Source organism: Pseudomonas sp. NFACC13-1, from assembly GCF_900104425.1.
Taxonomy (GTDB): Bacteria; Pseudomonadota; Gammaproteobacteria; order Pseudomonadales; family Pseudomonadaceae; genus Aquipseudomonas; species Aquipseudomonas fluorescens_AA.
Genome location: NZ_FMXV01000041.1, coordinates 1 through 44,635 on the forward strand (window position 1 = coordinate 1; position 44,635 = coordinate 44,635).

General features: G+C 60.2%; 31 protein-coding genes, 3 tRNA genes, 2 pseudogenes and 1 riboswitch. Of the genes and pseudogenes, 29 read left to right on the top strand and 7 right to left on the bottom strand.

The window, feature by feature from the left end:
* Positions 1–280, top strand: a pseudogene (locus BLQ55_RS32325) (IS481 family transposase); the annotation flags it as partial.
* Here BLQ55_RS32325 and BLQ55_RS29555 read toward each other — a convergent pair.
* From BLQ55_RS29555 to BLQ55_RS29565, 3 genes are all read right to left on the bottom strand, one after another.
* Positions 273–806, bottom strand: a complete 534-nt coding sequence (locus tag BLQ55_RS29555) for a BRO-N domain-containing protein (protein WP_092259057.1) — start codon at positions 804–806, stop codon at positions 273–275. The pseudogene BLQ55_RS32325 and the gene BLQ55_RS29555 sit on opposite strands and share 8 nt — an antisense overlap.
* Positions 807–1,198: 392 nt before the next feature.
* Positions 1,199–2,446, bottom strand: a complete 1,248-nt coding sequence (locus tag BLQ55_RS29560) for a ribonucleotide-diphosphate reductase subunit beta (protein ID WP_003204812.1) — start codon at positions 2,444–2,446, stop codon at positions 1,199–1,201.
* Between the two features lie 489 nt (positions 2,447–2,935).
* Positions 2,936–3,199: a DUF2790 domain-containing protein gene (locus BLQ55_RS29565; RefSeq protein ID WP_060741001.1), complete on the bottom strand. Its 264-nt coding sequence runs from the start codon at positions 3,197–3,199 to the stop codon at positions 2,936–2,938.
* A 396-nt stretch (positions 3,200–3,595) separates the two neighbouring features.
* Here BLQ55_RS29565 and acs point away from each other — a divergent pair, with 396 nt between their 5' ends.
* The 13 genes from acs (at position 3,596) to astE (ending at position 18,582) form a co-directional block, all read left to right on the top strand.
* A complete protein-coding gene (gene acs / locus BLQ55_RS29570; protein WP_092259060.1) occupies positions 3,596–5,551 on the top strand; it encodes an acetate--CoA ligase in 1,956 nt (651 codons plus the stop codon).
* 641 nt (positions 5,552–6,192) lie between these two features.
* Complete coding sequence (locus BLQ55_RS29575; protein WP_092259063.1) at positions 6,193–6,966, top strand: ABC transporter substrate-binding protein; 774 nt, start codon at positions 6,193–6,195, stop codon at positions 6,964–6,966.
* 90 nt (positions 6,967–7,056) lie between these two features.
* Positions 7,057–7,746: an ABC transporter permease gene (locus BLQ55_RS29580; protein ID WP_014339811.1), complete on the top strand. Its 690-nt coding sequence runs from the start codon at positions 7,057–7,059 to the stop codon at positions 7,744–7,746.
* A complete protein-coding gene (locus BLQ55_RS29585) occupies positions 7,743–8,441 on the top strand; it encodes an ABC transporter permease (RefSeq protein ID WP_060741005.1) in 699 nt (232 codons plus the stop codon). The genes BLQ55_RS29580 and BLQ55_RS29585 overlap by 4 nt, the downstream gene beginning before the upstream one ends.
* Before the next feature lie 56 nt (positions 8,442–8,497).
* The gene (locus BLQ55_RS29590; protein ID WP_053124413.1) at positions 8,498–9,262 is read left to right on the top strand and encodes an ABC transporter ATP-binding protein; all 765 of its coding nucleotides are present in this window, start codon (positions 8,498–8,500) and stop codon (positions 9,260–9,262) included.
* Positions 9,263–9,375: 113 nt separating this feature from the next.
* Positions 9,376–10,356, top strand: coding sequence for a GlxA family transcriptional regulator (locus BLQ55_RS29595; RefSeq protein WP_060741007.1), 981 nt, complete (start codon positions 9,376–9,378; stop codon positions 10,354–10,356).
* A 359-nt stretch (positions 10,357–10,715) separates the two neighbouring features.
* Positions 10,716–11,936 (top strand): aspartate aminotransferase family protein, encoded by a 1,221-nt coding sequence (locus BLQ55_RS29600; RefSeq protein WP_060741008.1) that lies wholly within the window; start codon positions 10,716–10,718, stop codon positions 11,934–11,936.
* Positions 11,937–12,172: 236 nt separating this feature from the next.
* Positions 12,173–13,192, top strand: a complete 1,020-nt coding sequence (gene aruF, locus BLQ55_RS29605) for an arginine/ornithine succinyltransferase subunit alpha (protein ID WP_003178851.1) — start codon at positions 12,173–12,175, stop codon at positions 13,190–13,192.
* Positions 13,193–13,235: 43 nt separating this feature from the next.
* A complete protein-coding gene (astA, locus tag BLQ55_RS29610; protein WP_092201662.1) occupies positions 13,236–14,261 on the top strand; it encodes an arginine N-succinyltransferase in 1,026 nt (341 codons plus the stop codon).
* Positions 14,258–15,727, top strand: coding sequence for a succinylglutamate-semialdehyde dehydrogenase (gene astD / locus BLQ55_RS29615; RefSeq protein ID WP_170847596.1), 1,470 nt, complete (start codon positions 14,258–14,260; stop codon positions 15,725–15,727). The genes astA and astD overlap by 4 nt, the downstream gene beginning before the upstream one ends.
* A gap of 131 nt (positions 15,728–15,858) precedes the next feature.
* Positions 15,859–17,205 (top strand): N-succinylarginine dihydrolase, encoded by a 1,347-nt coding sequence (gene astB, locus BLQ55_RS29620; RefSeq protein ID WP_092259066.1) that lies wholly within the window; start codon positions 15,859–15,861, stop codon positions 17,203–17,205.
* A gap of 69 nt (positions 17,206–17,274) precedes the next feature.
* Positions 17,275–17,562 (top strand): hypothetical protein, encoded by a 288-nt coding sequence (locus tag BLQ55_RS29625; protein WP_003178862.1) that lies wholly within the window; start codon positions 17,275–17,277, stop codon positions 17,560–17,562.
* Between the two features lie 12 nt (positions 17,563–17,574).
* Positions 17,575–18,582: a succinylglutamate desuccinylase gene (gene astE / locus BLQ55_RS29630; RefSeq protein WP_092259069.1), complete on the top strand. Its 1,008-nt coding sequence runs from the start codon at positions 17,575–17,577 to the stop codon at positions 18,580–18,582.
* Between the two features lie 134 nt (positions 18,583–18,716).
* Here the strand turns inward: astE and BLQ55_RS29635 are convergent, their stop codons facing one another.
* Positions 18,717–19,226 (bottom strand): 6,7-dimethyl-8-ribityllumazine synthase, encoded by a 510-nt coding sequence (locus tag BLQ55_RS29635; RefSeq protein ID WP_092259072.1) that lies wholly within the window; start codon positions 19,224–19,226, stop codon positions 18,717–18,719.
* A 101-nt stretch (positions 19,227–19,327) separates the two neighbouring features.
* A riboswitch (FMN riboswitch) is annotated at positions 19,328–19,497 on the bottom strand.
* A gap of 252 nt (positions 19,498–19,749) precedes the next feature.
* On the opposite strand from BLQ55_RS29635, the gene ltaE reads away from it, so the two are divergent.
* From ltaE to BLQ55_RS29665, 6 genes are all read left to right on the top strand, one after another.
* Positions 19,750–20,754, top strand: a complete 1,005-nt coding sequence (gene ltaE / locus BLQ55_RS29640) for a low-specificity L-threonine aldolase (RefSeq protein WP_092259075.1) — start codon at positions 19,750–19,752, stop codon at positions 20,752–20,754.
* Between the two features lie 146 nt (positions 20,755–20,900).
* Positions 20,901–23,522: an alanine--tRNA ligase gene (gene alaS / locus BLQ55_RS29645; protein WP_092259078.1), complete on the top strand. Its 2,622-nt coding sequence runs from the start codon at positions 20,901–20,903 to the stop codon at positions 23,520–23,522.
* Positions 23,523–23,614: 92 nt separating this feature from the next.
* Complete coding sequence (locus BLQ55_RS29650; RefSeq protein ID WP_060741016.1) at positions 23,615–24,856, top strand: aspartate kinase; 1,242 nt, start codon at positions 23,615–23,617, stop codon at positions 24,854–24,856.
* Positions 24,857–25,040: 184 nt separating this feature from the next.
* On the top strand, positions 25,041–25,229 hold the full coding sequence (csrA, locus tag BLQ55_RS29655; RefSeq protein WP_003178872.1) for a carbon storage regulator CsrA: 189 nt from the start codon (positions 25,041–25,043) through the stop codon (positions 25,227–25,229).
* 62 nt (positions 25,230–25,291) lie between these two features.
* Positions 25,292–25,382, top strand: a tRNA-Ser gene (locus BLQ55_RS29660).
* Positions 25,383–25,489: 107 nt separating this feature from the next.
* Positions 25,490–25,566 (top strand) — tRNA-Arg (locus BLQ55_RS29665).
* 40 nt (positions 25,567–25,606) lie between these two features.
* On the opposite strand, the gene BLQ55_RS29670 is transcribed toward BLQ55_RS29665, so the two are convergent.
* The gene (locus BLQ55_RS29670) at positions 25,607–26,110 is read right to left on the bottom strand and encodes a cell envelope protein SmpA (protein WP_092205386.1); all 504 of its coding nucleotides are present in this window, start codon (positions 26,108–26,110) and stop codon (positions 25,607–25,609) included.
* A 322-nt stretch (positions 26,111–26,432) separates the two neighbouring features.
* Here BLQ55_RS29670 and mgtE point away from each other — a divergent pair, with 322 nt between their 5' ends.
* Complete coding sequence (gene mgtE, locus BLQ55_RS29675) at positions 26,433–27,875, top strand: magnesium transporter (protein ID WP_060741018.1); 1,443 nt, start codon at positions 26,433–26,435, stop codon at positions 27,873–27,875.
* A gap of 322 nt (positions 27,876–28,197) precedes the next feature.
* Here the strand turns inward: mgtE and BLQ55_RS29680 are convergent, their stop codons facing one another.
* Entirely contained in the window at positions 28,198–28,524 is a 327-nt protein-coding gene (locus BLQ55_RS29680; RefSeq protein ID WP_092205387.1) for an Arc family DNA-binding protein, read from the bottom strand.
* A gap of 528 nt (positions 28,525–29,052) precedes the next feature.
* On the opposite strand from BLQ55_RS29680, the gene BLQ55_RS29685 reads away from it, so the two are divergent.
* From BLQ55_RS29685 to BLQ55_RS29705, 5 genes are all read left to right on the top strand, one after another.
* A tRNA-Arg gene (locus tag BLQ55_RS29685) sits at positions 29,053–29,129 on the top strand.
* A 462-nt stretch (positions 29,130–29,591) separates the two neighbouring features.
* The gene (locus BLQ55_RS29690; protein WP_092259081.1) at positions 29,592–31,253 is read left to right on the top strand and encodes a ShlB/FhaC/HecB family hemolysin secretion/activation protein; all 1,662 of its coding nucleotides are present in this window, start codon (positions 29,592–29,594) and stop codon (positions 31,251–31,253) included.
* 9 nt (positions 31,254–31,262) lie between these two features.
* Positions 31,263–31,781: a toxin-activating lysine-acyltransferase gene (locus BLQ55_RS29695; protein ID WP_092205388.1), complete on the top strand. Its 519-nt coding sequence runs from the start codon at positions 31,263–31,265 to the stop codon at positions 31,779–31,781.
* Between the two features lie 45 nt (positions 31,782–31,826).
* Complete coding sequence (locus BLQ55_RS29700; protein WP_256326666.1) at positions 31,827–41,054, top strand: two-partner secretion domain-containing protein; 9,228 nt, start codon at positions 31,827–31,829, stop codon at positions 41,052–41,054.
* Positions 41,051–41,764: a hypothetical protein gene (locus tag BLQ55_RS29705; protein WP_092259084.1), complete on the top strand. Its 714-nt coding sequence runs from the start codon at positions 41,051–41,053 to the stop codon at positions 41,762–41,764. Before BLQ55_RS29700 ends, BLQ55_RS29705 begins: the two co-directional genes overlap by 4 nt.
* Before the next feature lie 10 nt (positions 41,765–41,774).
* On the opposite strand, the pseudogene BLQ55_RS32035 reads toward BLQ55_RS29705, so the two are convergent.
* A pseudogene (locus tag BLQ55_RS32035) lies at positions 41,775–41,888 on the bottom strand (IS5/IS1182 family transposase); the annotation flags it as partial.
* An 84-nt stretch (positions 41,889–41,972) separates the two neighbouring features.
* Between BLQ55_RS32035 and BLQ55_RS29710 the strand changes: the two are divergent.
* Genes BLQ55_RS29710 through BLQ55_RS29720 form a run of 3 tightly spaced genes read left to right on the top strand, consistent with a single transcriptional unit; the run spans position 41,973 to position 44,158 of the window.
* Positions 41,973–42,587 (top strand): GAD-like domain-containing protein, encoded by a 615-nt coding sequence (locus BLQ55_RS29710; protein ID WP_092259093.1) that lies wholly within the window; start codon positions 41,973–41,975, stop codon positions 42,585–42,587.
* A 53-nt stretch (positions 42,588–42,640) separates the two neighbouring features.
* On the top strand, positions 42,641–43,510 hold the full coding sequence (locus BLQ55_RS29715) for a hypothetical protein (RefSeq protein ID WP_092259087.1): 870 nt from the start codon (positions 42,641–42,643) through the stop codon (positions 43,508–43,510).
* Between the two features lie 51 nt (positions 43,511–43,561).
* Complete coding sequence (locus BLQ55_RS29720; protein WP_092259090.1) at positions 43,562–44,158, top strand: imm11 family protein; 597 nt, start codon at positions 43,562–43,564, stop codon at positions 44,156–44,158.
* Positions 44,159–44,635 lie beyond the last annotated feature (477 nt).

The window sequence follows — 44,635 nt, forward strand, 5'->3', positions numbered from 1 at the left end:
CGCCTCTTGCTACACACCCTCCACTCGAGCTTATCCGGAGAAGCTACCGGAAATGGGGTATGCGAGCCACATTGAGTGTTACCTGGCAGATGGTAGCGGAATTATTAATCGAGCCGGTCTGCGGATATACGTGGGGAATCTGCTCAGGCATCAGAACATTGGAATGGAGATGATCAAGGACGGGGTATGGAATGTGATCTTCGGTCCGGTGATCCTAGGTCACGTCAATGCCAGGGACGCAAAGAACGGCTATGTTTCAATAAAAGTGTCACCTATGTGAATGCACTTTTTTGTAACCCATGTGGTTGTCCCGTACACGACGCTTTCCGCCACCAGGATTCATGCTGGCTAAACGGATCATCCACCAACACCGCCGGCATATCCCGCAAGCGAATCCATGGTTCATCCTGCCAGTGCAGCATGCAGAGCGACATCTTCGGCCAATCCAGCACGCTCAACGTAGGCCGCTCCACCTTATGTGAGCAGCGCTCATCCCGCAGCGTAGGCACTACCTGATGCGTGATCCACTCACGCAGCAAGCGGTACTCGGGGCAGTAGTGATAAACCAGCAACGCATAAACGCCCGACTCGCTCAGCATCAGGCGCTCTTCGGTCAAACCGTGGACATGCACGAGCATCATCCGACGTTGGTCAGGGTCAAGCTTGCGGGTCATGCGTTCATCGAGGTGCTTGCTCATCAAGCGTCCCAAGTCGGAGGCGCTGAACCAAGCCTGGTTTTCGACCAATAGGGCGTGAAGATGGAGGTTGTGACGGAGGAAAACCGCCGGAATGTAAGCATCAGGCATGATGGGTCTCCGAGGTATACGGAGAGCAGAGCTGCGTTCTTGTGGGCATAACCACCTCTACGTTCGAAGGTTAGCGGCGCGAGCCCGACGTAGAGGATGTAAGAAAAATCCCAACTAGCTATTTTCTCCACACAGAGTTGCAAATGTCCTTAGACAGTACGCGGTTCTATGCTCGGCGATTAGCTACTACGTTGGGCGTTTCTTAGGCACCTGCGACTAAGATAGGTAACGAGGCAGTACGGCGTCAATGCGGAACGATTCTGAGTTTTTCGTAGGGCAGAGGTAGCGTATCTGTCCTGGAGTTAAACGCGGTTTTGGTTCCGTAGAATACAAAAAACCCCGTTTTCACGGGGTTTTCAGTTAGGCGTGCAACATAGGATCCTTCTTTCGAATCAATCCCAACTCAAAGCCCCACCCGTCTGATACTCAATCACTCGCGTCTCAAAGAAGTTCTTCTCTTTCTTCAAGTCCATGATCTCGCTCATCCAAGGGAACGGGTTCGTCGTGCCTGGATACTCTTCCTTCAGACCAATCTGCGACAGGCGACGGTTAGCGATGAACTTGAGGTAGTCCTCCATCATCGCCGCGTTCATGCCCAACACGCCGCGAGGCATGGTGTCGCGGGCGTATTCGATCTCCAGCTGCGTACCCTGCAGGATCATCTGGGTCGCTTCTTCCTTCATCTCGGCATCCCACAGGTGCGGGTTTTCGATTTTGATCTGGTTGATCACGTCGATGCCGAAGTTCAGGTGCATGGATTCGTCGCGCAGGATGTACTGGAACTGCTCGGCGACGCCGGTCATTTTGTTGCGGCGGCCCATGGAGAGGATCTGGGTGAAGCCGCAGTAGAAGAAGATGCCTTCCAGGACGCAGTAGTAGGCGATCAGGTTGCGCAGCAGCTCTTTGTCGGTGTCCGGGGTACCGGTTTCGAACTTCGGATCGGAGATCGAACGGGTGTATTTCAAGCCCCAGGCGGCTTTTTTCGCGACTGATGGGATCTCGTGGTACATGTTGAAGATCTCGCCTTCATCCATGGCCAGCGATTCGATGCAGTACTGGTAGGCGTGGGTGTGGATCGCCTCTTCGAACGCCTGGCGCAGGATGTACTGGCGGCATTCCGGGTTGGTGATCAGGCGGTACACGGCCAGGACCAGGTTGTTGGCAACCAGGGAGTCGGCGGTGGAGAAGAAGCCCAGGTTACGCATCACGATGCGGCGCTCGTCGTCGGTCAGGCCTTCCGGGTTTTTCCAGAGGGCGATGTCGGCGGTCATGTTGACTTCTTGCGGCATCCAGTGGTTTGCGCAGCCGTCCAGGTACTTCTGCCAGGCCCAGTCGTATTTGAAAGGTACGAGTTGGTTGAGGTCGGCGCGGCAGTTGATCATGCGCTTTTCATCGACGGCGACACGGGCGGAGGCGCCTTCGAGTTCGGCGAGGCCTTCGGCGACGTCGAGTTTGTCGAGGGCGGCCTTGGCGCGAATGATCGCGGCCGAGTCGCTGGCCGTCACGGCCCGGGCTTCGAGGGCGGCGGCACCGCCGGCGCTGTCGAGGCGGTCCATGTTGGCTTCAGAAGCGTGGCCGGCGTTGGCGCCTTTTACAGCAACTTCGCCGTCTTCTTTGTCGAATTCGTCCCAGCTCAGCATGACGTGTCGTCTCCTGCGTGAGGGCCAGATGCCCGATGAAGGCCTACTGGCCGCGGTGGATCTTGAAAAATCGTTTGTTGCAGCAGCTGACGCAGGCAATAAACAGAAAAATGTACGGGTCATTCCGGAGCGGCGGTGAACGCGAGGAGGCGATTGGCCTCTGCGTAGGCTCCAAGTAAGCGTGATCCCCTGTAAGGGAATATTGCAGGCCCGTTTAAGGCGGCATTATAAGGACTTTTTTGCCTACGTGGTGCGGCGAAATAGCTCACAGAAGGGGCGGCGGGTGGCATATCCGCGTGGGAGCGAGGGTTTACAAGGCTTTGGCCGCTTAAGATTTTTTTTGCATGAAGCGGATCGCAGATTTTTTTGATCAAAAAACCAGCGTTTTTTGCGGTTTTGCACTACATGTTGTGTTTGTGGGGCGTTTTTGGTGGCTCCAGACACAACCAGGCCCGAGCGAAATCGGGCCGTGGAAATTGCCAGTTGTGATCAGCCGTTGGAGCAGCCGTTACCCATGACGCTGTAGCGCAGGATGTGACGTTGGCCCTTGGAGTCGTCGTACTCCATCTTCGCCGGAACCACTTCGCAGACATTCGGGATGTCGCTCATGGAGATGACTTTGGCGATGTCCAGGTGGGTGGAGTAGGTGTACTCCTCAATGGCCGGTTTTTGCTGTGCGACATCGGTCGGGGCCTCATCCGCCATCGCGGTGGCGCACAGGCTGCCGAGGACCAGAACCCATAAAGCTTTCATCTGATTCACCTTTCTTGAGGTCGAGTGGGGTCACGCAACCTTTTTGGGGTTGCGTGTGGAGCAAGTATTGGAAGTTGGATTAACGGCCTTCGTGGGGGCTGTGTTGCGTTAATCGTGTTTGCCGGTTGGCGAGATGAATTTTAGGGAGCGGGGCTGGGCACAAAAAGCCTTGGTTTTGATAAACACTGTTGGTTGATCTGGTAATAATCGCTGCAGGTGGTGGGGTTGTCTGTGGCATCTATGTTGGAGGTGCTGCCGTCATCGCGAGCAAGCTCGCTCCCACTAGTACCGACATTTTGTAGGGACTTGTTACTACCATCGTCGAATGGTTCTATAGGCCCGCCCCGGGCTACAACGGGACCATACAAAAACAACTATGTCTCCGAGGTAAGAAAGATGAGTGCGGCTTCTCTGTATCCCGTTCGCCCCGAGGTTGCGGCCAGTACGTTGACTGACGAGGCGACCTACAAGGCGATGTATCAGCAGTCGGTCGTCAACCCGGATGGCTTCTGGCGCGAGCAGGCCAAGCGCCTCGACTGGATCAAACCGTTCACCACGGTGAAGCAGACCTCCTTCGACGATCACCATGTCGACATCAAGTGGTTCGCCGACGGCACCTTGAACGTGTCCTACAACTGCCTCGACCGTCACCTGGCCGAGCGCGGCGATCAAGTTGCGATTATCTGGGAGGGCGATGACCCGTCCGAGAGCCGCAACATCACTTATCGCGAACTGCACGAAGAAGTCTGCAAGTTCGCCAACGCCCTGCGTGGCCAGGACGTGCATCGCGGCGATGTGGTGACCATCTACATGCCGATGATCCCTGAGGCTGTGGTCGCGATGCTGGCCTGTACCCGGATCGGTGCGATTCACTCGGTGGTGTTCGGCGGCTTCTCCCCTGAAGCGCTGGCCGGGCGGATCATCGACTGCAAATCCAAAGTGGTGATCACCGCCGACGAAGGCGTTCGCGCCGGCAAGAAGATCCCGCTCAAGGCCAACGTCGATGACGCGCTGACCAACCCGGAAACCAGCAGCATCCAGAAAGTCATCGTGTGCAAGCGCACGGCTGGCAACATCAAGTGGAACCAGCACCGCGACATCTGGTACGAAGACCTGATGAAGGTGGCCGGTACCGTTTGCGCACCGAAGGAAATGGGCGCCGAAGAAGCGCTGTTCATCCTCTACACCTCTGGCTCCACCGGTAAGCCCAAGGGCGTGCAGCACACCACGGCCGGCTACCTGCTGTACGCGGCGCTGACCCATGAGCGCGTGTTCGACTACAAGCCAGGCGAGGTCTACTGGTGCACCGCCGACGTGGGCTGGGTCACCGGCCACAGCTATATCGTCTACGGCCCGCTGGCCAACGGTGCGACCACGCTGCTGTTCGAAGGCGTGCCGAACTACCCGGACATCACCCGGGTGGCCAAGGTCATCGACAAGCACAAGGTCAATATCCTCTACACCGCCCCGACGGCTATTCGCGCGATGATGGCCTCGGGCACCGCCGCCGTCGAAGGCGCCGATGGCAGCAGCCTGCGCCTGTTGGGTTCGGTGGGCGAGCCGATCAACCCGGAAGCCTGGGACTGGTACTACAAGAATGTCGGCAAGGAACGTTGCCCGATTGTCGACACATGGTGGCAGACCGAGACCGGTGGCGTGCTGATCAGCCCGTTGCCAGGCGCCACGGCGTTGAAGCCAGGTTCGGCCACTCGCCCGTTCTTCGGCGTGGTGCCGGCGCTGGTGGACAACCTCGGCAACCTGATCGAAGGCGCCGCCGAAGGCAACCTGGTGATCCTCGATTCGTGGCCAGGCCAGGCCCGTACGCTGTACGGCGACCACGACCGCTTCGTCGACACCTACTTCAAGACCTTCAGTGGCATGTACTTCACCGGTGACGGCGCTCGTCGCGACGAGGATGGTTACTACTGGATCACCGGTCGAGTGGATGACGTGCTCAACGTGTCCGGCCACCGCATGGGCACGGCCGAGATCGAAAGCGCCATGGTCGCCCACCCGAAAGTCGCCGAAGCGGCGGTGGTGGGTGTGCCGCACGACATCAAGGGGCAGGGCATCTATGTCTACGTCACCCTCAATGCCGGCGAAGAAACCAGCGAGGCCCTGCGCCTGGAACTGAAGAACTGGGTGCGCAAGGAGATCGGTCCGATTGCGTCGCCGGATGTGATCCAGTGGGCACCAGGGCTGCCGAAGACCCGTTCCGGCAAGATCATGCGCCGCATCCTGCGCAAGATCGCCACGGCGGAATACGACGGGTTGGGTGATATCTCCACCCTGGCCGACCCGGGTGTGGTGGCGCACTTGATCGAGACGCACAAGACCATGAACGTTGCCTGACGGCTGTTTGTGACCTCAAGAAGCCCCGCCTGGCATTTGCCTGGCGGGGCTTTTTTGTGCGCGTCATATAGCCCTTGTGGCGAGGGTGTTCGAACGACCGCGGTGCCTGGCTTTGGGGCTGCTTCGCAGCCCAGCGGGAGCAAGCTCCCTCGCCACAGGTTCGGCGGATGAATAAATATCGAGGTTTGAAGTAGGAGGTGTCTGAGCGTTACCGGTGTTTCGAAATGTGTAACCAAAGGCGCCACAACGGGGCGATGTGAAACGCGAAGCCTCGTTACAGGGCGGCTCCGGACGTTCCGGAAAATAAGTCGACACGCTGTGCTTGCCGGATTAGAAGGGTTTGCGAATAATGGGCCCGCTATTTGCAGCATAGATCGGTTTCCCTTCTTTTGCTCTTGCATGAATTTGCGGGGCTGTCAATGTGCTCGGACCGCTTTCTCGGTGCTTCTGTAATTTGTTGTCGCATTGAAGAAATATCGGCTTCGGGCCTGTCGTTAGAATGCCGATCACTCGCTCGTCGTGGCTCGCGTCGGATAAACCGTGAGCTTCCCAGGACGCAGCACCCACGTTCGTTCCACCCATTCGCATATTGGGCTGTTGCTCACTCTGCCGTTTTTGCCCTTTACCGATGGAGTCCCAAGATGAAGAAACTTGTGCTGCTTGGCGCCCTGGCACTGTCCGTGCTGTCCCTGCCGACCTTCGCTGATGAGAAACCCCTGAAGATTGGTATCGAAGCGGCTTACCCTCCGTTCGCCTCGAAAGCCCCAGATGGCAGCATCGTCGGTTTCGACTACGACATCGGCAATGCGCTGTGCGAAGAAATGAAGGTCAAGTGCGTATGGGTCGAGCAAGAATTCGACGGCCTGATACCGGCGCTGAAGGTGCGCAAGATCGACGCGATCCTGTCGTCCATGTCCATCACTGAAGATCGCAAGAAGTCCGTTGATTTTACCAACAAGTACTACAACACCCCGGCCCGTCTGGTGATGAAGGCCGGTACCCAGGTCAGCGACAACCTGGCCGAGCTCAAGGGCAAGAACATCGGCGTGCAGCGCGGTTCGATCCACGAGCGTTTCGCCCGTGAAGTCCTGGCCCCGCTGGGTGCCGAGATCAAGCCGTACGGTTCGCAGAACGAAATCTACCTGGACGTCGCCGCCGGCCGTCTCGATGGCACCGTGGCAGACGCTACCCTGTTGGATGACGGTTTCCTCAAGACCGATGCCGGCAAGGGCTTCGCATTTGTAGGCCCGGCCTTCACCGACGAGAAATACTTCGGCGACGGCATCGGTATCGCGGTTCGCAAGGGCGATGCGCTGAAAGACAAGATCAATGGTGCGATCACCGCCATTCGCGAGAGCGGCAAATACAAGCAAATCCAGGACAAGTACTTCGCTTTCGACATCTACGGCAAGTAACGACGTCCCGCCACTCGTGCGAAATGGCGCAAGCAACAGGATCTCTGCGGTTTGCGCCATTTTTTCATCCCACTTTCGAGGACCTGAATCATGTTGAAAGGCTACGGGGCTGTCATCCTCGATGGCGCATGGTTGACGCTTGAGCTCGCCTTGTCGTCCATGGCCCTGGCCATCGTCCTGGGTCTGATCGGCGTTGCGTTGCGCCTTTCTCCGGTGCGCTGGCTGGCGTGGCTGGGCGACCTGTATTCCACGGTCATTCGCGGCATTCCTGACCTGGTGCTGATCCTGCTGATTTTCTACGGTGGCCAGGACCTGCTCAATCGCGTGGCGCCGATGCTCGGCTATGACGACTACATCGACCTGAACCCGTTGGCGGCCGGTATCGGCACCCTGGGTTTCATCTTCGGTGCGTACCTGTCGGAGACCTTTCGCGGTGCATTCATGGCGATCCCCAAGGGTCAGGCCGAGGCGGGCATGGCGTACGGCATGAACGGCTTTCAAGTGTTCTTCCGGGTGCTGGTGCCGCAGATGATTCGCCTGGCGATTCCGGGTTTCACCAACAACTGGCTGGTATTGACCAAGGCCACCGCGCTGATTTCCGTGGTGGGTCTGCAAGACATGATGTTCAAGGCCAAGCAGGCGGCGGATGCCACTCGCGAGCCTTTCACCTTCTTCCTCGCAGTGGCGGCGATGTACCTGGTGATCACCAGTGTCTCGTTGCTGGCGTTGCGTCACCTTGAGAAGCGCTACTCGGTAGGCGTAAGGGCGGCTGATCTATGATCTTCGACTACAACGTCATCTATGAAGCCTTGCCGCTGTATTTCAGCGGCTTGCTGACCACCCTCAAATTGTTGGCCCTGTCGCTGTTCTTCGGCCTGCTGGCGGCGTTGCCCCTGGGGCTGATGCGGGTGTCCAAGCAGCCGATCGTCAACATGACGGCCTGGCTCTACACCTACGTGATCCGCGGCACGCCGATGCTGGTGCAGCTGTTCCTGATCTACTACGGGCTGGCGCAGTTCGCGATCGTGCGCGAAAGCTTCCTCTGGCCGTGGCTGTCCAGTGCGACCTTCTGCGCGTGCCTGGCGTTCGCCATCAATACCAGCGCCTACACCGCCGAAATCATCGCCGGTAGCCTGCGGGCCACGCCTAACGGTGAGATCGAAGCGGCCAAGGCCATGGGCATGTCGCGCTACAAGCTGTATCGCCGGATCCTGCTGCCGTCGGCCTTGCGTCGGGCGCTGCCGCAATACAGCAACGAAGTGATCATGATGTTGCAGACCACCAGCCTGGCCTCCATCGTGACCCTGATCGACATCACCGGCGCGGCGCGCACGGTGAATGCGCAGTATTACTTGCCATTCGAGGCTTACATCACGGCCGGTGCTTTCTACCTGTGCCTGACCTTCATCCTGGTGCGCCTGTTCAAACTGGCCGAGCGCCGCTGGCTGGGTTACCTGGCCCCGCGCAAGCACTGATAACGCATCGATCCGATCGACTGCTCAACGACTGACGTTTTGTGAGAACCGACCGCATGTACAAGCTTGAAGTCCAAGACCTGCATAAACGCTATGGCAGTCACGAAGTGCTCAAGGGCGTGTCCCTGAAGGCCGCCGCTGGCGATGTGATCAGCATCATCGGCTCCAGTGGCTCCGGCAAGAGTACCTTCCTGCGTTGCATCAACCTGCTCGAGCAACCCCATGCCGGCAAGATTCTGCTCAACAACGAAGAGCTGAAACTGGTCGCCGGCAAGGATGGCGCCATGAAGGCCGCGGACCCCAAGCAACTGCAGCGCATGCGTTCGCGGCTGTCGATGGTGTTCCAGCATTTCAACCTGTGGTCCCACATGACCGCGCTGGAAAACATCATGGAGGCGCCCGTGCATGTACTGGGTGTGGCCAAGGCTGAAGCGCGGGAGAAGGCCGAGCACTACCTGAACAAGGTCGGCGTGGCCCATCGCAAGGATGCCTACCCGGGCCACATGTCCGGCGGCGAGCAGCAGCGCGTGGCGATTGCCCGTGCGCTGGCGATGGAGCCTGAGGTGATGCTGTTCGACGAACCGACTTCGGCGCTGGACCCGGAGCTGGTGGGCGACGTGCTCAAGGTGATGCAGGCCCTGGCCCTGGAAGGTCGGACCATGGTGGTGGTGACCCACGAAATGGGCTTTGCCCGCGAGGTCTCGAACCAGCTGGTGTTCCTGCACAAGGGCATCGTCGAAGAAAGCGGCAACCCGCGTGAAGTGCTGGTCAACCCGCAATCGGAGCGCCTGCAACAATTTCTTTCGGGCAGCCTCAAGTAATCGCTCCCGTTACGCACCTGATTTGGGTCATGCTGCGCACCGCGCACCAGATGGTCTAATTTGGTTGCAGCCGCTTTTGGCTTTAACACTGTTTTCGCTTCGGATCGCCCGCCATGACTGCCCATCGAATAGGTTTCCTGATTTGGCCCAGCACTAAAGCCTTGACGCTGGCGCTGGCCGAGGAGGCCTTGCGTGTCGCTCAGCGGGTGCATCCGGATGTGGTCTACGAGCTGTCGTTCTTGCAGGCCGAGCCACCGGCCGCCGGCGCCTGGCAGTTGCCGGGCGAGCCTTGGGCCGGCAAGCTCGAGGGGTTCCAGAAGCTGTTCCTGCTGGCTGATGAGCCGCCGACCGCACTGGCCTCGCCCCTGAGCAGCGCCCTCAAGCAACTGGTGCGTGCCGGTTGCGTGATCGGTGGTTTGTCGGCGGGTGTCTATCCCTTGGCCCAGCTGGGTTTGCTCGACGGTTACCGTGCCGCCGTGCATTGGCGCTGGCAGGACGACTTCTCCGAACGTTTCCCCAAGGTCATCGCCACCAGTCATCTGTTTGACTGGGATCGCGATCGCCTGAGCGCTTGCGGCGGCATGTCGGTGCTGGACCTGTTGCTGGCGGTCTTGGCCCGGGATCACGGTGCGGAACTGGCCGGTGCGGTGTCGGAGGAGTTGGTGGTCGAGCGCATTCGTGAAGGCGGCGAGCGCCAGCGCATCCCGTTGCAGAACCGCCTCGGCTCCAGCCATCCAAAGCTCACCCAGGCGGTGCTGCTGATGGAAGCCAATATCGAAGAGCCGCTGACCACCGACGAAATCGCCCAGCATGTGTGTGTATCCCGCCGGCAACTGGAGCGGATCTTCAAGCAATACCTCAACCGCGTGCCCAGCCAGTATTACCTGGAGCTGCGCCTGAACAAGGCCCGGCAGATGTTGATGCAGACCAGCAAATCCATCATCCAGATCGGCCTGTCCTGCGGTTTCTCCTCGGGGCCACACTTCTCCAGTGCCTACCGCAACTTCTTTGGCGCCACGCCGCGGGAAGACCGCAACCAGCGACGCAGCAGCAGCCCGTTCGAATTGTCCTCGGTGCCGTCCGAACGGGGCTAGGCGGCAAGGCTGCGGATAGGGCGGTCGACACAAAAAATTGTGGGAGCGAGCTTGCTCGCGATGGCGTCGGACCAGCCAGCATCGATGTTGACTGATACGCCGCTATCGCGAGCAAACTCGCTCCCACAGGTGTTTTGTGTCTGGCAGCGGAAATGTGGAGGCGGGCGCCTCAAATCCACTGGCAACGTTTAAACTGCGCCTTTGCGACGCTATTTGTCGCATTGCCGTAAACCCGCGCAAAACGTGGGTTGGCGCTATAAGAAGTTGTCGCTTGGCGGCAAGGCCGGGCTGAAAACTGTCCTTACAATCCTTACCAAGCCCGCCAGTTCCAGGCGGGTGTTCCTCATCAGGAGACTCCGATGTCCGTTGAGCAAGCCGCGGTACAACGCGCCGATTTCGACCAGGTTATGGTTCCCAACTATGCACCTGCTGCCTTCATACCTGTGCGTGGTGCCGGTTCCCGCGTATGGGACCAATCCGGTCGTGAGTTGATCGACTTTGCTGGCGGCATTGCAGTCAACGTGCTGGGCCACGCCCACCCGGCGCTGGTCGGCGCCCTGACCGAACAGGCCAACAAGCTGTGGCACGTCTCCAACGTCTTCACCAATGAGCCGGCCCTGCGCCTGGCCCACAAGCTGGTCAACGCGACGTTTGCCGAGCGCGCGTTTTTCTGCAACTCCGGCGCCGAAGCCAACGAGGCCGCCTTCAAGCTGGCCCGTCGCGTTGCGTTCGATCGTTTCGGCAGCGAAAAATACGAAATCATCGCCGCGCTCAATAGCTTCCACGGTCGCACCCTGTTTACCGTCAACGTCGGTGGGCAGTCGAAGTACTCCGACGGTTTCGGGCCTAAAATCACTGGTATCACCCACGTTCCTTACAACGACCTGGCCGCGTTGAAAGCCGCTGTCTCGGACAAGACCTGCGCCGTGGTGCTGGAGCCGATCCAGGGCGAGGGCGGCGTGCTGCCGGCCGAGCAGGCCTACCTGCAAGGCGCCCGTGATTTGTGCGATGCCCACGACGCGCTGCTGGTGTTCGATGAGGTGCAGACCGGCATGGGCCGCAGCGGTCATCTGTTCGCCTACATGCATTACGGCGTGGTCCCGGACATCCTCACCAGCGCCAAGAGCCTGGGCGGTGGTTTCCCGATCGCGGCGATGCTCACCACCGAAGCCCTGGCCAAGCACCTGGTGGTCGGCACCCACGGCACCACCTATGGCGGCAACCCGCTGGCCTGCGCGGTGGCCGAAGCGGTGATCGATGTGGTCAATACGCCTGAGGTGCTCGGTGGTGTCAAAACCAAGCACGCCAAGTTCAAGGCGCGCCTGGAGCAGATCGGCGAGAAGTACGGCCTGTTCACCCAGGTGCGTGGCCTGGGCCTGCTGATCGGTTGCGTGTTGAACGATGCCTGGAAAGGCAAGGCCAAGGACATCTTCAACGCCGCCGAACAGGAAGGCTTGATGATCCTGCAAGCCGGCCCGGACGTGATTCGCTTCGCCCCGAGCCTGGTAGTGGAAGACGCCGACATCGACGCCGGCCTGGACCGCTTCGAGCGGGCCGCGGCGAAGCTGACCCAGGCCTGACGCTGAAGCTGGACCCCCTTGTGGGAGCGAGCTTGCTCGCGATGGCGTCGGACCAGCCAGTATCGATGTTGACTGGCACACCGCTATCGCGAGCAAGCTCGCTCCCATAGGGGGCTTGCTGCGGCTGAAAATCGAATACCGCGGCAGATGCAATGCGGACCCGCGTGTTCGTTTAGTTTTTTTCTGTGTGTCGACCTGAGGGTCGAACCCTTTATTTCAAGTTAAGGAGTGACACCATGCTGGTGATGCGCCCCGCGCAAATGGCGGATCTGGGCGAGGTACAGCGTCTGGCTGCGGACAGTCCGATCGGTGTCACTTCCTTGCCGGATGACGTGGAACGCCTGAGCGACAAGATCGCCGCAAGCGAAGCCTCGTTTGCCGCCGAAGTCAGCTTCAACGGTGAAGAGAGCTATTTCTTCGTCCTCGAAGACACCGCGACCGGCAAGCTGGCGGGCTGTTCGGCCATCGTCGCGTCGGCCGGTTATTCCGAACCGTTCTACAGCTTTCGCAACGAGACCTTCGTCCATGCCTCCCGTGAGCTGAAGATCCACAACAAGATCCACGTGCTCTCTCAATGCCACGACCTGACCGGCAACAGCCTGCTGACCAGTTTCTACGTGGTGCCGGAGCTGGTGGGCTCGCCATGGTCGGAACTCAACTCACGGGGGCGGCTGCTGTTCGTCGCCAGCCATCCGGAGCGGTTCGCCGATTCGGTGGTGACCGAGATCGTCGGCTACAGCGATGAGAATGGCGACTCGCCATTCTGGGACGCCATCGGTCGCAACTTCTTCGACCTCAACTACGCCGCCGCCGAGCGCCTGTGCGGGCTGAAGAGCCGTACCTTCCTCGCCGAGCTGATGCCCCATTACCCGATCTACGTGCCGCTGTTGCCGGATGCCGCCCAGGAAGCCATGGGCCAGGTGCATCCGCGGGCGCAGATCACCTTCGACATCCTGATGCGCGAGGGTTTCGAGACCGATCACTACATCGACATCTTCGACGGTGGCCCGACCCTGCATGCCCGCGTCTCGGGCATCCGCTCGATCGCCCAGAGCCGTGTGGTGCCGGTCAAGATCGGCGAACCGGTCAAGGGCGCCGGTCGCCAATACCTGGTGGCCAATGCCCAGTTGCAGGATTACCGCGCCGTGCTGCTCGAACTCGACTACGCGCCGGGCAAGCCGGTGACCCTGGATATGGAAGCGGCCGAAGCCTTGGGCGTTGGCGAAGGTGCCAGCGTGCGCCTGGTGGCGGTTTAATGAGTTTCGCGGGTGGCGCAAGCGGCCCGTTTGAGGAGATAGCATGATCGTTCGTCCCGTACGCAGCAGCGATTTACCCGCTCTGATCGCCCTGGCCCGCAGCACGGGCACCGGCCTGACCACCTTGCCGGCTAATGAAGAGCGCCTGGCCCATCGGGTCGGTTGGGCCGAGAAGACCTTTCGCGGCGAAGCCGGGCGCGGTGACGCGGACTACCTGTTCGTGCTCGAAGACGATGACGGTCGCGTGGTGGGCATTTCCGCCATCGCCGGTGCCGTGGGGCTGCGTGAGCCCTGGTATAACTTTCGGGTCGGCCTGACGGTCAGCGCTTCCCAGGAATTGAACATCTATCGGGAAATCCCGACCCTGTTCCTGGCCAACGACCTGACCGGCAATTCCGAGCTGTGCTCGCTGTTCCTGCACGCCGACTACCGCAATGGCCTCAATGGCCGGATGCTGGCCAAGGCGCGGCTGTTGTTCATTGCCGAGTTCCCGCAGTTGTTCGGCAACAAGATCATTGCCGAGATGCGCGGCATGTCCGACGACAACGGCCGTTCGCCGTTCTGGGAAAGCCTGGGCCGGCATTTCTTCAAAATGGAGTTCAGCCAGGCCGATTACCTCACCGGCGTGGGCAATAAGGCGTTCATCGCTGAACTGATGCCCAAGTTCCCGCTGTACACCTGTTTCCTGTCCGAAGATGCCCGGGCCGTGATTGGCCAGGTTCATCCGGACACTGAACCGGCCTTGTCGATGCTCAAGAGCGAAGGTTTCAGCTATCAGGGTTACGTCGACATCTTCGACGCCGGCCCGGCGGTGGAGTGCGAAACCGGCAAGATCCGCGCGATTCGCGACAGCCAGGCGCTGGTGTTGGCCATCGGCACGCCGGGCGACGACGCCACGCCGTTCCTCATCCATAACCGCAAGCGCGAAGACTGCCGCATCACCGCTGCACCAGCGCGCTTCGCCGCAGGCACCCTGGTGGTCGATCCGCTGACCGCCAAACGTCTTCAACTCAATGCCGGCGACCAGGTGCGTGCCGTTGCGTTGTCCGCTGCCCGGGAGTCGAAATGATGAATTCGTTGTACATCGCAGGTAGCTGGCTGGAAGGCCAGGGCGACCTCTTTGAGTCGTTGAACCCCGTGACCCAGCAAGTGTTGTGGTCGGGCAACGGCGCCACGGCGGCGCAAGTGGAATCGGCGGTGCAGGCCGCGCGCCAGGCGTTCCCGGACTGGGCGCGGCGCTCGCTGGATGAACGCATCCAGGTGCTGGAAGCTTTTGCCGCGGCCCTGAAAAGCCACGCTGACGAATTGGCCCAGTGCATCGGTGAAGAAACCGGCAAGCCGTTGTGGGAAGCGGCAACCGAAGTGACCAGCATGGTCAACAAGGTCGCCATTTCGGTGCAGAGCTACCGCGAGCGGACCGGCGAGAAGAGCGGCCCCCTGGGCGACGCCACCGCCGTGCTGCGCCACAAGCCCCACGGCGTGGTCGCGGTCTTCGGCCCCTACAACTTCCCCGGTCACTTGCCCAACGGGCATATCGTGCCCGCGCTGCTGGCTGGCAACAGCGTGTTGTTCAAGCCGAGTGAGCTGACACCGAAAGTCGCCGAGCTGACGGTCAAGTGCTGGGTCGAGGCCGGTCTGCCGGCGGGTGTGCTGAACCTGCTGCAAGGCGCGCGGGAAACCGGTATCGCCCTGGCAGCGAACCCAGGTATCGACGGGCTGTTCTTCACCGGCTCCAGCCGCACCGGCAATCTGCTGCATCAACAATTTTCCGGGCGTCCGGACAAGATCCTCGCGCTGGAAATGGGCGGTAACAACCCGCTGGTGGTGGATGAGGTGGCGGACGTCGATGCGGCGGTCTACACCATTATCCAGTCCGCCTTCATTTCCGCCGGACAGCGCTGCACCTGTGCGCGCCGCCTGCTGGTGCCGGAAGGCGCCTGGGGCGATGCCTTGCTGGCGCGCCTGGTGGCGGTCAGCTCGACCCTTGAAGTCGGTGCTTTCGACCAGCAACCGGCGCCGTTCATGGGCTCGGTGATTTCCCTGGGCGCGGCGAAGGCGCTGATGGACGCGCAAAACCATTTGCTGGGCAAGGGCGCCGTGCCGCTGTTGGCCATGACCCAGCCGCAGCCCCAGGCGGCATTGCTGACGCCGGGTATCCTGGATGTGACCGCCGTGGCCGAGCGTCCTGATGAAGAGCTGTTCGGGCCGTTGCTGCAAGTGATCCGCTACACGGACTTCGCCGCGGCCATCGCCGAGGCCAACAATACGCAATATGGCCTGGCCGCCGGGTTGCTGTCCGATTCCCTGGCGCGTTACCAGCAATTCTGGCTGCAGAGCCGCGCCGGTATCGTCAACTGGAACAAACAGCTGACCGGCGCCGCCAGCAGCGCCCCGTTCGGCGGTGTCGGTGCCTCGGGCAACCATCGCGCCAGTGCTTATTACGCGGCCGATTATTGCGCGTACCCGGTGGCTTCCCTGGAAACGCCAAGCCTTGTCATGCCGGCTGCCCTGACCCCCGGTGTGAGAATGGTGTGAACCCCGATCGCGAGCAAGCTCGCTCCCACAGGGTCTTGCGCAATCCATGTGGGAGCGAGCTTGCTCGCGAAGGCCGCGATGCGGTTGTTATTTGATGCCTATAAAAAACAGATTCTCGTGGAGCCTCGCTGATGAAATCCTATGAAGTCAACTTTGACGGTCTAGTGGGGCCGACCCATAACTACGGCGGGCTCTCGTACGGCAACGTCGCGTCCCAGAGCAACAGCCAGCAGTCCTCCAACCCCAAGGAAGCGGCGTTGCAGGGCCTGGCGAAAATGAAAGCGCTGATGGACATGGGGTTCCAGCAAGGTGTGCTGGCACCGCAGGAGCGTCCGGACGTGGCGGCCCTGCGCCGGTTGGGCTTTGCCGGCAGCGATGCCCAGGTGATCCAGCAGGCCGCGAAAGAGGCGATGCCGTTGTTGGTCGCCAGTTGCTCGGCCTCCAGCATGTGGGTGGCCAACGCCGCCACCGTCAGCCCGAGTGCCGACACCGCCGATGGACGCGTGCATTTCACCGCCGCCAACCTGAACTGCAAGTACCACCGCAGCATCGAGCATCCGACCACCAGTCGTGTGCTGGGGGCCATGTTTGCCGACCAGCAGCACTTCGCCCACCACGCCGCGTTGCCGGCGGTGGCGCAGTTCGGCGATGAAGGCGCGGCTAACCACACCCGTTTCTGCCGCGCCTACGGCGAGGCCGGCGTGGAGTTCTTCGTCTTCGGTCGCAGCGCCTTCGACACCCGTTATCCCGCACCGCAGAAGTACCCGGCGCGCCAGACCCTGGAAGCCTCCCAGGCCGTTGCCCGCCTGCATGGGCTGCGGGAGGAGGGCGTGGTGTACGCCCAACAGAATCCGTCGGTGATCGACCAGGGTGTGTTCCACAACGATGTGATCGCGGTGGGCAATGGCGAAGTGCTGTTCTATCACGAGGACGCGTTTCTCGAGACCGACAAGATGTTGGCCGAGTTGAGCAGCAAACTCGCCAAGGTCGGTGGGAAATTTCAGTCGGTGTGCGTGCCGCGTTCGGCGGTTACTGTCGATGACGCAGTACGTTCCTACCTGTTCAATAGCCAGTTGCTGTCGCGTCCCGACGGCTCCATGCTCTTGATCGTGCCGGAAGAATGCCGCAGCAACGAACGCGTCTGGCAATACCTGCAAGGCCTGACGGGCGCTGGCGGGGTCATTCGCGAAGTGAAGGTCTTCGACCTCAAGCAAAGCATGCAGAACGGTGGCGGCCCGGCTTGCCTGAGGTTGCGCGTGGCCCTTAATGAAACCGAGCTGGCGGCCGTCAACCCAGGGGTTATCATGACCGCGCCGCTGTACGATTCGCTGACCCAATGGGTCGAGCGGCACTACCGCGACCGCATGACCGAAAATGACCTGGCAGACCCGCAGTTGCTGCTCGAATGCCGTGGGGCACTGGATGAACTGACACAAATCCTTAAACTTGGCGCGGTTTATCCTTTCCAGATCAATTGAAAGCGCGCGCGACCTGACTACAGTCAAAGCAGGGCGCGTTGCCTTATCCCCAGACGAGAACGTAAAGACATGAGCGATACCCTGCAGCTGATCCTTGAAGACACCGACGGCACCCAACTGGAAACCTCCTGCACCCGTGTCGCGGTGATGTGGCAAGGCAAGGAGTTGTGGATCCAGCAGGATGGCCGCGGTCAGTTGCTGATCGGCGTCGATGTCGAGGAAGGGGACGAGGAATACGCCAACCTGTTGTTGCGTCCATTGGCGACCAACCTGGTCAGCCTGCAACTGGAAATGGAACCGGCGGACGTCGGCGACGATGACCATGTCCATGGCCCGGATTGCGGCCACGACCACTAAGGAAACCGCGCTATGCTCGCCCTCGGCAAACTGCTTGAACTGACCCTCGCCGGCCGTGAACCGGCGGAGAAGACTCAACTGACTGTCGAAGGCGTACGGATGCGCTGGTTGAGCGAGGGCGCGCTGGAGGTCAAGCCGCCCGAAGCCCGGGATAACGGCCTGGACCTGCTGCTGTCGGCCGGTATCCACGGCAATGAAACCGCGCCGATCGAATTGCTCGACCGCCTGCTGCACGACATTGCCCGTGGCGACCTGAAGCCGCGGGCACGCATTCTGTTCCTGTTCGGCAACCCCGAGGCCATCCGGCGCGGTGAGCGTTTCGTCGAGCAGGACGTCAACCGGCTGTTCAATGGTCGCCATGAGCTCAGTGGCGGTCCTGAAGCGCTGCGGGCCTGCGAGCTGGAGCGGCTGGCCGCCAGTTTCTTCAGTCGGCCGGAACGCAGCCGCTTGCATTACGATCTGCACACCGCCATCCGCGGTTCGAAGATCGAGCAGTTTGCCCTGTACCCATGGAAGGAAGGCCGCGCGCATTCACGCCGTGAGCTGGCACGCCTGCGTGCCGCGGGCATGGAGGCGGTGTTGCTGCAGAACAAGCCGTCCATCGTCTTCAGTGCCTACACCTACGATCAGCTCGGCGCCGAGTCCTTCACCCTGGAGCTGGGCAAGGCCCGGCCCTTCGGGCAGAACGACGGGGTCAACGTCAACCTGCTGGAAACCCGCCTGCAACAGATCATCGAAGGCAACGAGCCTGAGCTGGACGAAGGGTTGGATGGCCTGCAGCTGTTCAGCGTGGCGCGGGAAATCATCAAGCACAGCGACAGCTTCCGCCTGAACCTGCCGGCGGATATCGAGAACTTCTCCGAGCTTGAAAAAGGTTATGTGCTGGCCGAGGACATCGCCCAGACCCGCTGGGTGATCGAAGAGGAGGGTGCCCGGATCATCTTCCCGAACCCCAAGGTCAAGAATGGCTTGCGGGCCGGGATCCTGATCGTACCGGCGACTGACGAAAACCTGGCCTGACCCGAATCTAGACTCAATACATGCCCTCCTGTGGGAGCGAGCCTGCTCGCGATAGCGGTGTATCGGCCGACATTGATGGCGACTGACACTCCGTCATCGCGAGCAGGCTCGCTCCCACAAGGGAATGTCCAGGCTTAGACCGCTAACGATCGCTGTTCACTGCGACGCAACGCCCGGGTCTTGTGCAAGGTATCGGCGCAAGTCTTCGCCGCTTCCTGGCCCTTGTGCACGAAATGCTCGAAGAAGAATTTCTGATGTTCTTCCCCGGCATGGAAATGATGCGGCGTGAGCACCACCGAGAACACCGGCACTTCGGTTTCCAACTGCACCTGCATCAGGCCGCTGATCACCGATTGGGCGACGAACTCGTGACGGTAGATGCCCCCGTCCACCACCAGGCCGGCGGCGACGATGCCGGCGTAACGGCCTGACTTGGCCAGCAGCTTGGCGTGCAGCGGAATCTCGAAGGCGCCGCCGACTTCGAAGAAGTCGATGTCGCTTTCCTGGTAACCCTGGATGATCATTTCGGCGACGAAGCCTTTACGGCTCTGGTCGACGATTTCCTTGTGCCAGCAGGCCTGGATGAACGCGACGCGCTCGCCCGGATGACTTTTGCTTTTGCTGTCGATTGCAGTGGGTTGCATGTTCTGGTTCCTGTTTGTGTGAAAAACAGGGCGTCATGAATCGAAGGGGATTCGAGGGTACGCCGCGTACAAGACAGTCGCAGTCGGCCCTTGGGTGCCAATCCCGTTCTCTCTTCATCCGGACTATGACCGTCGGCCCCGGGATCACACCGGGTCTGCTGACCTTGCCGCTACACCCCAAAAAAGCGGTGTACCACCAAGCGCTCGCGGGCTATGCACGTTGCGTGCAATTACCGCCGGTGGGGAGTTACACCCCGCCCTGAGAACGTTTTGCCGCCATGGTTTTTGGCAGCGGGGGATTTTTAACACATAACCTACTGTGGGAGCGAGCTTGCTCGCGATAGCGGTGGTTCAGCTTGCGTTGATGCTGGATGCGCTGCCGCCATGGCGAGCAAGCTCGCTCCCACAGGCGTTCTGGATAATCTTCAGGCTTTCCGTCGATCAGTCTTGATTATTCTTCACCATGCCCGCAGTAATTGCCCTTCGAAAGGGAATTCCCCCACCAGCACCCGAGGCCAGATTCATGAGTGTTATCGATCTTCGTAGCGACACGGTCACCCAACCTACCGCCGGCATGCTGGATGCCATGGCCACCGCGCCGACCGGCGATGATGTGTATGGCGAAGACCCGACCGTCAATCGCCTCGAAGCCGAACTGGCTGCGCGCCTGGGCTTTGCCGCGGCGATGTTCGTGCCCACAGGCACGATGAGCAACCTGTTGGGGTTGATGGCCCACTGCGAGCGCGGCGATGAGTACATCGTCGGCCAGCAGGCCCACACCTACAAATACGAGGGCGGCGGTGCGGCGGTGCTCGGTTCGATCCAGCCCCAGCCTCTGGAGGTGCAGGCGGATGGATCCCTGGACCTGGCGCACGTCGCCGCGGCGATCAAGCCCGATGACTTTCACTTTGCCCGCACTCGCCTGCTGGCCCTGGAAAACACCATGCAGGGCAAGGTGCTACCCTTGGAGTACCTGGCCCGGGCCCGGCGTTTCACCCAGGAACATGGCCTGGCCCTGCACCTGGACGGGGCGCGGTTGTACAACGCCGCGGTCAAGTTGAATGTCGATGCCCGGCAAATCACGCAACATTTCGATTCGGTGTCGGTGTGCCTGTCCAAGGGCCTTGGCGCTCCGGTGGGCTCGGTCCTGTGCGGCAGCGTCGAGTTGATCGGCAAGGCTCGCCGGCTGCGCAAGATGGTCGGTGGCGGCATGCGCCAGGCCGGGATCCTCGCGGCAGCCGGGCTGTATGCCCTGGAGCATCAGGTCCAGCGCCTGGCCGATGACCACGCCAACGCCCAGCGGCTTGCCGAGGGCCTGCGCGGGGCGGGTTACGAGGTCGAGCCGGTGCAGACCAACATGGTCTACGTACAAATGGGTGAGCGGGCCGAGGCGATCAAGGCGTTTGCCGATGAGCGGGGCGTTAAGCTCAGCGCGGCGCCACGCCTGCGAATGGTGACGCACATGGACGTGAGCGCGGCGCAAATCGACCAGGTGGTCGCCACTTTCGTCGAATTTTCTCGCCAATGACCCGCTAACCGGGGCAATTGACAGTTTCTATCGTATAAACACGCTGTACCCCACGCGCAGGGCCGATATAATGCGGCCCTTTGCCGTTGCTTCGTCTGTTGACGTTTTGCACAGGCCTTTGGCCGCAGCCTCCGTGGAAGAACCTAATGAAAAGCGCAGAAATCCGTGAAGCCTTCCTTCGCTTCTTCGAAGAGCAAGGCCACACCCGAGTAGCCTCCAGCTCTTTGATTCCGGGCAACGACCCGACCCTGCTGTTCACCAACGCGGGGATGAACCAGTTCAAGGACTGCTTCCTGGGCCAGGAAAAACGTGCCTACACCCGTGCGGTAAGCAGCCAGAAGTGCGTGCGTGCCGGCGGCAAGCACAACGACCTGGAAAACGTCGGCTATACCGCACGTCACCACACGTTCTTCGAAATGCTGGGTAACTTCAGCTTCGGTGACTATTTCAAGCGTGACGCCATCACTTTCGCCTGGACCTTCCTGACCTCCGACAAGTGGCTGAACCTGCCCAAGGAAAAGCTTTGGGTAACGGTCTACGCCAGCGACGACGAAGCCTATGACATCTGGACCAAAGAGGTCGGTGTCCCGCCAGAGCGCATGGTGCGCATTGGCGACAACAAAGGCGCGCCTTACGCCTCCGATAACTTCTGGACCATGGGCGACACCGGCCCATGCGGCCCTTGCACCGAGATCTTCTACGATCACGGCGCCGACATCTGGGGCGGCCCACCCGGCTCGCCGGAAGAAGACGGCGACCGCTACATCGAGATCTGGAACAACGTATTCATGCAGTTCAACCGCACCGCCGATGGCGTGTTGCATCCGCTGCCAGCGCCGTCGGTGGACACCGGCATGGGCCTGGAACGGATCAGTGCGGTGCTGCAGCACGTTCACTCCAACTACGAAATCGACCTGTTCCAGAGCCTGCTGAGCGCGTCGGCCAAGGCCATCGGTTGCACCAACGACAACCAGGCCTCGCTGAAAGTGGTCGCCGACCACATCCGTTCCTGCGGCTTCCTGATTGCCGACGGCGTGCTGCCTTCCAACGAAGGTCGTGGCTATGTGCTGCGCCGGATCATTCGTCGCGCCTGCCGTCACGGCAACAAGCTGGGCGCCAAGGGCAGCTTCTTCTATCAGATCGTCGCGGCATTGGTGGCCGAGATGGGTGACGCCTTCCCGGAACTCAAGTCCCAGCAGGCGCATATCGAACGCGTACTCAAGGCTGAAGAAGAGCAATTCGCCAAGACCCTGGAGCAAGGCCTGAAGATCCTCGAGCAGGACCTGGCCGAACTCAAGGGCAACGTGGTCCCGGGCGACGTGGTGTTCAAGCTGTACGACACCTACGGCTTCCCGATGGACCTGACCGGCGACATCGCCCGCGAACGCAACCTGACCCTCGACGAGGAAGGGTTCGAGCGCGAGATGGAAGCCCAGCGGGTGCGTGCGCGTTCCGCCAGCTCCTTCGGCATGGACTACAACAGCCTGGTCAAGGTAGACGTGGCCACCGAGTTCACCGGTTATGCCGGCACCACCGGCTCGGCCAAGATCGTTGCCATCTATAAGGACGGGCAATCGGTCGACATCCTGAGCGAAGGCCAGGAAGGCGTGATCGTGCTGGACAAGACCCCGTTCTACGCCGAGTCCGGCGGCCAGATCGGCGACAGCGGTTACCTGCAGGCGGGCAGCTCGCGTTTCGACGTGCGTGACACCACCAAGACCGGCGGCGCGTTCCTGCACCACGGCGTGCTGGCCTCGGGCAGCCTGATGATCGCCGCCCCGGTGGCCGCCCATGTCGACGCCGAGGTGCGCCATGCCACGTCGCTGAACCACTCCGCCACGCACTTGCTGCACGCGGCGTTGCGCCAGGTGCTGGGCGAGCATGTCCAGCAGAAGGGTTCGTTGGTGGACAGTCAGCGCCTGCGCTTTGACTTCAGCCATTTCGAAGCCATCAAGCCTGAGCAACTCAAGGCGCTGGAAGAGATCGTCAACGCCGAGATTCGCAAGAACTCCCCGGTGGAAACCGAAGAGACCGACATCGAGACCGCCAAGCGCAAGGGCGCGATGGCGTTGTTCGGCGAGAAGTACGGCGACAGCGTGCGCGTGCTGAGCATGGGCGACTTCTCCGTTGAACTGTGCGGTGGTATCCACGCCAACCGGACCGGCGACATCGGCCTGATGAAAATCATCAGCGAAGGTGGCGTGGCATCCGGTGTGCGCCGGATCGAAGCGGTCACCGGCGCCGCGGCCCTGGCGTACCTCAACGCGGCCGAAGAACAACTCAAGGAAGCGGCAACCCTGATCAAGGGCAGTCGCGACAACCTGATCGACAAGCTGTCGGCTGTGCTGGAGCGCAACCGCCTGCTGGAGAAGCAACTCGAGCAGTTGCAGGCCAAGGCCGCCAGCGCCGCGGGCGACGATCTGTCGGCCCAGGCGGTGGACGTCAAGGGCGTGAAGGTGCTGGCCGTGCGTCTGGACGGCCAGGATGGCAAGGCGCTGCTGGCGCTGGTCGATCAACTGAAGAACAAACTCGGCCGCGCAGTGATCCTGCTCGGCAGTGTCCATGAGGAAAAGGTCGTTCTCGTCGCAGGCGTGACCAAAGACCTGACTGGCCAACTCAAGGCCGGTGATTTGATGAAGCAGGCCGCTGCGGCAGTGGGCGGCAAGGGCGGTGGTCGTCCGGACATGGCGCAAGGCGGTGGTACCGACGTCGGCGCCCTGGACGCGGCACTGGCCCAGACCGTTGCATTCGTAGAGCAGGGTATTTAAGGCAGCGTCGCCGGGCTCGTGGTCTAGTGACGGGCCCGGCCGCTGTTTGAGTGATTTATTGGGCGCCCTTCATGGGCAGAGGCGGCTTTGAAATGGCTTTGATCGTACAGAAATTTGGAGGCACCTCGGTCGGCACTGTCGAGAGAATCGAACAAGTCGCCGACAAGGTTAAGAAATTCCGTGAAGCGGGCGATGACCTGGTGGTTGTGCTGTCGGCAATGAGCGGCGAGACCAACCGTCTGATCGATCTGGCCAAGCAAATCAGCGGCGACCAGCAACCGGTTCCCCGTGAGCTGGACGTGATTGTTTCCACCGGCGAGCAGGTGACCATCGCCTTGCTGGCCATGGCGCTGATCAAGCGTGGCGTGCCGGCGGTGTCCTACACCGGCAACCAGGTGCGTATCCTGACGGACAGCGCGCACAACAAAGCGCGTATCCTGCAGATCGACGACCAGAAGATTCGCGGCGACCTGAAGGCTGGCCGTGTCGTGGTTGTCGCCGGTTTCCAGGGCGTGGACGAGCAGGGCAATATCACCACCCTCGGCCGTGGCGGTTCCGACACCACGGGCGTAGCACTGGCGGCGGCTCTCAAGGCTGACGAATGCCAGATCTACACCGATGTGGACGGTGTCTACACCACCGACCCACGGGTGGTGCCTGTGGCCCAGCGCTTGGACAAGATCACGTTCGAAGAAATGCTGGAAATGGCCAGTCTCGGCTCGAAGGTGTTGCAGATCCGGGCGGTCGAATTCGCCGGCAAATACAACGTTCCGCTGCGCGTCCTGCACAGCTTCAAAGAGGGTCCGGGCACCCTCATTACTATTGATGAAGAGGAATCCATGGAACAGCCGATCATTTCCGGCATCGCTTTCAACCGCGATGAGGCCAAGCTGACCATCCGTGGCGTGCCAGACACCCCCGGCGTGGCGTTCAAGATTCTCGGCCCGATCAGTGCCGCGAACATCGAAGTCGACATGATCGTGCAGAACGTCTCGCACGATAACACCACTGACTTCACCTTCACCGTGCACCGCAACGACTACCAGTCTGCCGAAGCGATCCTGAAAAAGACCGCTGGCGAGATCGGTGCCCGGGAAGTGGTGGGCGATACCAAGATCGCCAAGGTCTCGATCGTCGGTGTCGGCATGCGTTCCCACGCAGGCGTGGCCAGCCGCATGTTCGAATCCCTGGCCAAGGAAAGCATCAACATCCAGATGATCTCTACTTCGGAAATCAAGGTTTCCGTGGTGATCGAAGAGAAATACCTGGAACTGGCCGTGCGCGCCCTGCACACGGCTTTCGAGCTCGACGCTGCTGCCCAGCAGGGCGAGTAAAGCGTTATCCAGAGGGCGCGGTTGGACCGCGCCCTTTGTTTTTCTGAATGGCGCGTCCCAAAACTGTTCTTTTGCCCGCGCTGGTCAATACTAGGCCTGTAGGCTTCGACCGTTTCGGTTGTAGGTCCAATGCCTTTTTTTTGCAGACTGTTGTCCCTTAAGTGAATTGCGTGAGGAGAAAGGTATGCTGATTCTGACTCGTCGGTGTGCAGAAAGCCTGATTATTGGCGATGGCGAAATCACCGTGACCGTGCTCGGCGTCAAAGGAAACCAAGTGCGTATCGGCGTCAACGCCCCGAAAGAGGTTGCTGTACACCGGGAGGAAATCTACCTGCGTATCAAGAAAGAGAAGGACGACGAACCAAGCCATTAATTTTTATCGATTTTTATGTTTGCAAACGGGGATGAAGGTGGTTAATATACGCCCCGTGTTGCGGAGAGCTGGCCGAGTGGCCGAAGGCGCTCCCCTGCTAAGGGAGTACACCTCAAAAGGGTGTCGGGGGTTCGAATCCCCCGTTCTCCGCCATTATTCGTTTAGTGCGTCAGAACCTGGCTTGATCAGTAAGTGTTTGAAATTACTGAAAAAAGCGCTTTACAAAAGGATTTGACGACCTATAATGCGCGGCAACAAATGCACTCGTAGCTCAGCTGGATAGAGTACTCGGCTACGAACCGAGCGGTCACAGGTTCGAATCCTGTCGAGTGCACCAAACACCAAAAAGCCCGCGTTTAACGCGGGCTTTTTGCTGTCTATGATTTGCCTTTCACGCACCCCCTTTCATCGAACACGACCTCTGCGCTGCGACCTTTCTTCGCCTTGTAGGTATACCGTGTGTTCGAATTCCGAATCTTGATTGAGTCTGGCTTGCCCAGGGCGCTCTCGACGTCCTGTTGGCTCATGCCAACGACGATTCGTCGCTCCAGAATGGCATCGCGGCGTTGCCTGGCATCGATGAGGTTCCCGCAGCGGTCCTGGAACTGGCCGACCACGGTCGGCTCCTTGCGGGTGGTTGTGTTGCCGGATGTTTGCCAGCGCTCCGCTTCGGGCAGCATCGCCTCGGTCGTCGGCTCGATCGAACCTGGGCTGTAGGGATGGATCTGCTGGAGTGACAGGGCTTCACCCGGGCCACAACTCAAGGTGGTGAATGTCACGTGCCCCGCGATGCTTTCGCAGCGATGCACGGTTTGCCCGGCGGCCCACAAAGGCAGGCAGGGCAGGCTGGCGAGCAGGATCAGGTAGTGGTTGATGGGCATCCGGTCGTCCTCCTTGACGGTGCAGAAGAACAGGGTAGACGCCGCATTCCTGTCGAGGCGTGTGTTTTCTTTTCCGGATAAGTCGTCGTAAAGCGCAAGGTTCAGCCTGCGTTCAGGTTTGTCTCGCAAGCGCTTGTTCTTGCCATGATTTTTTAGCGTTTTAAAGCGTCAAGCGGTGTATGATTGCGCCCGTCAGCCCCGCCGGGGCTTTGGAATATCTCCATGGACTTACCCAGTAGTTACTCAATATTTAGTTTTGCCAATCATGAATTAACTGATTGATCCTTCCGGCGTGCTCCACTGCTGGGAGTGGAGTTCGCCTATGACCCAAGTAGAAGTAAAAAAAACGCAGGAAAGCCTTCAGGATCGTCTCGCTCAAGTCGTTGAGCTGCTGCAGCGCCAACGGGTCGTCGAAGACCTGACGCATCGCCAGGAAGGCCCGAATCATGACCGGGTCGAGAACCTGGTCCACCGGCAGAATCTCGTCGAGCTGCAACGCAAGCTCGATGACCTGCACTCCGCCGACGTCGCCTACATTCTTGAAGCCTTGCCCCTGGAAGAGCGTCTGACGGTCTGGCAGTTGGTCAAGGCTGATCGAGACGGTGACATCCTGCTCGAAGTGTCGGACTCGGTTCGCGAAACCCTGATCGCCGACATGGATGATCATGAGTTGCTGGCGGCGGCCAAGGAAATGGACGCCGACGAACTCGCCGACCTTGCGCCCGAACTGCCACGGGACGTTGTCCACGAACTGATGGAAGCCCTCGACGGCCAGCAACGTGAGCGTGTGCGCTCGGCGTTGTCCTATGACGAGGAGCAGGTCGGTGCGTTGATGGACTTCGAGATGGTGACGATCCGCGAGGATGTCAGCCTTGAAGTGGTCTTGCGTTACCTGCGTCGTCTCAAGGAGCTGCCAGGCCATACCGACAAGCTTTTCGTGGTCGATTACGACGGTGTGCTCAAGGGCGTGCTGCCCATCAAGCGTTTGCTCGTCAACGACCCGGAAAAGCAGGTGGCCGAGGTCATGGCCAGCGATCCGGTGAGCTTTCATCCGGACGAAGACGCCTACGATGCGGCCCAGGCATTCGAACGTTATGACTTGATTTCCGCACCGGTGGTCGACAAGAACGGCAAGCTGATCGGCCGTCTGACCATCGATGAAATGGTCGACTTGATTCGTGAGGAAAGCGAAAGCGAAGTCCTCAACATGGCCGGTCTGCGCGAAGAAGAAGACATCTTCGCCTCGGTCTGGAAGTCCCTGCGTAACCGCTGGGCCTGGCTGGCGATCAACCTGATCACGGCGTTTGTCGCCTCCCGGGTCATCGGCCTGTTCGAAGGCTCCATCGAGAAGCTGGTGGCGCTCGCGGCGCTGATGCCTATCGTCGCCGGTATCGGTGGCAACTCCGGTAACCAGACCATCACCATGATCGTCCGTGCCATGGCGCTGGACCAGGTCAGCACCGGCAATACGTCGCGATTGATGCGCAAGGAACTGGCGGTCTCCTTGATCAATGGCGTGATTTGGGGGGGGGTGATTGGTGTGGTGGCTTATCTGCTTTATGGCAGCTGGTCGCTGGGGGTGGTCATGACGGCCGCAATGACGCTCAACCTGCTGCTGGCGGCATTGATGGGGGTCTTGATCCCCATGACCCTGGCCCGTATGGGGCGCGATCCTGCCATGGGTGCCAGTGTCATGATTACCGCGGTGACCGACAGCGGCGGGTTCTTCATTTTCCTGGGGTTGGCGACGATTTTCCTGCTCTGAGTCGCTCATCGAGAAACCCGCCTGTTGGCGTAGAACTGTTCGCTTGGAAAAAAGCGGCGCTTCTTTCAGAAATGGGAAGCGCCGTTTTTTTTGAGCTTTTTTCGATTGGTGGGGCGCCGAGATCGAGCGTCCAAAGCAAGAGCAACCGGCAGGTCCAGCCGCTATGCAATGGCACTACCGCTATCGCGAGCAAGCTTGCTCCCACATGGGGCTGCGGGTGATTGACCGATATGAGGTCACCAGCAATTGCTTCTATCGGGCCTGGGCAAACGCCAGGCACAAAAAAGCCAGCACGAGGCTGGCTTGAGTGTTTTGGCTGTGATCAGGTCGGTTCTGCGGCCATCTCTACGTCATGGGCAATCAGCGAAACGAGGGCGTTCTGCTGACGGTGGGAGAGTTGTCGGAAGCGTTGAAGCAGCTCGCGCTCATGCAAAGACAGCTCCGGGCTGTCCAGGCGCATGCTCAGCTCTTCACCCAGTGCACCTTCCTGAATCAGACTTTGCTCCAGGCGCGCAATGATTTCAGAGTTCATGCTGCGATGATGATTACGAGCCACCTCGGCAATGCGTTCCCGCATTCCGTCTGGCAGACGTACGACGAACTTGTCAGCCGTACGGCTGGAATAAATTGCCTTTGTCATTGGGCGCATATTTATTTAACCGGTTAGTTCAGGGGAGCGGTTCTCGGGATTGGCCGCAGGATGTCGATAGGACAAGCTCCACTGCCAAATGTTCAACCTGAATTGTTAAGAGGCCCGCATCATGCCTCAAAATTGCCAGATCATTGGCGCCAATTCTGTGACAAATTCTGATCCGGGTAAAGGCGTTATGCCAGCACCTTTCATCAAAAAATGCGGACTGGTTGGAAAAAAACAACAGGTTCGCATTTTGTGACCGTCGAATTGTGTCGTTGTGCCATACCGTCTGGCGGATAACGGAAATGGACAAAAGCACCTGCCGTCCCTGTCTTGTACAGGATAGTGGCAAATGGCCGATTTACTAGGATAAACGAGTCTGGGACAGATGAATGGTGGTCATCCTCGGCCGCTAAGGCCTTGTCTGTCTTCCAGGCGGTACCATTTGCCTACACTTAAAAAACAGCGACGACATGACAAACGCAGGGCAGGTCGTTACCATGCACGCCGTCCCGTGCACCGCGTTTCTCGTGGTCGACTCGTGTCTCAGTAGCTCAATTGGATAGAGCATCCCCCTCCTAAGGGGAAGGTTGGCAGTTCGAACCTGCCCTGGGACACCATTATAAACAGTGGGTTAGCGCAATTGCCGCTGACTTTTCCTGCTTGAATCCCACATCCCCCGTACGATTCAACCTCGGCTTGGGCTTGCCGTTCATGCCTCGCACAGCGCCTCATTCCCCCAAGCTGTGACCAACTGCCCATTTTTACCCATTTGTATCGAACATATTTCGGTCACGGGAAACTTTCTCCCCTCTCTGCCATCAGACCGTCTCGGTACGTTGTAGGACTTTTCCTTCGTTTCCGATGGATTACGTACCTCGTTATTTATCTGTGTCAGTGTCAATGCCGCTTCCGGCGGGCCTGACTCACCATGTCTTCGATTCAGGCCACAAGGATGTGACATGCAGCCAGCCGCACCCTGCCGAACGCGTAAACCGAACAGCCCTCGCCGTTGTGCTGGTGGAACCCGTTCATCCGCACAGAACGCCAAGCGTCTCGCCCTGCTGCTGATAGCGGCGTGGATGACGGGCGCGTGGAGCGCTGCGCAGGCGGCCGGACCTGAAGAAGAACTGCTGCGCCAGCAAGAGCGCGAACGGGTTTTGCGCGATCAGTTGGAGTCCCGGCCCGACGTGCGTCTGCAGGCAGCACCCGTGGGTGAAGGTGCCGAGCGCTTGCCCGCCAAGGAAAGTCCCTGCTTTGCCATCAATGACATCCGCCTGATCGGCGAGGCGTCGGAAAAATTCCAGTGGGCGTTGCGCGCCGCCAATCCCAAGGATGATCCCGCCATCGGTCGTTGCCTCGGCGGTGGCGGGATCAACCTGACGATGAAGCGCATGCAGAATGCGATCATCGAGGCCGGCTACGTCACCACTCGCGTACTCGCCGAAGCCCAGGACTTGAACAGCGGGGTGCTGGTGTTGACCCTGGTGCCAGGGCGCATTCGCGAGATTCGTTTCGAGGAGGGTACCAGCGCCCGCGCCAATGCCTGGAACGCGATGCCGGCCAATCCTGGCGATCTGCTCAACTTGCGCGACATCGAACAGGCGCTGGAGAACTTCAAGCGCGTGCCGACCGCAGAGGCCGACATCAAGATCGCGCCAGCCCGTGCCGCCGACGCCAGGCCCGGTGAGAGCGACGTGGTGATCGCCTGGAGCCAGCGGTTCCCCGCCCGGGTGAGCCTGTCGGTGGACAATTCCGGCAGCAAGAGCACGGGCAAATACCAGGGCAACGTATCGCTGTCCTTGGACAACCTGCTGTCGCTCAACGATTTGTTCTACGCCAGCGTCAACCATGACTTGGGCGGCGGCGAGTCCGGGCACCGCGGTTCCGATGGCAACACGCTGCATTATTCGCTGCCGTTCGGTTACTGGCAGTTGGGGTTCACCAGCAGCGAATACAACTACGAACAGTCTGTCGCCGGCGCTAACCAGTCCTATCAGTACCGAGGCGAGAGTCGTAACAACGAGTTGCGCCTGTCACGCCTGCTGTACCGCGACGCCGTTCGCAAGACCACCGCTTGGGGCAGCCTGTGGACGCGCTCGTCGGAGAACTTCATCGACGACACCGAAATCGGCAACCAGAAACGCCGCATGGCCGGCTGGCAGTTGGGGCTGGACCATCGGGAATTCATTGGCGCTTCGATTCTTGACCTGGGCGTTGCCTATCGTCGTGGCACCGGTGCCCACGACGCGCTCAGGGCACCTGAGGAAGATTTCGACGCCGGTACGTCACGCTCGCAGATCATCACCGCCGATGCCCAATTGCAGGTGCCGTTCCAGGTCGGCGATCAGCGCCTGCGCTACATCGGTGGCTGGCGCGCGCAATGGAACCGTACGCCGTTGGTGCCCCAGGACCGCTTCTCCATCGGCGGGCGCTACAGCGTGCGCGGCTTCGATGGTGAAAACATTCTTTCCGCCGACCGTGGCTGGACCCTGCGCAACGAAATCGGCCTGTCCCTGGGCCAGACCGGCCAGGAGCTCTACACCGGCATCGACTATGGCGAAGTCAGCGGCCAGTCCAGTGAGTTCCTGATCGGCCAGCGCCTGGCGGGGGCCGTGGTGGGTATACGCGGCGGTTACAAGGGCCTGTCCTATGACTGGTCGGTAGGTACGCCGTTGAAGAAACCCGATGGTTTCGAGACGGCCAACGTGACCAGCGCGTTCACCGTCATCTGGTCATTCTGAGGTGATCCCATGCAGTTCGAGACGCTAGACATTATCGCTCCTGGCCTGATCGACGAACCCTGGAGCGAAGCTGCGGTGTTCGGCTCCGCCACTTGGTTGTGGATGCATTCCAAGGCCCATCGCGATGCGCCGTTGCACACCTTGCCGACATTGCTGTTGCCGGCGCTCAAGCATCGCCAGTTCGTGCTCGGCTCTGAACACGGCAAGCCGGTGTTCTACCTGTCCTGGCTCAACCTCGACGAGGCGGCAGAGCAACGTTACCTGCGCCAGTCGCCGCTGGCGCTGAGCCAAGAGGACTGGAACAGCGGCGAACGTCTCTGGCTCAACGACTGGGTCGCCCCCTTTGGCCACACGGCGGTGTTGAGCCGCTTGTTGCAACGTCACCTTTTCATCGATCGCTGCGCTCGAGCCCTCTATCACCGAGGCGACGAGCGTGGCCTGCGGGTCAAGACATTCCAAGGGATCGGGGTCATCCCCGAACAGGCCCAGGCCTGGTTTGCCGCCCACCCGCTGGCAGTCAAAGCGTAACTCCAACCACTGGTCGTGCGGGCAGGCTCCGCAAATGGAATTGCTATGAACAAGCATCTGTACCGAATCGTTTTCAACAAGGCCCGCGGCCTGTTGATGGTCGTAGCCGAGAACGTCACCAGCCAGGTCAAGGCGCCGGGGACCCGCTCCGGGCCGACGACGGGCGCAGCGGCTTGCACGGCGACATTGAGGGCGTTGCGCTTTGCCGTGATGACAGCGATCGGCCTGGTGTCCTTGAGCGTCGCACCGACCTGGGCCGGCACCATCGTCGCCGATCCAGGCGCTCCGGCTGGCCAACAACCGACGGTGATACAAAGCGCCAACGGCACGCCGCAGGTGAATATCCGCGCGCCCAGTGCCGGCGGGGTCTCGCGCAACACCTACAACCAGTTCGATGTCGACAGCCGGGGGGTGATTCTCAACAACGGCACAGGCAACAGCCAGACGAAACTGGGCGGTTGGATCGAAGGCAACCCGATGTTGGGCAATGGCAGCGCGCGGGTCATCCTCAACGAAGTCAACTCCAGTAACCCCAGCCAATTGCGCGGTTACGTCGAAGTCGCCGGCCAGCGTGCCGAAGTGGTCATCGCCAACCCCTCCGGTATCACTTGCAACGGTTGCGGCTTCATCAACGCCGACCGGGCCACCCTCAGCACCGGCCGCGCGCAGTTGGAGAACGGTCGCATCACGGGCTACACCGTGCAGGGCGGCGCGATCAACATCGAAGGCAAAGGCCTGGATGCCCGCGAGGCCGACTACACGGACCTGATTGCCCGCTCGGTGCAGGTCAACGCCGGGGTGTGGGCCAACGACTTGAAGGTCACCGCCGGACGTAATCAGGTCAATGCCGACAACACCCAGGCCACGCCGCTGCCGGGCACCGAGGGAGAAAAACCCACCGTTGCCATCGACGTCGCCAAGCTCGGCGGCATGTATGCCGGGAAGATCATGCTGGTGGGCACGGAGTCCGGCGTGGGGGTGCGCAATGCCGGGCAGATCGGCGCCATGGCTGGCGAGGTGGTGATCAGCGCCGACGGCAAATTGCAAAACCAGGGGGCGATCAGCAGCGCAACGGCGACGCAAATCACTGCCGCCAGCGTCGACAACAGCGGCACGCTCTACGCCAAGGGCGACCTGAAGCTCGACAGCATCGGTGATATCGACAACGGCGGCACCGTTGCCAGCCAGAACCACACCACACTCACCGCCAAGACCATTCGCAGCACCGAGGCGTCGAGCCTGGCGGCGGGCGTTGGCGCGGACGGCAAGCTGGGCAAGAGTGGCAACCTCGCGCTACGGGCCACCACGATCAAGGCGCAAGGCCAGAACCTTGCCGGCGGCGATGTTGGCGTCGAGGCCGCTGACCTGGACCTGAGTGGCAGCCAGACCCTGGGCAGCAACGTCACGCTGACGGCCAGTTCCGGCGATGCCAACCTCAGTGGCAGCCAAGTCGATGCGACCCAGGTGCTGACCGCCAAAGCGGCCAAGACCCTGCGCACCGATGCGGCCAAAGTCAGCGCTGGCAACCTGCAATTGAGTGCGCGGGATGTGTCCAATGCCGGCGGTGAACTGGTGCAGACCGGCACCGCCGACACGTCGATCAGCGTCGCCGCCACGCTCGACAACAGCGGTGGCCGTATAGCCTCCAACGCCGGCAACCTGAAGCTTGGCGCCAATCGCCTCGACAACAGCAACGGCAAGGTCGAGCACGCCGGCAAAGGCACCCTGGACATCCAGGCCAACCAGTTGGCCGGCAGCAAAGGCACTCTGGCGAGCAATGGCAAGTTGAGTGTCAAGGCCAGTGAGGTGGTGGTCGATGACGGCCTGACCCAAGGTCAACAGATCACGCTCGACACCACGACCCTGTCCAACCAGCGTGGGCGCATTCTCCAGACCGGCGCGCAACCGTTGCAGGTCACCGCCCGTGAACGCTTCGACAATCAGGCCGGGCAAGTCAGCGGTCCTGCAGCGGTGGTTTTGAAGGTCGGCACGTTGAACAACCAGGGCGGCAAAGTCCTCGCCACCGATAACGGTGCGTTGACCGTCACGGCCGACAAAGAGATCAATAACGGCGGCGGGACGCTGGCCGCCAGCGGTACGACAAAGGTCAGCGGCGAGGCGCTGGATAATACCCAAGGCACGGTGAGTGCCGGCGGTGAGCTGGACGCGACGTTCGATCGCTTGAACAACATCGGTGGCACGCTGGCCGCGACCCAGCGCATGCAGATCATCGCCGGGCAGTTGAACAACACCAACGGCGTGCTGGGCTCGGTGAAGTCCGGGTTGCTGGTCAGTGTCTCGGCGGATGCGCTGAACAACAGCGGCGGGCGCCTTGAAGCACTGGGCGATATCACGCTGTCGGCCCAAGGTTTGAATAACCAGGGCGGGGTGATCAGTGGCCAGGCCCTGGACCTGAACAGCCACGGCCTGCTGATGGACAACAGCCAGGGCACGTTGAATGCCGGCGCGACCCTCGACCTGCGCAGCGGTGAGTTGCGCAACGCGGCGGGCCTGATCCAGGCCAAGGGCAGGCTGTTCATCGACACCGGCAGCCAGGCGCTGAACAACCTTCAGTCCGGCACCACCCAGGGCATCAGCGGCCAGGACGCGGTGGAAATCCACAGCGCCCATTTCAACAACAGCGCCGGTTTCCTCGGAGCCAAGGGCGCGCTGGTGCTCAAGGCCACCGACCTGACCAACGGCAGCGGCGGCCAGATCATTGGCCAGAAGAGCGTTCAGGTCGAAGGCGCCCGGGTGGATAACCGCGGCGGTCAGTTGCAGGGCCTCGGCGATGTCCAGTTGGTGCTGGGTGAGACCCTCAACAACCAGGGCGGACTGGTGCGCAGCGCGGGCACCCTGGGCGTGACTGCCGACGTGCTCGACAACAGCGCCACCCAAGGTGCCAACCAGGGGCTCGAAGGTCGCACCATGAGCCTGGCGCTCAACACCTTCGGCAACCAGGCCGGTGCCGTGCGCGCCGACCAAGGGTTGTCCATCGGCGTCAGCCAGGCGTTGGATAACCAGGGCGGCCTGATTTCCTCGGGGGCGGGCCTGACCATCACCGACCGCGATCCGGCGCAACGTCGCCAGTCGGTGCACAACCTCGACGGGACCTTGCTCGCCGGCAGCCTGTTGTCCCTCAACGCCGCCTATTACGCGGGCACCGGTCGGGCCCTGAGCCTGGGCGACCTGACGTTCAGCCTGCAAAGTGGCCTGGACCTGAGTGGACAGATCCAGGCCAATAACAAGGTTGACCTGAGCACCGATGGGGCTTTCAACAACAGCGGAAAACTGCTGGCGGGCAATCTCCTGCTGGTGCACTCGCAGACGCTGGACAATGCCACCAACGGCGAGATCAGCGCCGGCCAGGTTCGCTTGAACATCAACGACAGCCTGACCAACCGTGGCCTGATCGACGGCCAGCAAGTGCGTGTGCAAGCGCTGTCGCTGAATAATCTGGGCACCGGGCGCCTGTACGGTGATCGATTGGCGATCGCCACCTCGACACTGAGCAACCGCGATGAGAACGGTATCGCCGCGACCATCGCCGCCCGCGAGTCGCTGGACATTGGCACCGGCACCCTGGACAACCGCGAACGGGCGCTGATCTTCAGTGCCGGGGACCTCGCCATCGGCGGTGCGCTGAGCGCCACTGACAAGGCCCAGGACCGGGCCCAACTGCTAACCAACGCCAGCGCGACCATCGAGGCCCTCGGCAACCTGTCGCTCGATGTGCAAAGCGTGCGCAACACCAACGAACACTTCAGCACCCAACAGGTGGAAGTCAGCCGCACGGCCTTGCAGGAGTTCCAGCTCAGCGGTTCGCCGAACCGCTACCAGGGTGACCAGATTTCCCTGCGTAACGATGAGGTCCTTTACCTCTACACGCCTGAGGGGCGCAAAGACAACTGGAACCGCTACGACTACACCCGCGTGGTCCAGGAAACCCAGATCGCCACCTCGGCGCCGGCGCAGATCCTCTCTGGCGGGACGATGCAAATCAACGCAGGCGATGTGCTCAACGACAAGAGCCGCATCATCGCCGGTGGGCTGTTGCAGGCCAACATTGCCAGCCTGACCAACACCGAATTGACCGGCCAGCGCACCACCACCGACAGTGGTACCGCTACGAATTTCTATCGCATCCAGCGCAAGGGCCGGGACCGCCAAGGAACAGCCGTCACGGCCTACACGCCTGCCCCCTTGATCCAGGACATCACCCTGCAACCGACCGTGTTCGCCCAGAACGCCGCTGGCAACGGGACCGGCACCCAGATCAGTGCCCGCACCGCACAGGCCGTCAGCGAGCAGGTAGCCGCCACAGGCACGGTCAGCGCCCCGGTCGACAGGACCTATCAAGTGGCACCCATCGTTCAGGTCGCGGCCCAGACCACCCTGAACGGCAAGGGCGTCGCCGAGCAGATCCGCAGCGGCGGGCCATCCCTGGCATTGCCGAACAACAGCCTGTTCAGCACCAACCCACAGAGCACCAGCAGCTACCTGATCGAAACCGATCCGCGTTTTGCCAGCTATCGCACCTGGCTGTCGTCGGACTACATGTTGCAGCGCCTGCAAGTCGACCCGGCACTGACGCAACAACGTCTGGGCGACGGTTTCTACGAGCAGAAGCTGATTCGCGAGCAAGTGGCGCAACTCACCGGCCGACGTTTCCTCGACGGCTACGCCAATGACGAAGTGCAATACCGTGCCCTGATCGACAACGCCGTGACCGTCGCCAGCCAGTGGCAACTGGTGCCCGGCGTGGCCCTGACCTCCGCGCAGATGGCCCAGTTGACCAGCGACATTGTCTGGCTGGTGCAGAAACAGGTGACCCTGGCCAACGGCGACACCCGCAACGTGCTGGTGCCGCAAGTGTACGTACGGGTCCAGGAAGGCGACCTCAACGGCTCCGGCGCCCTGATTGCCGGGCAGCAGTTGAACCTGAACATCGCCGGCGACCTGGTCAACAGTGGCAGCCTCGCCGGGCGCAGCGTCATGGCGATCACCGCGCAGAACATCGAGAACCTCGGTGGGCGTATCCAGGCCGACAAGGCGGCGCTCACCGCGCGGGAAAACCTCAACAACCTCGGCGGCCTGATCGGTGCCGTGGACAGCCTGTCGGTCAAGGCCGGGCAGGACATCAACGTCATCTCCAGCAGCCGGGACAGCAGCAGTGCTCAAGGCACCCGCACCAACCTGTCGCGGGTCGCCGGGCTGTTCGTCAGCGGCGCCCAGGGCACGATGGGCGTGAGCGCCGGCAACGACCTCAACCTCACCGGGGCCCAGGTGGTCAATGCCGGCAAGGGCGGCAGTACGTTGCTGGAGGCGGGCAAGAACATCAACCTGGCCACCGTCGGCGAAGCGCACGAGCAAGGGCTGGCCTGGAACGGCAGCAACTGGCGCAAGGACGCCAGCCGGACCGAAGTCGGCTCCCTGGTCCAAGGGCAGGGCGACGTGCGCTTGAGCGCGGGCCAGGACCTTAACGCCCGCGCCGCCCGTGTCACCAGCGAGCAAGGCGCGGTATTCGCCGAGGCCAAGCGCGACGTCAACCTGACCGCCGGCCAGAACTACCAGTTCGCCGATGAAGCGCACAAGGTCAAAGGCAGCAACGGGATGTTCTCCAGCAAGACCACCACCACCCGTGACACGATCAGCCAGACCTCGGTCGAAGGTTCCACCCTGAGTGGCGAGCAGACCTATGTGCAGGCCGGTCGCGACATCAACCTCAAGGGCAGCAACGTGGTGTCCACGACCCAGACGGTTCTGGTGGCGGACAACAACGTCAACATCGAAGCCGACACCGCCAGCAGCAGCGAGCGCCACGACAAGTCCGTGAAGAAAAGCGGCCTGTTCAGCGGCGGTGGCATCGCCGTCACCCTGGGGACCCAGCAACAGAGCGTCAAGGACCTCACCACCGAGCACACGGCTGCGGCCAGCACCGTCGGCTCGACCGCCGGCGATGTGTTGATCGAAGCGGGCAAGGGCTATCGCCAGGTGGGCAGCCAGGTGTCGGCGCCACAAGGCAACATCGACGTCACGGCGCAGACCATCGACGTCGTCGAGGCGCGCAACACCCGCGAACGCGAGCGTGAAACCCTGTTCAAGCAGACCGGGTTCACCCTCACCGTGACCAACCCGGTGATCAGCGCGATCCAGACGTCCCAGCAAATGAAACATGCGTCGGAGAAAACCGACGACGGGCGCATGAAGGCCCTGGCCGCCGCCACTGCCGTGCTGGCCGCCAACAACGCGGCGACCGCCGTGGCGATGGACCCGGGTTCGGCGGGCGGGATCAACATCAGCCTGTCGCTGGGCACCAAGAAGAACGAAAGCACGACCACCTACACCAGCGACAGCGCGGCCGGCTCGACCATGACCGCCGGCAATGACATCCGCCTGCGCGCCACGGGCGCCGGGGCCGCCAGCGACATCACCGTGCAAGGCAGCGAGATCAAGGCCGGACGCAACGCCAGCCTGCTGGCGGACGGTGACATCAACCTGCTCGCCGCGCGCAATACCGACAAGCAGGAAACCGACAGCAAAGGCACCAGCGCGAGCATCGGCATCGGCTTTTCCCTGGGCGGTACCCGCAACGGTTTCACCCTGGACCTGGGAGCATCCGGCAGTCGCGGCCAGGCGGATGGCGATGGACTCACCCACACCAATACCCATGTCCAGGCAGGCAACCAGTTGCTGCTGGCCTCCGGCGGCGACACCAACCTCAAAGGCGCGGTGGCCAGTGGCAAACAGGTCCTGGCCGACATCGGCGGCGACCTGAACATCGAAAGCCTGCAAGACACCAACACCTACGTGGTCGATGAGAAGAGCCTGGGCTTTGGCATCAGCCTGTGCATTCCGCCGTTCTGCTACGGCATGAGTTCGGTCAGCGGTGCCAGTGGCAGCTTCGGTGCCACGGATATCGATTCCAACTACGCCAGCGTGACCGAGCAATCGGGCATCAAGGCCGGGGACGACGGCTTCGACATTCGCGTGGGTGGCAACACCGACCTGGTTGGCGGCATCATCGCCAGTAGCGACAAGGCGGTGCAGGACGGCAAGAATCGCCTGGTCACCGCCAGCCTCACCAGCCGCGACATCAAGAACAAGGCCGAGTACGACGCCAGCACCGTCAGCGTCGGTGGCGGCTATCGCGAAGTCGGCAAGGACCAGCAGGGCAACGCCACCAGCGGCGGCACGCAAACCCCTGGCACCGATTTGCCGAAGAACGATAACGACCTCAGCGCCACCATGCCGATTGCCATCAGTGCCAGCGACGACGCCAGCAGTGTCACCCGCAGCGGCATCAGCGGCGGCACCATCGTCATCAGCAACGATGCCGAGCAACAGAAGCGCACCGGCAAGAATGGCGAGCAAACCGTCGCCAGCCTCAACCGCGATGTCTCCAGCGACCGCGACACCACCAACACGCTCAAGCCGATCTTCGACGAAGACGAAATCCGTGCCGGTTTCGAGATCGTCGGAGCGTTCGCCAACGAGGCCAGCACCTTGCTCGCCAACAAGGCCAAGGAAGTCGACCTCAAGCGCAAACAGGCCGAGGCGGCTCAGGCAGCGGCCCTGGATCCCAACGCCCAACTCACCGACACCGAACGCCTGGCGCTGCTCGGCAATGCTCAGCGCCTCAATGCCGAAGCCAGCGGCATTGCCGACAAGTGGGGCGCGGGCGGTACCTACCGGCAGATCACCACCGCCCTGGTGGGCGCGGCCAGCGGCAACATCAGTGGCGGCAACAGTGCGTTCGTCCAAGGGCTGGTGGTCAATTACGTGCAACAGCAGGGCGCCGGCTACATCGGCGACCTGGTGGCGGACGGCAAGCTCACCGAAGGCTCGCCGCTGCACGCCGCCCTGCACGGCATCGTCGCCTGCGCGGGTGCCGCCGCCAGCAGCCAGAGCTGTGGCAGCGGTGCCGCGGGCGCGGCGGCATCGAGCCTGCTCACCGGCCTGTTCTCCGAAGCCAGCCCCGATGAAAGCGAATCCCAGCGTGAAGCCAAGCGTAACCTGATTGTCAGCATCGTCACTGGGCTGGCGGCCACCAGCTCCTCGCTGGACCCGGCCACCGCCACCAGCGCGGCCGGCGCCGCCGTGGACAACAACTGGCTGGCGACCCAGCAATTGGTCCAGGCCGAGAAGGAATACAGCGAGGCCGATGGGCTGCTGGCGAAGGCGCAAGTGATCGCCAAATGGGGGTACATCAACCAGAAGCAAGACGTACTGACCCGCTTCGGCGTGGGCAAAGGCCTGGTGCAAGCGGGCTGGAGCGACGTCGAGGGCCTGGCGCAATTCCTCCTCCATCCGGTTGACGGAATCAACGGCCTCAAAGCCCTGATCAACGACCCCGAGGCCCGCAAGCAGTTCGGCGATGGCGTGGTCAACGAACTCAACGCCAAACTCGACCGCGTGAAAGACGCTCTGGAAAACGGCGGCGACGACCGCGCCGTGCAACTGGGCCAGGATATTGGCGAGCTCGTCTGGCAGGTTGGCAGTATTGCCACGGGCGTGGGTACGGCAGCCAAAGGCGGCGTGGCGCTGGCAAAAACCGGGATCAGGGTGGGGGCGGAAGGGCTTGAAAAGATGGCCGATATGGCCAAAATTGCCAAAGCCGAAGCGTCGGCTGGTAAGCCGGTGCAGTGGAGCAGCGTGGAGGGGGCGTATAGCGGGAAACTTGAGGGGGGGTATGGCCCTGGCACGACGACCGTTAATGGGAAGGTTGTTGAGAATCCGGGGGAGTATAGTGTTGGGGCAAAAGGGCCTGGAAGTAAGGCCGATGACTTGCTGCCAAACCTCAATACCCGGGTACTTACCGAGACTGAGGCAAGAGCCTTGGGGGGTGAAAATAAAGGCCTGATTTATGTTGCTGAAGGGCCGAAAGGAAAACCAGATGCACAGGACTTTCAGGCGGGTACCAATGGTGCGTTTACTGATTTAGCTACCGGTAAAGGAGGGGTGCCAGCTCTGCGCTACACCAACCCTAACGAAAAAGGTGTCAATTTTGTTAAGTTTGACGGAATTGAGAAGGCTGCTGATGGTTCGTCTGTTATGTTAATTGATGCTAAGACAAAGTTGGCTATTTGGAGCCCTTCAACACAGAAGTCGGTTATGGATACTTTGCAGCGTGTGAAATCTGCCTTGGATCAGAATCCAGGATATAAAGTTGTATATGAATTTCCGAATCCCAAGGTTGAGGCGCAGGCCAAGGCTTTCATTAGATCCAATGGTTTCGACAAAATTATTAGTACTAGGACAAGAACCCCATGAGTGCAGCAGATATAGAACTATGGATTTATGCGCGTCCTGACGGAGCTCTAACTATAGATCAGCGACATGCTGAAGTCATGGATAGGATGTCTCAGATTGGTGCTCCTTTAGGCTTTGCGGGTCTTGAACTTCCGGCTGCGCCGAGTTGCGGTGATGGTTTGGTTGCTACCTATACAGTTAAACTTCCCATCAGAGGGCTTAGATTTGTGGGGGACTATGCGTATCGTGGTGAGCGATACATATATAAGGATAGGGCCTCCTATGACGAGCATTTGCGTTTTGGGTTTAAGGTGTCAAATAAGGCTATTGATTATGGTCTTGTTGTGAATGAGTATTTGCCAAAAGTGGTTGAGGCATTTAAAGGATATAAGGCTCAAGTATCCTACGATCTTTATGGTCTATATTATCAGGGAGGATTGAATGATGATAACTCGATTTATAATCGGTTGCGTGAAGACGAGGCAGTAGATGTTGATGGGCGCAACAATATTTATACGTTATACCCCGCGCAGTTCTGGGATGCAGCGCTTTGCCAGCGCGCCCTAGGCTATGGCCCCGATGAAGTAATTGCACGATTGCAAGGTAAATGTCTTATGGCCGAACGGCTGATGGATGGGGTCTATTTGGTGCTCAACGATGACCCGAGTATCTCCTATGAAGCCTTTGTAGAAATGAACGAGCGGATCAAGCCGATCTTGGGGCTGGTTTAGGGAAAGGGGACTAGGCACTGTACGAAAAATACTGTCTCAAACACCGCATGGCGCGATCCAGTGAGACCATCGCCGCATAACTTTTCGCGAGCTTGTCGAAGCGCGTGACGATGCGGCGGTTCTCCCTTGAGGGAAAAGGGGGCGGATTCATTTGATTGCTCTGTCTGTCCCCTTTATTTTCAGAGCTACTCAAAGGAGCGTCGGCAAGGTGAGGGATGAAGATTTCCAGTATTTCATCAGCGTGATGGGGGAGGCGACATCTCATCGACAGGTGTCTGACTCCCAAATTGCGAAGTACTGTAAAGTGCTCCCTGACGCGCTGCTTGAATATTGGCAGGAGGAGGGTTGGTGTGGATATGCCAATGGCCTTTTCTGGACAGTGAACCCGGATGAGTATAAACATCTGCTCGATATGTGGCTCGCGGGTACTGAATTTCCACAGATAGATAATTACCACGTTATTGCAAGAAGCGCGTTTGGGACTCTTTATGCTTGGGGGGAGAAATACAACCAGAAAATTGTAGTTTCATGTCCGACGGGCTCTATCGTCGCGTTGATGAATAAGCTGAAAACGCCTAATAAAGATCCGGATCTCGCCCTTCAGACATTTTTCGCTATGTCTGATAAAGAGCGTTATGATCTGGAGGATCATCAAGGTGAGTTTCTATTTGAGCGGGCGCTGGAGAAGTTGGGTGCACTTGACGAGCGTGAGGTCTATGGCTTTGAGCCTGCATTGTTTTTTGGAGGGGCGGCTTCGCTGGATCAGTTGGTTAAGTGCAATTTAGAGGTTCACTTAACGATCCTTCGACAGATGCGGTCCTGAGTGAGCACGGTAAGCGGAAGGACGTCTTGCTGGTGTAAAAGGAGTGTATCGAAATGGATGAAATCAACGTCCGGCTTGATCAGCACCGTCGTTGGCTTTCCCAGTCGGAAGGCCTGATGGCTCAAGAGTTTGGCTATATTGATGAGGATCTTGCCAGCGACTCATTAAGCGGATTGAACAATGTTGCTGACTCGTTGGGGATGCTGGCGACATATTACGGCATTCGGGGCGAAGTCTCGGTCAGTGATGGAGAGGCTTCTGGCTGGGAAGACGTCTCACGCTCGATGATGTACCGTTATTGGGCGCTGATGCTCAACGCCAAGACTTTCTCAAAAACGAGTTTTCTTCAAGGCATCAAAACCATCCCCAATTTGACTAACCAATTGAGCATTGCTGGATGCTTGCTGGCCGGATTGATAGTGGCTGATCGTCGAGATCTGGCCGCGTCCGTGGCCGATGTGCTGGCCGGAATGCTGACTATCAATGGCGCCGTGGATTCCAGCTATCTTGAACAGCGTCGATTCGAACCTTTCATGCTCTGGCTTTATTCAGTCTATTCGCAAGGAGAGACGCTTCCAGAGATCAAGTCGATGGATCTGGGGATTTATCAAAACGTGATAGACGAATGGACAGATGAGCAAGGGCTTGCCCATGCACTGCAAGAGCTATGTCAATATCACTTAACCCACGCTGAAGACGCCGGCGGGACCTGGGACCCTGAATTCAAATATGCGCCTTTCGATTTGTTGCCTGTGGAGGTCCACGCGATTTTCCAGGTCCGACAGCAGCTAGGTTTAACTGTTCCGGCGGTGTCGAGCCCTTTATTGTCCGCAGAGACGGCTGGGCTAGAACACCTGGTCATCATTTCTGATCAGCTTGCTGTCCAGGTGGAGACGGCCTACGAGCGTTTCTTCGGGCTTTAGACGAAGGCGCGACCCTTTTTTCAGTTAAGCAACGACACGCGGTGAGCTGAAATGAAGTATTACTTGTTGCGGGAAGATGTGCGGTTTCCTGAACGCTGGTATTTGGGAGATATAAAGCACTGCAACAACTGGCTCTTCATCGACCCCCCTTCTGAGTACATGGAGCCATGTACTTACGCCCTTGAGGTTCGTGAGGAAGGTGTGAGTCTGGATTTTTCCTTGGCTGGCTATGCCTCTGTGCCGGTCTTGAGTGAAAAAGCCAGGGATGCATTGTTGGGCGTTCCCGACGTTGATGAACCGTATATGAATGTCGTGCTCGAGCCTTTGGCGGTTGCAGGCGAGCAAGCTCATGATCGTTACTATGTGATGATTGTCGAGACCCAATTGGATTGCGTAGACGAATCACGCTCCGCTTACAAAAAATATGAGGTCAATGATCCCGTACGACCTGATCGAGCTGGCGAATACAGCGTTTTTCTGAATCTCGTCATTGATCCTGCCAAGGTCCAGGGAAAACATATTTTTCGCATCAAGAAACACTTGGGGGCATTGATCGTTAGCGAGGATGTGAAGCTTCGGCTGGAGCGCGCGGGTCTCAGAGGGATGCTATTGGAGGGGGTGAATGGTGAGGGTGAAGTTATTTGCTGATTGTTTGAGGGATGAAGCCTGACATCATCCTTTGTGGCGAGGGAGCTTGCTCCCGCTCGGTTGCGCAGCCGCCGCCAAAAAACAGGTCCGCTGCGCGGCCCAGCGGGAGCAAGCTCCCTCGCCACGGTCTGATTCTCTGCACTCGGTTTCTCCCACACCTTCCCCTTAACGGAACGCCATTTGCTGCCGATAACCCGATGAGCCCTGTTGTCTCCTGCGTTTTGGCTCGCAATGTGCGTCACGACACAGCCAGACCAAGCGATTACTGAAATCCCTTGAACGTTGCTGGCTGGTGGCTATCATCTGCGCGCCTCGGGGTTGTGACACGGCGTTTCGTTGTTATGCCATTGGGTTATTTTCTTACTTGCCTGGACATCCTCGATGCTGGCGTACCACCAAAAAAGTTTTCTGATCGTCGATGATTTCTCGGATTTCCGCAGTTCGATCCGGTCCATGCTGCGTGAGCTGGGCGTCAAG

Coding starts and splice junctions, on each gene's coding strand:
- alaS (WP_092259078.1), top strand. CDS start 20,901: ATGAAAAGCGCAGAAATCCGTGAAGCCTTCCTTCGCTTCTTCGAAGAG.
- BLQ55_RS29700 (WP_256326666.1), top strand. CDS start 31,827: ATGAACAAGCATCTGTACCGAATCGTTTTCAACAAGGCCCGCGGCCTG.
- csrA (WP_003178872.1), top strand. CDS start 25,041: ATGCTGATTCTGACTCGTCGGTGTGCAGAAAGCCTGATTATTGGCGAT.
- BLQ55_RS29555 (WP_092259057.1), bottom strand. CDS start 806: ATGCCTGATGCTTACATTCCGGCGGTTTTCCTCCGTCACAACCTCCAT.
- BLQ55_RS29720 (WP_092259090.1), top strand. CDS start 43,562: ATGAAGTATTACTTGTTGCGGGAAGATGTGCGGTTTCCTGAACGCTGG.
- BLQ55_RS29560 (WP_003204812.1), bottom strand. CDS start 2,446: ATGCTGAGCTGGGACGAATTCGACAAAGAAGACGGCGAAGTTGCTGTA.
- BLQ55_RS29635 (WP_092259072.1), bottom strand. CDS start 19,226: ATGCAACCCACTGCAATCGACAGCAAAAGCAAAAGTCATCCGGGCGAG.
- BLQ55_RS29595 (WP_060741007.1), top strand. CDS start 9,376: ATGACTGCCCATCGAATAGGTTTCCTGATTTGGCCCAGCACTAAAGCC.
- BLQ55_RS29575 (WP_092259063.1), top strand. CDS start 6,193: ATGAAGAAACTTGTGCTGCTTGGCGCCCTGGCACTGTCCGTGCTGTCC.
- BLQ55_RS29690 (WP_092259081.1), top strand. CDS start 29,592: ATGACGGGCGCGTGGAGCGCTGCGCAGGCGGCCGGACCTGAAGAAGAA.
- astB (WP_092259066.1), top strand. CDS start 15,859: ATGAAATCCTATGAAGTCAACTTTGACGGTCTAGTGGGGCCGACCCAT.
- mgtE (WP_060741018.1), top strand. CDS start 26,433: ATGACCCAAGTAGAAGTAAAAAAAACGCAGGAAAGCCTTCAGGATCGT.
- BLQ55_RS29680 (WP_092205387.1), bottom strand. CDS start 28,524: ATGCGCCCAATGACAAAGGCAATTTATTCCAGCCGTACGGCTGACAAG.
- astE (WP_092259069.1), top strand. CDS start 17,575: ATGCTCGCCCTCGGCAAACTGCTTGAACTGACCCTCGCCGGCCGTGAA.
- astA (WP_092201662.1), top strand. CDS start 13,236: ATGATCGTTCGTCCCGTACGCAGCAGCGATTTACCCGCTCTGATCGCC.
- BLQ55_RS29590 (WP_053124413.1), top strand. CDS start 8,498: ATGTACAAGCTTGAAGTCCAAGACCTGCATAAACGCTATGGCAGTCAC.
- astD (WP_170847596.1), top strand. CDS start 14,258: ATGATGAATTCGTTGTACATCGCAGGTAGCTGGCTGGAAGGCCAGGGC.
- aruF (WP_003178851.1), top strand. CDS start 12,173: ATGCTGGTGATGCGCCCCGCGCAAATGGCGGATCTGGGCGAGGTACAG.
- BLQ55_RS29625 (WP_003178862.1), top strand. CDS start 17,275: ATGAGCGATACCCTGCAGCTGATCCTTGAAGACACCGACGGCACCCAA.
- BLQ55_RS29585 (WP_060741005.1), top strand. CDS start 7,743: ATGATCTTCGACTACAACGTCATCTATGAAGCCTTGCCGCTGTATTTC.
- BLQ55_RS29695 (WP_092205388.1), top strand. CDS start 31,263: ATGCAGTTCGAGACGCTAGACATTATCGCTCCTGGCCTGATCGACGAA.
- ltaE (WP_092259075.1), top strand. CDS start 19,750: ATGAGTGTTATCGATCTTCGTAGCGACACGGTCACCCAACCTACCGCC.
- BLQ55_RS29650 (WP_060741016.1), top strand. CDS start 23,615: ATGGCTTTGATCGTACAGAAATTTGGAGGCACCTCGGTCGGCACTGTC.
- acs (WP_092259060.1), top strand. CDS start 3,596: ATGAGTGCGGCTTCTCTGTATCCCGTTCGCCCCGAGGTTGCGGCCAGT.
- BLQ55_RS29670 (WP_092205386.1), bottom strand. CDS start 26,110: ATGCCCATCAACCACTACCTGATCCTGCTCGCCAGCCTGCCCTGCCTG.
- BLQ55_RS29705 (WP_092259084.1), top strand. CDS start 41,051: ATGAGTGCAGCAGATATAGAACTATGGATTTATGCGCGTCCTGACGGA.
- BLQ55_RS29600 (WP_060741008.1), top strand. CDS start 10,716: ATGTCCGTTGAGCAAGCCGCGGTACAACGCGCCGATTTCGACCAGGTT.
- BLQ55_RS29715 (WP_092259087.1), top strand. CDS start 42,641: ATGGATGAAATCAACGTCCGGCTTGATCAGCACCGTCGTTGGCTTTCC.
- BLQ55_RS29580 (WP_014339811.1), top strand. CDS start 7,057: ATGTTGAAAGGCTACGGGGCTGTCATCCTCGATGGCGCATGGTTGACG.
- BLQ55_RS29565 (WP_060741001.1), bottom strand. CDS start 3,199: ATGAAAGCTTTATGGGTTCTGGTCCTCGGCAGCCTGTGCGCCACCGCG.